This is a genomic window from Candidatus Kurthia intestinigallinarum (assembly GCF_003991225.1).
In the GTDB taxonomy this organism is placed as follows: Bacteria; Bacillota; Bacilli; order Bacillales_A; family Planococcaceae; genus Kurthia; species Kurthia populi.
In genome coordinates, this window is the sequence record NZ_JTFC01000032.1 from 1 (window position 1) to 57,671 (window position 57,671).

The following is a 57,671-nucleotide window of genomic DNA, read 5'->3' on the forward strand; positions in this document are numbered from 1 at the left end:
AACGTGTCGCGTTTCAGCGGGAAGACTTTTTGAATAAGTTATCAACGGAACTCATTCGCCAGTACGACATCATCTGCCTAGAAGACTTACACACCAAAGGCATGTTGAAAAATCATAAACTAGCGAAAGCGATTAGTGACGTTTCTTGGACTTCTTTTGTGCAAAAACTGATGTATAAGGCGAAGTGGTATGGCCGAAAAATCGTAAAAGTTTCACGCTTCTATCCGTCGAGTCAGCTTTGTCATGTGTGTGGGCATCGAGACGGCAAGAAGTCCCTCGATATTCGCGAGTGGGTTTGTCCATCTTGCGGCACAATACTAGACCGAGACCTTAACGCAAGTCGGAATATTTTAGCTGAAGGGCTCACTACGTTAATCTAACAACCGTAGGAACTACGGGGCTCGCCTACTAAAGAAGTGAAGCCGCTGTTCGAGCTGTTGGAACAAGCAAGCACTGTTCGTAGGAATCCCCTACTTCAAGCACATTCAAAGAATGGCTAAGTGGGGGTAGTTCAAACGATATTTTGCGCATGAGTACGAGCGTTGCGCTTTATGCCGATGAGCAAGGACGCACAGCAGAAGAGCAACGGACATTCATACGGACATTTACGGAAAGCTATTATAAGCAACTAGCGTGTTTTGTGGCGAATGAACAAGATCCGCTAACGCTTGTATTCACAGTAGACAATACGAAAAAACCGATAAAAAAAGTATTAAAAAAATTAGAAAAGCGTAAGCGCAATCATCTCTTAGCCGACATTACGTACAGTAATGAGCGAAGCGAACGCGTATTTCATTTTGACGAAGAGGTGCAGCCAGTAACGGGACATGAGGCGATGCAAATTGAGGCGGTTATGCAGGACTATATAAAGACACTTGAGAAAAAACATGTGCCCAATGCACAGCATTTTCGCATTAAAGATATTGCGCGTAAATACGGCTCAGGGACGGCTTCTATTGGCCTAAGCCGCTATTATATTTTGATTGAGGGCGGGCTAGAAGCGGGAGGTCATGATGATTTGGTGCTTGAAATGAAAGAAGCACGTCCGCCAGTGCCAGCTTATTTTCTACCCTACAACGAAACATTTTGGCAGAAACATCCGCATCAAGGAGAACGCGTTGTAGCGACACAAAAAGCGATGCATCATTTAAATGATCCGTATGTTGGCTATATGACTATTGGCGATAAGGAGTTTTATATTCGTGAACGGTCCCCATATAAAAAGAAAGTGAAGCCGAACGATTTAGTGACGGAGAAGGATTATAAGCGGACGGTTGAGACGATGGGCTGTGTCGCGGCGAAAATCCATACGCGTGCAGATATCGAAGGGGCATATCGTAGCGCAGAAGAAATTTTAGAGGCGATTACTGACAAAGAGCAGTTTATTCACTATGTATCGTATGCGACATTTATGTATAAGGAGCAAGTGAAGAGAGATTATGAAACATTTAAGACGGCCATAATTCTCCGATAAAGGAATGAGGGGGGATTATATGCCAATACCATTTGAAAAAGAAGTACGTTGTAAAAAATGTGGAGTAGTCATTAAAACAATAAGACTTGGGGATGCGATAAAGCCAGAGGAACTGCTTATTTTAGTAAATAGCTATTGTAAAAAATGTCGTCATCAAAAATAAATAAGCGGGAGATTTCAATTTCCTGCTTGTTCAATTTTTAAGCGCTATTGTAGGATTGAAATCAATATTTTAAAAGCAGTATGATAAGTGTAGAAAAGGGGCGTGAACAAATATGATTAATACGGATATTTATACGATGTGTATTGTGAAGAAAGAAGAGCGTATTTTATTACTAAATCGTCCACCAGAACGAGGCTTTCCAGGGTATCTAGGGCCGGGTGGTAAAGTGGATTTTCCTGAGAGCATTGCAGAAGGTGCAGCTCGTGAAGTTTTTGAAGAAACAGGGCTCAAGGTGAAAAATCTCATCTATAAAGGTGTGGATGGCTATGCGGATACGAAAAATAATTATCGCTATATGGTATTTAATTATGTCGCAACAGATTTTGAAGGTACATTACTCGAACATCCACCAGAAGGCGAATTGTGCTGGGTTACATTAGATGAAGCAATGTCATTACCAATGCAGCCATGGTTTAAACGTCGATTTCCATTGTTTTTTGAAGAGGGGGTGTTTGAAATTCACGGAGAATGGAACGAAAGTAGGCAAGAGGTGGAAGGATATAGAATCCATAAAATGTAATTTTATGTAAAAACCAATTCCTTTTGGCGCCTTTTTTAAAGTACGCGAAATTTCTCTCGAAAATTCATTTATTTTGTCGCTAAATTAGATGTTGGTAATCGTGAAGGAGGAATTTTTGTGGGAGTAGACGAAGAACGTTTAGTTATTGAAGAAACGTTTCACATCCCAGTAACTGTTGTGCATAATGCAACAAAAGAAATTTTACATACAATGGCTTATATAGGGGCTCAACCTTTTATTGCACAAGTTATGAAAAAAACATTTCCTAAAGAATGGGCATCTTATCAAAAATGGCGTGTTAATAATATCGAATGCTATTATCTTTTTAAGCGACAGACAACTACGATTATTGTTTGACCTGTCGTACATTTTCGCTTTTCATTAGCACATTTTACTGATGAAATACGCGTTACATATGCAATGATTGATGAAGGAAAGGTCAATCACTCTATTGCGAAGTTGCTTCACTTTCATGATCAAAGCCATTTTACAAAAGTTTCAAAAAAATTCACAAACTGTACACCAAAGCAGTTTCGCAGTATTTATAGTTAGCGGCATCCTGTTTTCTTTAAAAACTTAAGTATTCATTTCGGCGATTTATAACGATTTATGTTATGATAGTGAAGGTGTTAAATATTTTAACGTTAAAATATTTAAAGATTCATAGAAGTTTTGAAAAAATTCTATGAAAAAAAGTTATTGAAAGAATTTTCAGTTAATCACTATAGGAATTATCGTTAGACAGGTGTATAATCCTTTGTGAAAGGCTTCACGAAATCGTAAAAAGGAAGTTTTCCGAATGCGTGCAAATCTCGATAAACAACTGTTTTTCAAAGTAATCTATGTTAAAATTGATTTGAGATTTGTTGACAACACCTATTTGAACAGTCTTGAACATTCGCATTATGTTACTTGTTATTTGTCGTTTCTTCACTTCATTGAATGGAAGTTTGATGAAGGAATGGAAAGTTGCACCGCGACGATGGGCGATGCCTGAAAGATCATTTAGAAGCGCATTACACTAGAGCAAAATGCTCTTAGACACAAATTTCACGTTTGTGAAGTCACAGAAATAGTTATTGTAAAGGAGAATTGGATATGTCAGAACAGACTACTCAATCACAACAACCAGCAGTAAACCAACAACAATTAGACGTACTTGACCAATTATTAGATCCACAAGTACAAGCTTCATTAACAGCTTTAGTGAACGAATTACCAAAACTTGCAGAAATGGTGACAACTCTTACACAAGTGTATGATGTGGCACAAGGTCTTGCTACAGATACGGTATTCAAAAATGATATGGTCAACGCGACTTCTGAAATCGTAGGACCAGTCGTAAAATCTGCAAAAGGTTTAGCTGCAACTGCAATTGAAGCAAAAGACCGCGCAGATGTAAGCCACGAACAAATCGGCTTATTCGGCATTTTAAAATTAATGAAAGACCCACAAGTACAAAGCGTATTCCGTTTTGCAAATGCTTTCTTAGAAGTTTCAAAAGAAAAACAAAACCACTAATATTCCACAACACTTAGTAACATGGAGGTTTAACCAATGAAAAAAATCGTCATTTTAGGTGCAGGTTACGGCGGCGTATTATCTGCATTAACAGTTCGTCAATATTTAGATGGCAACGAAGCCGAAGTAACTGTTGTTAACAAATACCCAACACACCAAATCATCACGGAATTACACCGTCTAGCAGGTGGCACAGTAAACGAAAAAGCGGTTGCTTTTGACTTAGGAAAATTATTCCGCGGCAAAGACATCAAGCTAAAAATCGCAACTGTTGAATCATTCTCAGTAGACAACAAATCAGTAAAATTAGATAACGGTGAAAACTTATCATACGACGCATTAGTTGTCGCATTAGGTTCAAAAACAGGCTACTTCGGTATTCCGGGACTTGAAGAAAATTCATTCGTTCTAAAATCAGTTGAAGATGCGAACACAATCCGTGAACACATCATCTCTAAAATCAAATCATTCGCTGAAACAGGCAACAAAGCTGATGCCACAATCGTTATCGGTGGTGGTGGTCTAACAGGTGTTGAACTTGTTGGTGAAATCGTTGATAATATGCCGAAAATCGCAGCAAAATACGGCGTAAAAGCATCTGATTTAGACATTAAATTAGTGGAAGCTGGCCCACGTATTTTACCAGTACTTCCTCAAGAATTAATCGAACGCGCGACAAAATCACTTGCAGACCGCGGCGTTGAATTCTTAACAGGTCTTCCTGTAACAGGCGTTGAAGGCAATGTTGTGTCACTTAAAGATGGCCAAAAAATCGAAGCAAACACAGTCGTTTGGACAGGTGGCGTAGCCCAATATCCAATCGTAGAAGAATCAGGTTTAGTTTGTAACCGCGGGAAAGCCGTAGTAAATGACTTCTTACAATCAGATTCTCACCAAGATGTATTCGTTGTAGGGGATGCAGCAGCAGCTTACGCACCAGGTGCAAACAAAGAAACAGATCGTCCATATGCGCCAACAGCTCAAAATGCTTGGCAAATGGGTGAATTAGTTGGGTACAACTTATTCGCTTACTTAACAGGCAAAGAAATGAACGAATTCGCACCAGTAGATTCTGGTACACTTGCGTCACTAGGTCGTAAAGACGGCGTCGCAACAGTTGGTGGCAACAGCACACAACTAAAAGGTTTACCAGCATCATTAATGAAAGAAGCGTCTAACATTCGCTACTTATCTCACATTAAAGCACTTTACGGTTTAGCTTACTAAGCCATATAGATTTTGAAGAGGCTTTGCATAGTGCAAAGCCTTTTTTTAATGCACACAAAAAAGGTGTTAAAATTTGTAATCAAAAAGTAATATAAATTTGTTGTTGTTTGCACCTATAATAAAACGAGAGAGGGGCGAATGACGTGAATAAAATGAAACGTGTATCGTTCGCAAGTGCTTTAGCAGGGCTATTTCTATTTAGTCCCGTTATGGAATCACAGGCGGCAACAACTAATACGACACAAAAAGAAATTTTAACAAATTCGACAATAAAAACATTAAATAAAACATTAGAAGCTTCAACATTAACAACAGGTATTAGCGTACGAGATGCAAAAACGGGTAAAAGTTTGTATACATATAATGCCAAAAATTTAATGTCGACGGCATCGAATATGAAATTATTAACAGGTTCTGCAGCACTTAGTACATTAGGTGAAAATTATCGCTTTACAACAACGGTAAAAACGACCGGGAAATTAAAGAAAAATGGCACACTAATGGGGGACATTTATTTAGTTGGACAAGGGGACCCGACGCTGCATAAATCAGATTTGACGCATTTCGCGAAAGTATTAAAAGCAAAAGGAATCAAAAAAATTAGTGGTCATGTGTACGGTGATGAGAGCTGGTTTGATAATAAATATTTAGCGCCAGGCATTAATAAAGCCGATTCATTAACGTATTACGGTGCACCCGTATCTGCACTCGCAACATCACCAAACAAAGAATATGATACCGGCACAGTCGTTGTTTATGTGAAGGGCGATAAAGAGGGGAAGGAACCAAAAGTAGCCTTTAGCGCAAAAGGTCATTTAAAAGTTGTGAATAAAGCAAAGACCGTCAAAAAAGGCGATACAACAGCAATTAAAATTTCACGTAAATATGGAACAAATAAAGTATATGTAACAGGGAAAATTGCAGAAGGTTCAAAAACCGATAAATGGATTTCAGTGGATGATCCATCCAAACATACGATGACAATTTTTACGACGGAATTAACAAAAGCCGGTATTACACTAAAAAATCCTGCGTATAAATTAGCAGTTACACCGAAAAAAGGTACGACTACACGTATTACAGATAAATCTGTCCCACTTAAATCGATTATGGTGCCATTTATGAAATTAAGTAATAATGGGATTGCAGATACATTAACAAAAACAATGGGTAAAAAAGTATTCAATAAAGGGACAAATGCAAGCGGCGTGAAAGCAATTCAAACATATGCGACAGCACATTCTGTGTCAGCGAAGAATTGGACGTATATTGATGGTTCGGGCTTATCACATCAAGATAAAGTAACCGCAAATCAAATGACGAAATTTTTATACCATGCACAAAAGGAAAAATACTATAAAACATTGTACACAAGCTTACCAGTCGCAGGAAATGATGAACGTATGGTAGGTGGCACATTACGTTACCGCTTTACAACAGCTGATATGGTCAATCGTATTGTGGCAAAAACAGGTTCAATTAATAATGTACGCACACTAAGTGGCTATATGACCCAAAAAGACGGAGATCCACTAATTGTGAGTGTTTTAACAAGCGGGTCATCTTCAACGGCCTTGATTGACTCCGTTGTTACAACAATTATTAATGATGATGTAGTTGTCACAGCTAAGAAAACAAAGTAATAGGCTAAATAAAGCAGGAATCCTCGTTATATAGAGGTTTTCTGCTTTTTATTTTGCTTTTGTTGCAAGCATTTTGTTCTCTCGTCAGAATGTGTATACTTAGAAGTAACGAAACTATCAACGAATGAGGGAATGTTATGAACGGGTTAATCGTCATGCAAGGTGAAACATATGAAGAGGAGCGCAAACAATCGCTTCTTCAAACAGCTATTTTTGACCGATCAGGCGCGCGCAATTTTTCATGGGAATATATGAATGATTTAGTGCCGGGGGATTTAGTGATGCATTATGTGAAAGGGCAAATTAAAGCACTTAGTGTTGTAAAAGAGCCGACGCATATTGTGACAGATGAGGCAGGGCAAAAAAAATACCGGGCAAAGGTGGCGTATACTGATTTAGAACGACCACTAGACATTGCGCCTTTATTTGAAAACATTCGTCCATTGTTACCTGAAAAATATGCGCCATTCCAACAAGATGGTAGTGGCAATAGCGGCTATTTATTTCCGATTCATGTAGAATTAACGCTTTATTTAATTAAGCAATTGCGAATTGTTGTCGAGGATCAATTGATTCAGCCGACTTTATTAGAGGAAACAAGTAATTTGACGGTGTCGTTGTTAGGAAAACTCCGTGATTGGCAAACAGCATTTATCGCACAACGTGATGAATTCTTACAACAACGACGTCTTGATGCACTAACAGAGCATACGAACTGTGCCATTTGTGGGGCGGCATTTGCACCTTTATTAGATGTGCCGTTTATAAAAGCACCTGAAAAATGTACACAAGAAGAGCGACTCGATAAATATAATGCGCTTGTACTTTGTCATAATCATCATATGTTGTTTAAGGAAGGGCTTGTGACGATGAATGATAAAGGGCAGCTACTCGTATCCGAGCGTTTAATGGATGAGCAGTATGCACTTGGTTTGTATGAGGGACAACAAGTTATGCTTGTAAAAGAGCAGAAAAAGTATGTGAAATGGCATAGGAATCAAGTGTTTCAGTCAATATAATATGATATGATTTTGCAAAAGGAGCGTCCGAGCATGCCAAAGAAAAAATACATTACAAAAGAGAACGTTATTATGTTTCCAGGTACGCTGGAACGTTTTAAGACGCAAGCGCATCATTATGCGGAAAATTATCAATATGACTTAGCTATTGAAGCGTTTGAAAAAGTGTTGGCGTATGAAGAGGGTGATGAGCAATTACTCAGTGCCTATGCTTTTTCATTATTTGAAGTGAAGCGTTTTGAAGAAGCCCGTGCCATTTGCGAAGAATTATTCGCGATGGGTACAGATATGTATATTGAAGTGATGGAGCTTTATTTATCAACTTGTATGGAATTACGTGAATTTCAACATGTGGAAGCTATTATTTCACAATTGATGACGGAAAATGTTATTCCACCGCAATCATTCGAGCAATTTGAACATATTCGCGCCTTGAATGGTCGCATCGCGGCTTCTGAGCGTAACAAAGAAGAGCAAACGCATGTTGAAGAGCAACTAGATGAATCTAATTATTTACTCGATGCTTTTTTTGAACAATCTTTATTAAAACAAGTTCAATTACTACGTACCCTGCAACAAACGAATGTGCGTCCGATTGCGAAACGTTTAAAAAACATTATTGAATCAGAAGATGTTCATCCGATGGTGCAATCAATTGCGCTCTATATTTTGGTAGAGCAAGAAGTATCGATTTATGTAGAAGTATCAAAATTTGGTCACACAGAACTTGTTAATACGGCGACGCTTGTACTGCCTGAAAATATGGAAATTGTCGCTCGTGTACTAGAACTTGTCGAAAATAAGCTAGAACAAGAAGTTTCAACGTGTGACATGGTACAATATTTAATAGCGCGTCACGTGCTTGTTACGTATCCGTTTGCATGGTTTGACTATGAGGCGGAAGAGCTCGTAGAAGGCTATATTGATTATGTACATCAGATGTTTGGCCACCCTGCACAAAGCAATTCCGAATTGCAAAACTTTTTTGCAGAACTCGAAAAATTTTCAGAGCTCCCTGAAGCGCGAAAATGAGTTGAAAGTGAACGGAACTATGATATACTAAAACAGTTATCAAATGAGCGGTAAAACACAATTTTAAGCTCTTTGAATTTAATTTTGGAGGTTATACACATGTCAGCAAAATGGGAAAAACAAGAAGGCAACAACGGTTTATTAACAGTTGAAGTGCCAGCTGAAGAAGTAAATGCAGCATTAGATGCAGCATTCAAAAAAGTAGTAAAACAAATCAACGTACCAGGCTTCCGTAAAGGTAAAATGCCTCGCCAATTATTCGAGAAAAAATTCGGCGTAGAATCTTTATACCAAGATGCACTTGATATCTTACTACAAGCTAACTACACAAAAGCAATCGATGAAACAGGTATCTCTCCAGTAGATCAACCAGAAATCGACTTCGCTCCAGATGCTCTAGGCAAAAACCAACCTTTCACTTTCACAGCGAAAGTTGTTGTTATTCCTGAAGTAAAACTAGGCGACTACAAAGGCTTAGAAGTTTCTAAAGAATCTGTAGAAGTAACAGACGAAGAAGTTGAAGCAATCCTTGTTGAAAACCAAAAACGTCTTGCTGAATTAGTAGTAAAAGAAGATGGCGCTGTTGAAAACGGTGACACTGCTGTAATCGACTTCGAAGGCTTCCAAGATGGCGAAGCATTCGACGGTGGTAAAGGCGAAGATTACGCTTTAGAAATCGGTTCTAACTCATTCATCCCAGGCTTCGAAGAACAATTAATCGGTGCTAAAACTGGCGAAGAAAAAGAAGTAGAAGTTACTTTCCCAGAAGAATACCACGCTGCTGAATTAGCTGGTAAACCTGCTGTATTCAAAGTAACAGTTAAAGAAATCAAAGCTAAAGAACTTCCAGAATTAAACGATGACTTAGCTTCTGAAATCGACAGCGAAGTTGACACTTTAGACGCTTTACGCGCTAAATTAAAAGAAACTACTGCTAAACAAAAAGAAGAAGCTGTAGAAGGCAAATTACGTGACGATTTAGTAGAAGCTGCTGCTGCAAACGCTACAATCGACGTACCAGAAGCTATGGTTGAAACTGAATTAAACCGTATGTTACAAGAGTTCAACCAACAACTTCAAATGCAAGGTTTAAACCTTGACTTCTACTACCAAATCTCAGGTACTGATGAAGCTTCATTCCGCGCTGAACGTAAAGAAGAAGCTGCACAACGCGTAAGCGTATCATTAGTATTAGATGCAATCGCTGAAGCTGAAGGCATCGAAGCTACTGAAGCTGACATTGAAGCAGAACTTGCTAAAATGGCTGAACAATTCAAAATGACAGCTGACCAAATCACAGCTGCTCTAGGTGGTACTTCAATCATCACGCATGATGTAAAAGTACAAAAAACTGTTGAGTTCTTAGTTGAAAACGCTAAAATTGCTTAATCTTTCTTCTATAGAAGAATAAACATCAAAGACAAGGTGCGGTTTTTTTCCGTACCTTGTTTTGTCATACATAGACGTATAAAGAGGAGTCATGGGCATTATAGTTGCTAAAACAGTAACTATCTTGTAACATTGGCTTGAATAGGGGTGAAATAATTGTTCAAATTTAATGATGAAACAGGCAATTTAAAATGTTCTTTCTGTGGGAAACCGCAAGAACAAGTGCGCAAGCTTGTGGCAGGTCCTGGTGTTTACATTTGTGATGAATGTATCGATCTTTGCTCTGAAATCGTAGTAGAAGAACTAGGCACAGAAGAAGAAGTAGAAATCAAAGATGTTCCAAAACCACAAGAAATTCGTACCATTTTGGATGATTATGTCATCGGTCAAGATCGTGCGAAAAAAGCCCTTTCTGTAGCAGTATATAACCACTACAAACGTGTTAATTCAAATAGTAAAATTGATGATGTCGAATTGGCAAAATCAAACATCGTTTTAATCGGACCAACAGGTAGCGGTAAAACGTTATTAGCACAAACATTGGCTCGCATTATTGATGTACCGTTCGCTATCGCAGACGCCACTTCATTAACTGAAGCTGGGTACGTTGGTGAAGACGTAGAAAATATTTTATTAAAATTAATTCAATCAGCTGATTATGATATTGAACGTGCACAAAAAGGGATTATCTATATTGATGAAATCGATAAAGTCGCACGTAAGTCTGAGAACCCATCCATTACACGTGATGTTTCTGGTGAAGGTGTACAACAAGCACTTCTAAAAATCTTAGAAGGTACAACTGCAAGCGTTCCACCACAAGGCGGTCGTAAGCATCCACATCAAGAATTTTTACAAATCGATACGACGAATATTTTATTCATCGTTGGTGGAGCATTTGATGGTATCGAACAAATCATCAAACGCCGCTTAGGTTCAAAAGTAATTGGCTTTGGTTCTGAACAGAAAAAAGTAGATGACGATAAGTTCATGCAATACTTGATTCCAGAAGACTTATTAAAATTCGGTTTAATTCCTGAATTTATTGGTCGTCTGCCAGTATTGGCTAGTCTTGAACAACTTGACGAGGCAGCGCTTGTTCAAATTTTAACAGAGCCTAAAAACTCGCTAACGAAGCAATATGTCAAAATGCTTGAGTTAGACGGTGTTGAGCTTGTATTTGAGAAAGAAGCGTTATTTGAAATCGCCAAAGAAGCAATCGAACGTAAAACAGGTGCTCGTGGTCTTCGTTCAATTATTGAAGATACGATGCTTGATGTCATGTTCGAATTACCTTCTCGTGAAGATGTTGTAAAATGCATTATCACAAAAGAAACACTACAAGATAAAGCACGTCCGAAACTTATTTTAGAAGACGGAACTGAAGTTCAAGACGATGAAAAAACATCGGCATAAACTTTAACAGCTTTTGCTGGCTTCGATTGTCTCAATGAACGGTCGCAGCCAGCTTTTTTTCTGTTTATATAACAAAAATGCAGTTCGATTTGCGGGTAAATTGAATATGCAATGATGGAGGTGGGCCCCGCATGGTAGTTACACAACATATCCCAATGATTCCGCTACGTGGTCTCGTTGTATTCCCAAAAATGTCTTTACATATTGATGTAGGTCGTGAACGTTCGATGGCTGCTGTTGATGATGCAATGAAAGCAGATCAACTTGTTTTTTTAGTAACGCAAAAGCAAGCAGCTACTGAAAACCCAACACGCGAAGATTTTTACGCGATGGGCGTTGTTGCATACGTGAAGCAACTCGTAAAATTGCCCAATGATTCAATGCGTTTAATCGTTGAGGCAAAGTATCGTGCTTCTGTCACAGAAATGATTGAAGAGAATAGCGCAACTTTTGTAAATGTCGAAACTTTTGAAGATGACGCACAAGTAGATGTATTAGTCGAATCATTTATGCGTCTTGTAACCGACCAATTTTCTCGTTATGTGAAAATGAACGGTCGTATGTCTCCAGATTTAATCGATCATGCACAAGAGATTGATGAGCCGGGCCATTTAGCCGATTATATCGCGACACAATTACCATTGAAAATGAAGGCGAAACAAGAGATTCTAGGTATTACAGATGTGCGTGAACGATTAGAAACGTTAATGAATCGCTTGCAAAATGAGCAAGAAATTTTAGTTGTTGAAAAACGGATTAATAGTACGGTGAAGCGCGCGATGGAAAAAACACAAAAAGAGTTTTATCTACGTGAGCAAATGAAGGCAATTCAAAAAGAACTTGGCGATAAAGACGGCAAACAAAAAGATAGCGAAGCATTACGCGAAAAAATTCTTGATGCAGGTATGCCAGACGAAACTTTGAAAGTGGTTTTAAAGGAACTAGCACGCTATGAGGCGATTCCTGTCCAAGCTGCAGAGAGCAGTGTTATCCGAAATTATTTAGATTGGATGGTTGCAATTCCGTGGTCAAAAGCAACGAAAGACCGCCACAACCTGAAAAAAGCAGAGCAAATTTTGAATAAAGATCATGAAGGTCTTGAAAAAGTAAAAGAGCGTATTTTAGAATTCTTAGCGGTACAGCAATTAAAAGGCTCATTAAAAGGCCCGATTCTATGCTTAGTTGGTCCACCCGGTGTTGGTAAAACATCACTAGCACAATCAATTGCAAAATCATTAAATCGTGAATTTGTCCGCATGTCACTAGGTGGTGTACGTGATGAATCTGAAATTCGTGGTCATCGCCGTACGTATGTAGGCGCGATGCCGGGACGTATTATTCAAGGTATGAAAAAAGCTGGCACAACAAATCCTGTCTTCTTATTAGATGAAATTGATAAAATGGCGAATGACTTCCGCGGCGATCCTGCGGCGGCAATGCTTGAAGTATTAGATCCCGAGCAAAATGGTACATTTAGTGATCACTTCATTGAAGAACCATACAATTTATCAAATGTGTTATTCGTTGCGACAGCAAATGATTTAGGTGGCATTCCTGGTCCTTTACGTGACCGTATGGAAATCATTCAAATTGCTGGCTATACGGAGCTTGAAAAATTGGCGATTGCAAAAAATCATTTAACACCTCGTCAAATCGAGGACCATGGTTTAACAAAATCACAAGTCCAAGTAAAAGAAGATGTGTTAAAAGATTTAATTCGTTATTATACACGCGAGGCAGGTGTAAGGGGCTTAAACCGCGTCATTGCAACGCTTTGTCGTAAGGCAGCAGGTACCATTGTGCGCGGCGATAAGAAAAAAGTCGTCTTTACAGCGAAAACATTAGAGGATATACTCGGAAAGCACCGTTTCCATTACGGACAAGCGAACGAAGAAAACCTTGTTGGTGTTGCAACAGGTCTTGCGTATACAACAGCTGGTGGCGATACGCTTCAAATCGAAGTGTCGATTTCACCAGGAGCAGGGAAAATTCAGTTAACAGGGAAACTTGGCGATGTTATGAAAGAGTCTGCACAAACGGCGTTATCGTATGTGCGCTCACAACAAGAAAAGTATGATATTGCCGACGATTTCTTTGCGAAGCATGATGTGCATATTCACGTTCCAGAAGGTGCCGTACCAAAAGATGGTCCATCTGCTGGGGTGACGATGGTAACAGCATTAACATCTGCTATCACAAATACACCGATTCGTAAGGAAGTTGGTATGACCGGGGAAGTAACACTTCGCGGTCGCGTGCTACCAATTGGTGGCTTAAAGGAAAAATCGTTAAGTGCACACCGCGCTGGTTTAACAACGATTATTATTCCAAAACAAAACGAACGCGATTTAGATGATATTCCACAAAGCGTGCGTGATGAATTAACATTCCACGCCGTATCGAACGTGGAGGACGTACTAGCAATCGCTTTAGACGGAGGAAACAATTAAATGAAAGTCCATAATGTAGATATGATAATGAGTGCGGTTCGACCTGAGCAGTACCCAGAGGAAGGCTACCCAGAATTTGCGCTAGCAGGACGTTCAAATGTAGGGAAATCTTCATTTATTAACCGCATGATTGGTCGTAAAGCATTGGCGCGTATTTCAGCGAAACCTGGTAAAACGCAAACGCTTAATTTCTATAAAATCGAAGAGCAATTATTTTTTGTCGATGTACCAGGATATGGCTATGCGAAAGTATCAAAAAGCGAGCGTGAAGCATGGGGTAAAATGATTGAGACGTATTTAACAGCGCGTCGTCAATTAAAAGCCGTTGTGCAAATCATTGACTTGCGCCATGAACCAACAGATGATGACTGTATGATGTATGATTTCTTAAAACATTATGAAATCCCAACAATTATCATTGCCACAAAAGCGGATAAAGTGAAAAAAGGGAAATGGGAACATAATAAAAAAGTGATCAAAGAAGTACTTGATATGGACCCACGTGACCCAATTATCTTATTCTCTTCTGAAACAGGTAAAGGGTATGACCAAGCATGGGAAGAAATTGAAAAATATCTAGGTGAAGATTTAGAAGATGTTGATTTAGATACAACAAATATGAAAAAGTAACAAAGAGCAGGGGTATCCAATAAGGATGCAGCCTGCTTTTTTGTTGTCAAATGTTTTTTGAAAGTGGAATTGGGAAGTGAAGGGAAGAGAGAAATAATTGTGACGGCTTCGTGAAGTTCCCTTCATTTCAAGACAATAAGGTTGAAATTTTAGGTGATAACGAGTATATTCTTAATTAGAATAATTATAATTAAACAATAGAACAATGCACATAGGACATAAAAAAAGAAGCAGTTTCTCAAGATGGACTATGCTATAATAGAGAAGTTAATTTGAACGTGAGAGGTGTATTATTCATGCATACCCTAGTAGTAGGCTTGAACTATAAAACAGCTCCCGTCGAAATCCGTGAAAAATTTTCGTTTGCTGATGGTACGTTAGCGGATGCGATGAGAGCATTACAAGGACAAAAAAGCATTTTAGAAAACGTAATCGTATCGACATGCAATCGCACAGAAATCTATGCAGTTGTCGACCAAGTACATACAGGTCGCCATTTTGTGAAGCAATTTTTAGCTACGTGGTTCCGTATGCCAGTGGAAAGCTTCGAACCACATTTATATATTCGCGAAGACGATGCATCGCTAAATCATTTATTTAAAGTGACAGCGGGAATTGATTCGATGGTACTTGGCGAAACACAAATTTTAGGCCAAGTAAAAAGCAGCTTTTTAGAAGCGCAACAAATTGGTACAACAGGTACGATTTTTAATCATGTCTTCAAACAGAGCGTGACATTTGCGAAGAAAGCGCATGACGAAACAAGCATTGGTGAAAATGCTGTGTCTGTATCGTATGCAGCTGTAGAGCTTGCAAAAAAAATCTTCGGTTCATTAAAGAAAAAACATATCGCGATTTTAGGCGCTGGTAAAATGGGCGAGCTTGCGATGGAAAACTTATATGGCAGTGGTGTCGGTCAAGTAACGGTTATTAACCGTACATTTGAAAAAGCAGAATCACTTGCAGCAAAGTTCCATGGTGAAGCGAAATCGATGCAGGAATTACAATGTACGCTATTAGATGCGGATATTTTAATTACTTCAACAGGTGCTACGAGCTATGTTATTGACCGTGAGTTAATGGAATTTGTGGATAGTATGCGTAAAGGTAAACCGCTATTTATGGTAGATATCGCCGTACCACGTGATATCGATCCAACTGTAGGCGAGCTTGAAAATATTTTCTTATACGACATTGATGATTTACATGGTATCGTAGAGGCGAACTTAGCAGAGCGTGAACGTGCAGCTATGCAAATTACAAACATGATTGATGGCGAGCTAGATGAAATTAATGAATGGGTTGGTCAACTTGGTGTTGTACCAGTCATTTCAGCATTGCGTGCAAAGGCGAATATCATTCAACAAGAAACGATGAAGAGCATTGAAAATAAAATGCCTGATTTAACAGATCGCGAGCGTAAAGTATTGAGCAAACATACAAAATCAATCGTCAATCAGTTGTTGAAAGAACCAATTCTTCAAGCAAAAGAGCTTGCAGGTGAAGCAAATGCAAAAGAGCAATTGGCATTATTCGAGCGTATTTTTGGGATTGAAGAGGCTGTCGAACTAGAAAAAGAAAAGCATCAATTAGCGGAAAAAGAACGCCGTGTTAAAGCGACAATTGACCAAACAAATTTACTATTTAATTAAATCTTTTTGCGAGCGTTTTCGTATCTATATGTTAAACTTGTAGATATGAGGGCGCTTTTTTGTGCAATTTAGTTAAGTAGCAGAAGGAGATCTTATGACGGATATGACGATGACAAGGCTACATGAAATAATGGTCATCATCTATGCCATTAGCCTTGTCTTTTATTTCATTGATTATTGGAAAAAGAACAGGCGGTTATACCGTTATGCCTTTTGGGGTGTCTCAATTGTGTGGTTGCTGCAAACTGCTTTTTTAGCGCTTTATATTTGGGAAACACATCGCTTCCCCGTACTGACGTTATTTGAGGGCATTTATTTTTATGCTTGGTTGCTTGTAGCTATCTCCATTGCGATGCATTGTATATTTAAATTAGATTTACCGGTTATTTTAATTAATGTCGTTGGTTTTTGCTTTATGGTTGTGCATACATTTGCACCAAACGAACTTGCACCGTCACCTGTAAGTGACACACTTGTGTCAGAACTACTTGTGATTCATATTATGTTTGCGATTATGTCATATGGTGCTTTTACAATTGGTTTTGTTTTTGCGATGTTGTATATTGTTTTGCATAATGTATTAAAAAGTAAAAAATGGCCAAAACAATTTTCACGCTTACCATCGTTAGCGCAGGCAGAGAGCGGTATGAGCTACACGATTTATTGTGGCCTTCCATTGCTTGGCATTAGTCTGATTTTAGGGATGATGTGGGCATATATTGCATTACCAGATTTGAAGTTCTGGGATATTAAAATTCTAGGCTCTTTCATTTCATTATTTATGTATTCGATTATTATTTATAGAAACCAAAAAGGAAAGTTATATGCGACAAAATATGCGTGGGCAAATGTGTATGCGTTTTTATTCATACTCATCAATTTCTTCCTAGGCAGTCGTTTTTCAGCATTCCATTTTTGGTATTAAGAGAGGTTGAATTATTTTGCGTAAAATTATCGTAGGTTCAAGAAGAAGTAAATTAGCATTAACTCAAACAAATTGGTTTATCGAGCAATTGAAACAAGCAGGTGTGCCATTTGAATTTGAAGTGAAAGAAATTGTCACAAAAGGGGATCGCATTTTAGATGTGCAATTATCTAAAGTAGGCGGCAAAGGCTTATTCGTAAAAGAAATCGAACAAGCTTTATACGACAAAGAAATCGACTTTGCTGTACACAGCATGAAAGATATGCCGGCTGTATTGCCAGAAGGCTTAGTCATTGGTTGTATTCCAAAACGTGAAGATCCACGCGATGCATTTATTTCTGTCGGTCACGTAAAATTCGCAGACTTACCACAAGGAGCGGTAGTCGGAACGTCAAGCTTACGTCGTAGTTCACAGCTTTTAAAAGCACGTCCTGACTTAAAGATTAAATGGATTCGTGGGAATGTTGATACTCGTTTACAAAAGCTTGAAACAGAAGAGTACGATGCGATTATTTTAGCGGCCTCTGGTTTAAATCGTCTAGGCTGGTCAAATGATGTTGTTACAGAATATTTAGAGCCAGAAATTTGTCTTCCAGCAGTCGCACAGGGCTCACTTGGTATTGAGTGCCGTGGGGATGATACGGAATTATTACAAGAGCTTGCGAAATTAACCGACAAAGCAACATGGGAAACAGCACACGCTGAACGCGCCTTCCTTGCAGCAATGGATGGCGGCTGCCAAGTGCCAATCGCTGGCTATGCAACGTATGAAAATGAAGAGATTCATTTTACAGGTCTTGTAGCGGCACCGGATGCTTCTGAGTTTTACGAGGATTCTGCGACATCTAAAAATGCAGAAGAAGCAGGAAAAGCAGTAGCGAAAATTTTAACAGAGCAAGGTGCTTACGAGTTAATTGAACGCGTAAAGGCTGAGCAAAATGAACAACACTAATCCTCTTGCTGGCGACACGCTTGTACTCACGGGGACAAGTGTGACAAAAGCGATTGCTGAGTATATTCAAAAACTCGGTGGTCAAGCAGTACATCTACCGCTCATTGAAGTTGTAGAGCGTACGGCAGAGGATCATGAAAAATTTATTGCAAGTATGGATGCAGAGTGGCTTATTTTTACGAGTCAGTCTGCTGTCCGTTTTTTTAAGCAAAAATTGATTCGTTACGGCTATACAGCAGCACATTGGCACGGCAAGGTAGCTGTTGTCGGAGAAAAGACAGCAGCAGCTCTTAGCGCAATCGGTTTTACAATTGATTTTATGCCAAGCATTTATAGCGCAGATGTTTTCATTAAGGAATTTCAGCCAGCAATTGTGGAGAAATGTGTGTTTTTCCGTGGTAATTTAGCGAAATCTACAATCCCCGATGGTCTCAACTGTGATGTAGAGTGCTATACTGTGTATGACACAGTTCAGACTGCTCGGCATATGCCAGCACTTAATGAACTGTTAACGGAGCGAGTCACGATTATTTTTGCCAGTCCATCTGCGGTCGAGGTGTTCGAAGCACATAAAGCATCAAAACCTTATCATGTCGCAGCAATTGGACATATTACAAAAACGGCACTCGAAAATGCGGGAGAAATGAATATTATCATGCCTCATACGTATACGATGCGCGCCGTAATTGATGAACTCGTCAAACAGAAAGGAACGAATTAAACATGACACAATTAACATTCAAACGCCACCGTCGCTTACGTCAAACAGCCGTACTGCGCAAAATGGTTCAAGAAACACATTTACACAAGGAAGATTTCATTTACCCAATCTTTGTTCAAGATGGTGAAAACATTAAAAATGAAGTGTCTTCAATGCCAGGTGTGTTCCAATTTTCAATTGACCGCTTAGGTGAAGAAATGGATGAAGTTGTTGCGTTAGGCATTCCAGCTGTTATTTTATTCGGTTTACCAGCTGAAAAAGATGAAACAGGCTCACAAGCTTATCACGATCATGGCATCGTTCAAGAAGCGACACGCTTTATTAAAAAGAATTATCCAAACGTTTTAGTTATAGCAGATACATGCTTATGTGAATTCACCTCTCATGGTCACTGCGGCGTTGTATCGGCTGATGAAAAAATATTAAATGACCCATCTCTTGATTTATTAGCAAAAACAGCGGTATCTCAAGCAGAAGCGGGTGCAGACATTATCGCCCCATCAAATATGATGGACGGCTTTGTTGCAGCAATCCGCGAAGGCTTAGATGCAGCAGGCTTTGAAGATGTGCCAATCATGTCCTATGCAGTAAAATACGCTTCAGCTTACTATGGACCATTCCGCGATGCAGCAGACGGCGCACCACAGTTTGGTGACCGTAAAACATATCAAATGGACCCAGCAAATCGTATGGAAGCAATGCGTGAAGCAACATCTGATATTGAAGAGGGTGCAGACTTCCTAATCGTTAAACCCGCATTAGCTTATTTAGATATCGTACGCGATGTGCGCAATAACTATGACGTACCTGTTGTTGCGTACAATGTATCTGGTGAGTATGCGATGGTTAAAGCAGCTGCGCTAAATGGCTGGATTGATGAAAAACAAGTAGTGCTTGAAACATTATTAGGAATGAAACGCGCAGGCGCTGATTTAATTATTACGTATCATGCAAAAGATGCGATTCGTTTTATGGAGGGTAAATAAACATGACTCGTTCGTTCGATAAATCAAAGGCTATTTATGAAGAAGCCGTTAATTTAATGCCAGGTGGCGTTAACTCACCTGTCCGTGCTTTTAAAGCTGTAAACCAAGCACCAATCGTTATGGACCATGGTAAAGGCGCTATTATCACAGACGTTGATGGCAACGACTATATCGACTATGTATTATCATGGGGCCCACTTATTTTAGGCCATGCAGAACCAAATGTTATTAAAGCTATTCAAGACGTTGCGATGCAAGGTACAAGCTTTGGTGCATCAACTGCTGTTGAAAATGAATTAGCAAAAGAAGTAATCAAACGTGTACCATCTGTTGAAATGGTGCGTATGGTGAACTCTGGTACAGAGGCAACCTTATCAGCGATTCGTCTAGCGCGTGGTTTCACAGGTCGCGATAAAATCTTGAAATTTGAAGGTTCTTACCACGGTCACAGTGACTCATTATTAATTAAAGCAGGCTCAGGTGTTGCGACACTTGGCTTACCAGATAGCCCTGGGGTACCAATGGGGATTGCTCAAAATACATTAACGGTGCCATATAATGATTTAGAATCGGTTAAATTAGCATTCGAACATTATGGGGAAGACATCGCAGCGATTATCGTTGAGCCTGTCGCAGGGAATATGGGCTGTGTGCCACCACTACCTGGTTTTTTAGAAGGTTTACGTGATATTACAACGAAAGCGGGCACATTATTAATCTTTGATGAAGTAATGACAGGCTTCCGTGTAGGCTTTAACTCAGCGCAAGGTTACTACGGTGTGACACCAGACCTTACTTGCTTAGGCAAAGTAATCGGTGGTGGTCTACCAGTTGGTGCGTTCGGTGGCCGTCGTGACATTATGGAGCAAATTGCGCCAGCAGGTCCAGTTTACCAAGCAGGTACTTTGTCAGGGAATCCATTAGCGATGACAGCTGGTTTAGAAACAATTAATCGCCTAACACCTGAATCATATGCTTACTTTGAAAAATTAGGCGACCGTCTAGAGCAAGGTTTCCGTGAAGCGGCAGAAACATACAATATTCCGCACACTGTAAACCGCGCAGGCTCAATGATTGGTTACTTCTTAACAAATGAACAAGTTATTAACTTTGATACAGCAAAAACAGCGGATCTTGATTTATTCGCTGAATACTACGGCTTAATGGCACAAGAAGGCGTATTCCTTCCACCATCACAATTTGAAGGGGTCTTCATGTCAACAGCTCATACAGAAGCGCATATTGACCAAACGGTTGCTGCATTCCAAAAAGTATTTAAACAATTACGTCGCTAAGACGAAAAAAGAGGACTTCGTACAATTTGTACGGAGTCCTCTTTTATTTAAAATGAATCACGTAATTCAATAATTGTTCCTTCTGGGGCAACAACTTTTGCTAGATGGCTACCTTCAACGTCATAAAGTACTTGACCGTTCTTTTTCGCAAATGGTAGTCCGAGCACTTGTAAGCGAGCCACTTCTTTTTGTAAGTCTTCGATATAGAGACAGAAGTGCACAGGTCCGGCAGAATGCTTCGAAAAATCACGAAGTAACTCACCTTGCTTTGCTGTTTGTAGCTCGATATAAAAGTGGTCCATCTTCAACCAGCTATTATAATCGCGCGAATGAAAGCCCTGCGATTCCTTGGCAAGCGTGAAGCCGAGTGTCTCATAGAAATTTTTCGATGCTGCATAATCATTTGTCTGAATACAAATATGATGAATAAATCGTTTCATGCTTATCACCTCTTGATTCCAACATAACAGAAATACTTGAAAAAGGGAAATAAATTAGATACAATGAGTTGAAGCTAAATACAATGCGATGAAGGGGAGGAGTAGAGCACTCCTACTTGTTTAGAGAGGGAACGGTTGGTGAAAGTTCCTCAAGTAGATGCTTGAAGGTAGCCCCAGAGCAGTTTTTGTGAACTAATAGTAGCAAGAACCGGTGCCGACCCGTTATGTCGAATGAAGCTGCTAGCAATTTGCTAGAAGTAAGGTGGTACCGCGAAGTTCTCTCGTCCTTATGTTAAGGATTGATGGGGATTTTTTTTATGCACAAAATTAGGAGGCGTACTCATGACAGAACAACAAAATATTTCAATGCCAACGAAATACGACCCAAAAGCTATCGAAGACGGTCGTTATGAATGGTGGCTACAAAAAGATTGTTTTAAAGCACAACCAGAAAGTGGTAAAGAGCCTTATTCAATCGTCATTCCACCACCAAACGTAACTGGTAAATTACACTTAGGTCACGCTTGGGATACAACATTACAAGATATTTTAATTCGTATGAAACGTATGCAAGGTTACGATGCATTATGGTTACCAGGTATGGACCATGCTGGTATCGCAACACAAGCAAAAGTTGAAGCGAAATTACGCGAACAAGGCATTTCACGTTATGACCTTGGACGTGAAAAATTCCTAGAAAAAACATGGGAATGGAAAGAAGAATATGCGTCTACAATCCGTTCACAATGGTCTAAATTAGGCTTAGCACTTGATTACTCACGTGAACGCTTCACATTAGATGACGGGTTATCAGATGCGGTTAAAGAAGTATTCGTAAAACTTTACGAAAAAGGCTTAATCTACCGCGGTGAACGCATCATCAACTGGGACCCAGCAGCACAAACAGCATTATCTGACATCGAAGTAATTTACAAAGATGTTCAAGGTGCTTTCTACCACATGGAATATCAAATTAAAGATAGCGACGAAAAAGTCGAAATCGCGACAACTCGTCCAGAAACAATGCTTGGTGACTCAGGTATCGCTGTAAACCCTAACGACGAACGCTATGCACACTTAGTTGGTAAAACAGCTATCCTACCAATCGTAGGCCGCGAATTACCAATCGTTGCAGATGACTATGTAGATATGGAATTCGGTACAGGTGTTGTAAAAATGACACCAGCGCATGACCCGAATGACTTTGAAGTAGGTAACCGCCATGACTTAGAACGCATCATGGTTATGAATGGCGACGGTACAATGAATGAAAAAGCGGGCAAATATGCTGGTATGGATCGTTTTGAATGCCGTAAAGAAATCGTAAAAGATTTACAAGAACAAGGCGTATTAATTAAAATCGTAGACCACTTACACTCAGTAGGTCACTCAGAACGTTCTGGCGCAGTAGTTGAGCCTTATCTTTCTAAACAATGGTTCGTAAAAATGGAACCACTTGCGAAAGAAGCATTAGCGCTTCAACAAAAAGAAAATGAAAAAGTAAACTTTGTACCACAACGTTTTGAAAACACGTATACACGTTGGATGGAAAATGTTCATGATTGGTGTATTTCTCGTCAATTATGGTGGGGTCACCAAATTCCAGCTTGGTATCATAACGAAACAGGCGAATTGTATGTAGGGAAAGAAGCACCTGCAGACGAAGAAAACTGGACACGCGACCAAGACGTATTAGATACATGGTTCTCATCTGCATTATGGCCATTCTCTACAATGGGCTGGCCTGATGAGGAAGCAGAAGATTTCAAACGCTACTTCCCAACAGGTGCGCTTGTAACAGGTTATGACATTATTTTCTTCTGGGTTTCTCGTATGATTTTCCAATCACTTGAATTCACAGGCGAACGCCCATTTGAAGACGTATTAATCCACGGTTTAGTACGTGATGGCGAAGGACGCAAAATGTCGAAATCACTTGGTAACGGCGTTGACCCAATGGACGTTATTGCTGAGTACGGTGCGGACTCATTACGTTTCTTCTTAGCAACTGGTTCATCTCCAGGTCAAGATTTACGTTACACAACTGAAAAAGTAGAAGCTATTTGGAACTTCTCAAATAAAATTTGGAATGCCTCTCGTTTCGCATTAATGAACATGGATGGCATGACTTATGACGAAATCGATTTAACAGGCGAAAAATCAGTAGCAGATAAATGGATTTTAACACGCTTAAATGACACAATCGAAAAAGTAACAGAGCTTGCTGATAAATACGAATTTGGTGAAGTAGGCCGTTACTTAAACAACTTCATCTGGGATGACTTCTGCTCATGGTACATCGAAATGGCGAAATTACCATTATACGGTGAAGATGAAGCAGCGAAGAAAACAACGCGTTCCGTATTAGCATACGTATTAGACAATACAATGCGTCTATTACACCCATTAATGCCATTTATCACAGAAGAAATTTGGCAACACTTACCACACGAAGGCGAAACAATCGTCAATGCAGCATGGCCAACAGTTCGTGAAGATCTTCACTTCGAAGAAGAAGCGAAAAACATGCAACTGTTAATGGACATTATCCACGCAGTACGTAACATTCGTGCGGAAGTAAATACACCAATGAGCAAACAAGTACCAATGTTCATCTCTGCTAAAACAGAAGCAGAACTTGCTGTACTTGAAGCGAATAAATCGTATATTGAAAAATTCTGTAACCCAGAAACATTAACAGTAGGCTTAAATGTAGAGCCAGAAGGTAAAACAATGTCAGCTGTTGTTTCAGGAGCAGAATTATTCTTACCATTAAAAGGTTTAATTAATATTGAAGATGAGGTTGCTCGTCTTAAAAAAGAATTAGACAAATGGAACAAAGAAGTAAAACGTGTTCAAGGTAAATTAAACAATGAAAAATTCGTAGCAAGTGCACCAGATGCAGTTGTGGCGAAAGAGCGCGAAAAAGAAGCTGATTACTTGGAAAAACAAGCAACGGTTCAAAAACGTATCGCTGAATTAAAAGAAATGTAAGACAAAAAAAGCGGGCACCCGTTAAAGGTGTCCGCTTTTTTTTATTTTAATAAATGTTGCCATAACAGCTCAGTTAAATCTTTATCAAAGAGCTCGTAGTATGACCTTGCACCAACAGGGTCTTCCATTTCATTGAATAATAGTTGGTCATGCGTCACATGTAAAAAGTCGATGCCGATATAATCACTCTTAATCGCTTTTTGAATACGCTGCACGTACGTACGCTGTTCAGCTGTTAAGTCAAATTTTTCAATCGAGCCGCCAAGTGTATAGTTCGAACGAAAATCCCCTGGGGCACCGATGCGCTTTACAGCACCAATAATATCTTCGCCAATCATCCAAACGCGTACATCAGTGGCATTTGTTTCGATATAAGGTTCAATTAAATAGGTTGTCAGCTTTGCTTTTGCCGTTTTAAATTGTTCCAGGGTATCGCATTTAAAGACCTCGTTGCCACCATGACCACCGATTGATTTGACGATAACAGGGAAGTCATCTGCTGTCAGACGCTGTTCAAGCACGCGTGGTACGGTCGGAATACCTTGTAAGATGGCTAGCTGCATCGCGCGTAGCTTATCATTTGCAATACGGTTGACCTCACTACGATTGACGACGCGACGCCCAAACTGCTCTAATTGCTTTGCAAGCTCAGCATTTCGCGTACGGTTCCAAATAAATAAAGCATCCTTTGTAGCTTTGATAATATCATGCTGTTCTTCAATTAATAATGTGAGCGTTACATCATGTTGCAATCCAGTTTGTTGCAGTTGTTCAATAAACGACTGATTTTTTGCTGCATCAGATTCACTATAAAGAAGATACGCCTGCTTCATGGCTAGCCTCCAGTTCATGTAAGATGTATTCAACGAAGCGGTCACCTACATTGATGCCCGTTACGTTGTAAATATTGCGGATGTGACTTGCGGCATTTACTTCACAAACAATCGGTTCTTCGTGTGGACCGAATAATAAATCGACCCCAGCGAAGGCTGCACCAACGGCTTTTGCAGCACGTAATGCAAGGTCTTTTTGCGCAGTGGTTAAGACGACCGTTTCTGCGGTGCCACCATTTGTAACATTTGCACGGAAATCCGTTTCAGAATGACGATACATTGCGGCTACGACCTCATTTCCAATCGTATTGACACGAATGTCGCGTCCTTTACTTGATGCAATAAATTCTTGGAATACGAAATCAACACCGCGCAGGCTCTCGACTTTTTCAAAAAATTGCTCGGCCGTTTCAATTAAATAAACCTTCATGCCAAATGAGCCATGACCTTCTTTAATAATCATTGGTAGACCAAGTGTATTAAGTACGCCTTCAAAATAACCACTATCACGGATTGTGAATTTAGGATACACTTTTGGCGCCACGATTGTTTTTGGCATCGGGATATGTGCCTGTGCTAATTGAATGTATTGTTTGGCTTTGTTGTCGCATGTTTCAATCACATCCGGATCATTAAATATCGGGATACCCTGATTTTTCAAATAAGTAGCTAATAAAATATCCTTATCTAAAAAAATAACAAAATCAGGTTTGACCTCCAGTGGTGCATGTAACGTCATCGGGATTTCATAGTTTTTATAAATAATGGGTTCGACATTGTGGTGTGTACAAGCTTCTGCCATTAAGCGAGCTTGGTCAAGAAATTTATCGGCCACAAGACTACCATTGTAAATAATCCAGCAAGTTTTTTTCACGATTAAAGCCTCCAACGAGAAATGGTATATAATAGAGTGTAGCATGAATAAATTGAATTGAATAGCAAGGGGGAGAGCTTATGATACCAGCTTTTGATAGCTATAAAGAACGTTTTAATGTAGAGAGTAGTGACGAGATTAAACCGGGGCTCGAAGCAATTGAACAGGCGATGGAGATGCTCGGTCATCCAGAACTAAGTGTGCCAGTAGTCCATGTGGCAGGGACGAACGGGAAAGGTTCAACAATTGCGATGCTAGAAGCGATTTGCCGTGCACATGATTTGAAAACGATGACGTTTACATCACCTTGCATAGAAGATGTACATGACCAAATTAAAATTAATAATGGCCCACTTGCGCCGTTTCAAATGGATGCTATTTTTAAGGAATTAAAAGCAGCAGGTGTTAGTGGGTTACTTACAGATTTTGAATTACTGACGGCAGCTGCTTTTATGGCGTGTAAAATGTATAAGCCAGATATTGCGATTATTGAAGCAGGCATGGGTGGCCGCTTTGATAGTACAAATGTGGTTCGTCCGATTGTTTCAATCATTCCAAGCATTGCGCTTGAACATACGAATTTCCTCGGGGATACGCTCGCAAAAATTGCGTACCATAAAGCCGGTATTTTGAAACCAAATGCCATTGCAGTCATCGGTGAATTGCCACAAGAGGCTTTTAATGTTGTACAAGAAGAAGCCATTAAGAAAGAGGTGATACTGCGTGTCGATGGAGAAGATTTTGAAGCGCTGATTGGCGACACATATGTACAAGGCTTATTAGAAATAAATGATTTAACACGTAATTTAAAAGGGGCACATCAACGTCATAATATGGCATTAGCGATTACAGCCTTTATCGAAATCGCGCAAAAATTATCACGCACGATTCATGAAGATTTAGTGCGCCAAGCGATTGCGAGAGCAACCGTGGCTGGACGTTTCGAGCAATTAAGTAAAAATGTATTTTTAGACGGCGCACATAACCCAGCAAGTGCAGCGTCCCTGCGTAAAACAATTACTGATTTATATCCAAATACACCAATTCATATTGTTATGGGGATTTTAAGAGATAAAGATGTGGACGGAGTATTGCGCGAGCTCGAGCAAGTATGTGATGACTTTACGTTTGTTGAAGTAGAACGTGAACAACATCGTTTAATGCCTGCTGAGCAACTTTTAGCACATAGCCAAGCAACGAATAAGCATGTATCCGGCAATGCACTCGAAGCAGTACTTGAGAAACGTAAAGAACCCGGCATTGTCATTATGACGGGCTCACTTTATTTATTAGCACAGTGGCGACATACACTGCAAGAAGTATTTCGTGCACAGTAAATCAATATCAAAAAGACATAGCTAATTGGGGAAATGAGCATAAAAAAAGAGGGAGTCGTGTTTTGGCACGATTCCCTCTTTTTGATGCGAACTTTATTTTGAGACTACATTGCCAACTTGTACAAGCTGAATCGGTGTATCAAATTGTTCAACTGCTAATGGAATGGGAATCTGATCTTCCGGTTTGGCAAAAATCAGTGTGGCTTCCTCCATATAAACATTTTTTGCAATAATGGCGCCGTTAAACACCGTATTATTTTTTAAGGACACGGTCGCTTTAGGTGCTAAAATAAGTTGTTTTGTTTTATTGTCGACACCATTTAATGTTAAGCGTTTCGCACCTGTAATAATATTGCCTTCAAATCCACCAGTTGCAGGTAATGTTACGTGAGCTGCGCGCACATACAATAACCCTGGTGATTTGAATGTATCATCAAATGTAATAGCTTCTTTGCCATCAAGATATGTTTCAATCGACGCTTTATCCGCTGCGGTGATTTCACCGTTTGTCATGCCGAAGTTTTTCGTATACAGCTTGAATGAACCAGCACCTTTAATTGTTAGCGTTGCACCGTTTTGAAGATTTACACGATCTGCGCGAACAACTTGGTCACTATCACCAATATCAATGACTGCATTAATACCGTCCACTGTTAGTTCGCGAATATGCACTTCTGATTCACTAAAACTAAATGGTTCAGTTGGTGTAAACATTTCTTGTGTCATGCTATTCATCGTTAACACGCCATCTTTATAATAATATTTCTTCAGTAGCTCTAACTCAGCCTCGGTTTTCTTCACTTTACGAATCGTTCCATCCTCTTCTGTCACTTCATTGTATTGATCTGCTTCAGGAATTGGTAAGTATAAGTTTTCAGCTGGAATTGGGAGGGCATCAAATGCTTTTAAATCTTTTTTAGGGAATGATGGTAAATACGTTTTGAAACTTTGTGCATTACGCATTTTCAGCGGGGAAGCATCTGTGTTCCCGTCGTTATAACATTCATCATAATAGCCACTGCCATTTTGTAAGTATTGGCAGCTCGCGCTATCCACCGCAATATCACTTGTTTTAGCTGTTGCTAAATTGCCGACCACTTTTGAGCCTTTTTGTACAACAATTTGATTTGTGGCATGTACGGCATATTGATAATGATAACGATCTGTCGTTTTAGAAACCGGTACTTTTAATGATAATGTGTAGTCTTGTGTAACGGTTGCAGTTGTTTGTGCAATTTTACCTGTTGCCGTTAATGTGTAATGCTCGCCGTCTACATGACTTAAAATGGTTTCAGCTGTTGGTTGTTCACCACGAACCAAATCAAAATCAGTAGATGTGATGGGTTTATTTACACGACTTGCTAATAATGCTTCTGCGCGTGCATAAAACATTTTATCGACTTCAAATCCTTTTTTATCTGTAGCGGATAAAGCGTCGTAGCGTGTCATCGTTTCATCATAGGCTTGTTCAACGAGCTGTTGCAGCTCTGCACGCGTTGTTTTAAGCCCAGCCTCTGCAATATTTCGTGAAGCCGTATCGAGAGCTTCCATTTTTTTTGCTTGTTCTTTCGCATTGGATTGCTCAATAAATAAAAAGGCAATAGCACAAATAATAATGGCGGTTGCCGCTATAAGCAAAGCGAGAGAACTTTTTTTCATATTCTTCATGTTCTTGTAGTCACCTCTTACCGCATATTAATAACCGTTTTTCCAAGAAATCACGGTTTCAATCTTTGTTTTTTCAGTTAATTTTGTTAGATTTAATGTGTTACTTTGACCATCGTAAACCGTCATAATGGCGCGAGATAGCCCATCGTAATGACTCGGTTTTAATGTTACGGCATACGTGCGGTTCTTCGCGGCTTCAATGCGCGCCATTGTCACTTCATTATTAGCATAATCAAGGACACGCTCATAACCAAGTGCCTGCAATGCTTCTAATTGGTCGACCGCGTGATACTGTGTTGCTTTTTTGTTCATAGTTGTAAGCTCACGGTCAGCATCAGCCGTTGCATCAGCATAGCTAGCCACTTCTTTATCGTGTGCCGAAATCGTTTGATTATGATGGACAACAACGAATACAAAGACCAGTGCTAGTAGGATAGCCGCTAGTATTCTAGTCATTTTTCCTTCCATTTATGTACCCTTCTTTCTATTGCGAAAGTAGCCTGACGTTAACGCTTTAATGATAAGCGTTTTTAAAGCGTTAAACAACTTATTTTGTTATTTCTGAACCAACAAAACGATTCTAAACTACTATGATAAGTGATTAAGGTAAAATTTGAAAAGGAAAAATTTATTTTTTTGTTGTGAGATAGTGTAGAAAGCAGTATTATCAAAGTTGGCAATTATCTCGTGGAAACCTAAACGTAAACAGGAAAACATTTGAAAAACGGCTGTGTTATTTGTATTATTAACAAATGTAGTTAACGTATGTGTAACACGCCTGAGAAGAATATTGAAAAGGAAGGGATTCGTCATGGCTCAAGAAGAAGCACAGCAAAGAGCTGAGAAGCCGAAAAAGAAAAATCCGGTACTCGGTCTGAGTATTTTTGTTGTAGTAGTCATCGCATTGTTCTTTGGTATCAATTATTTTTTAGTACATAATGATATTCAAGATGCCGAAAAACAAAGTCAAAAGCTTGCAACAGAAATCGATCATGCATCAGAAAAAATTGAAGAAGAACAACGTAAATCAGAAGTTATCTTAAAAGAAGCAGCAGCATTTGCGAAAGAAGAAAAATTATCATTAACACCAGTATTTACCGCTTTGCTAAAAGACGGTGGTAGCAGTGCAGCACTTACTGGTATCACATACGATGAAAAGGGTATGCAACTAAAAATGAACTTTTCAACTTTACAAGATGCTACAAAATATCAAAAAACATTAGCACAAAACACAGATGTATTTACTGCTGTTGACATGGAAAAAGTAGCAGCTTATACACCAGTAGCAGAAGATGATTTAGCATCAAAACCCGAAATTTCATCTACTGCACGCTATCAAGCAGTGTTTAATATCACGCTTAATAAAGAAAAGCTACAACAAGCACAACAAAATAAGGAGGGGTCTAACTAATGGAAAATACAAAGACATCTAAACAACCCCTACTTTATGCACTTATCGTTATCGTAGCTGCTGTTATCGCATTGTCGTTATATTACTACATGTTAAAGCCACAAATGGATAAACGTGATGCAATAAATGAGAAGGTTGCTGTTCAAACAACCGAATTACAAACAGCTAAAACACAATTAGCAGATTTACAACAACCTATCAAACCATCTGATACAACAGAAGCAGGTAAAAAAATTCCGAATGGTGCCAATATGGATACATTAGTTGATGATTTACAAGCTGCTGAATCAGCAAGTGCAACACAAATTACGAACTTTAACTTCAATGCCTATGATGCACAAAGTGAAGTAGCTAAACAAGCGCAAGTAACAACAGCGCTAACAGAAGCAGAGGAAAAATCAGCTTATGCAGTGGAAGAAAAACCTGTATCTTCAGTTCCTGAGAGCACATTACCAAAATATACGAAAATGATTACGATGCAATTAGCAGTTAGTGGCTACTCAGAATCAGATGTCCGCAATTTTATCGATCAACTTGAAAATGCAAACCGTGTTTATAATGTTGAAAAAGTAAAATTTGAAGCACCTGATACAGAAGATGCAACATCTGAAGATATTGTTGCAGCTAAAATTCAAGTAACAACATTTTATTATGAAGTGCCTGTTGATGAAGCGGCACAAACAACAAATGAAGAACCGAAAGATGAAGCAACAGAAGATACAACAAAAGATACAACAAAATAAATATCACCAAAAGGAATCATTCAAATGGACGATTCCTTTTTTTATGGAATTTTATAGAACAGCTGAACAACTTGTTTTTTTAGTAGATTTTTAAGAAATGTTTTGAAATCGCTGTCTTTATTGACTGATGACGCACTTTTAAAAGCGATTGATTAGTATAAGGTTTTTTCATGACAGTCAATCTTTTCGTATGATAACGAAAAGGAGGCGTTAAATATGTTGTACTTAATCAATCCCCAGCCATTTAGTGAAACCATATTACGTACACTAGCTTATCGATTTGAACCAGTATATGGACGCTATATTCGATTTTCGGATATTACATTTGAGGATGCTTATACGAGAGCTGTGCATCAACTTGTACAGCTTGCACCAACAAGACAAAAAGGAGAGGTTGCTTTGTCGATTATTTCAGCGGTAGAGCAATCCGTGAAATGTAATAAAATCACAGTTGCCTTGGCTATTTGGAGTGCAGAAATATTCAAAACTGTTGAATTAATATTCTATACACAAGAAGATTCAAAAAATATTACAAAATATATTCGTTATCGGAAACCTTTTTTATATAATATTGGTTATAATATATTAGGAGAATCAACGTCATTTATAATTGATGGAGTGCAGGATATAAATGAAGTGTTAAAACATACGCAATATTACGTGAAGAACTTGCTTGATGTGGGGGTTACGCAATGATGATTCGTGATGCTCATGCAATCGATCGTCCGCGCGAACGGCTACGTCAAAATGGCGCGCAACAGCTTACAAATCAAGAGCTGTTAGCGATTATTTTTCGCGTAGGTATTAAAAATCTTTCGGTAACTCAGCTTGCGGCCAATGTGTTGACACATTTTGAACATCTTCATGATATAAAAGAGGCAACAATTGAAGAATTAATTGAAATCAATGGTATTGGAGAAGTAAAAGCAATCGAACTTTTAGCGGCGATTGAACTGGGAAGACGCGTTTCGGCAAAGCAAGTACAGAATCGCTGGACGATTCGTACACCCGATGATGCGGCCACACTTTTAATGTCCGATATGACGAATTTAAAGCAGGAACACTTTGTGGTGCTTTATTTAAACGTTAAAAATCAGGTGATTCATAAACAAACAATTTTTATGGGCAGCTTAAATGCGAGTATTGTCCATCCACGTGAAATTTTTCGTGAAGCAGTGAAACGTTCCGCAGCATCAATTATTTGTGCGCACAATCATCCATCAGGAAACCCAGCTCCTAGCTCCGAAGACATCGACGTTACCAAAAGGATTCAGCATGCCGGCGAAGTGTTAGGAATTGAGCTTTTAGACCACGTGATTATAGGTGATCATCAATTTATTAGCTTAAAAGAGAAAGGTTTTATGTAAAGACTGTAATTTTTCAGCATTTTTCGTTATAATGAAACGTATGATTTTAAGATAGCTAGTTAAAAGTAACAGCTTTAGAGAAAGGAAGAACAAAAGTGTTTGGATTAGGTGGAAAAGATGTCGGTATTGACCTCGGCACAGCGAATACATTGGTATTTATTAAAGGAAAAGGGATCGTTTTACGCGAACCATCAGTAGTAGCAAAGAATACACAAACAGGTGAAATCGTAGCAGTTGGTAACGATGCAAAAAATATGATTGGTCGTACACCAGGATCAATCGTAGCAATTCGCCCAATGAAAGATGGCGTTATTGCAGATTTTGAAATTACAACAACAATGATTAGTTATTATTTAAAAGAGGCAATGAAAGCTTCAGGTAGTAACTTCAAAAAACCAAATGTAATGATTTGTGTACCTTATGGAATTACATCAGTTGAACAACGTGCGGTTATCGATGCAGCTCGTCAAGCGGGTGCAAAAGATGCATTCACAATCGAAGAGCCATTTGCAGCGTCAATTGGTGCGAACTTACCCGTTTGGGAACCTACTGGCTCAATGGTAGTTGATATCGGTGGTGGTACGACAGAAGTAGCTGTTATTTCATTAGGTGGTATCGTAACAAGTGAATCTGTGCGTGTTGCTGGTGACGCAATGGACCAAGCAATCGTTGCATACATTCGCAAACAATATAACTTAACAATTGGTGAACGTACTTCTGAAGCTATCAAAATGGAAATCGGTTCTGCATCTTCAGAAGGTATGCCAGAAGAAAAAATGGATATCCGTGGTCGCGATTTAGTGACAGGTCTTCCAAAAACAATCGAAATTTCTTCAATTGAAATCGTTGATGCATTACGTGAATCAATTTTAGCAATTATTGATGGCGTTAAGAAAACATTAGAACAAACTCCACCAGAATTATCTGCTGACGTTATGGAACGTGGTATCGTCTTAACAGGCGGTGGCGCACTTCTTAAAAACTTAGATAAAGTCATTAGTGACGAAACAAACATGCCAGTATTTATCGCAGAAGATCCTTTAGATTGTGTAGCAACAGGTACAGGTATGGCATTAGAGCATATTGACTTAATGAAGCGTCATCAAACGAAATAAGGAGGTTTAAGTAATGCCACAATTTTTAAACAGAAAAAAAGTTATTTTTCTAATAATTGGTGTAATCTTACTCGTGGCATTAATCGGCTTATCCTTACGCGATCGACAAAACGCATCGCTACCTGAAAAAATCGTAAAAGATACTGTTGGCTTTGCGCAATCAATTGTTGCAAAGCCAACTAATTATGTTACAGGATTTATTAAAGATATCGATGCGATGATTAACACTTATGAAGAAAATAAACGTTTAAAATCGCGCTTGGAAGAATTCGGCTCATTACAAGCAGAGGTGAAAGAATTAAATGTTGAAAACAAGCGATTACAAAAGCTTGCTGGTAAACAAACGAGCCTCCGCAAATATGATCCAATTCAAGCAAATGTTATTGCTCGTAATCCGGACCAATGGGAAGAAAAATTGATTTTAAACCAAGGTTCTACGGATGGTGTTAAAGTAAACATGGCCGTTATTACTTCCCAAGGTTTAATTGGTAAAGTTGTTCAAACAACACCACAAACATCAGAAGTTGAGTTATTGTCTACAAGCAATACGAATTATCGTGTTTCAGCAACGATTGCAAATAAGAAAAAAGAAACAAATGGTTTAATTGAAGGCTATGATCGTAAGCGTGGCGAACTTATTTTAAAACGTGTTGATTCAGAGCTTTCAGTGAAAAAAGGCGATAAAGTCACAACATCTGGACTTGGTGGCATTTTCCCTAAAGGTGTTTTAATTGGGGAAGTAACAAAAGTAACAACAGATGACTTTGGCTTAACGAAATTAGCCTATGTTAAACCAGCTGCAGACTTCTCAATGATTGATCATGTTGTTATTGCGAAACGTGCTACAACTACTGTTGATGGTGTCGATGGTAACAATACAAACAAAGCAGAAGATGCAACAATAGATAATACAGCAGGAGCTGGGAACTAATGGTACGTTATCTCATTCCGGCTGTCGTTATCGTGCTTTTCTTTGCTGAAACCGAGTTTTCTCTATTTTCACCAATTGAGTGGCAAGGTCATTTGATTTATTTAGTGCCACGTTTTCTAATTTTGTTTTTAATTTTTATGGCTATTTATTATGACCGTAAAAAAGCGATGATTTACGGGCTCATTTTTGGTCTGATTAATGATATTGTTTATATCGATATCATAGGTCTTTATACGTTTTTATATCCATTTATTTGTTTTATTGCTGGTTCTACAGTAAAATATATACATCAACATCTAGTCGTGACAACAACCTTGTCATTGGTGTTAATTGCGATTATAGAAGTAGCGCTGTATCAATTCTTTGCATTGATTGGCTTTACAGATATATCATTTGCACAGTTTTTAAATACGCGTCTAATCCCAACGATGATTGCGAATGTAATCTTCCTTGCCTTATTAGGTGGCGGCTTTAAATATTTACTAGAATATCGTTCTTATCAGCGAGCAAATCGCTCCATTTTATAAATTATAAAATAAGAGGTGTATAAGTTTGGCAACAAAGCAACTAGTAACAATGAAGGGGACTAAAGAAGGCCTAGTGCTGAAACTGGATGACCAATGCGGATTTGCAGATTTACTAGATGCTTTACAGTCAACGAAAGTAGTAACGCAGCATGACGATGATGAACATTTAGATGTACAGATTCATCTAGGAAACCGCTATTGTACACATGAAAAACTCAAACAGTTATTGCAAGCTGTAGAAGAAACCCAGCATGTGACTGTTTCCAAAATCAAGAGTGATGTTTTAACTGTTGAAGAAAGCAATCAGCGAGTGTTAAAGCATCAATCTTCTACATATATTGGTATCGTGCGCTCCGGCCAAGTATTGAAGATTGAAGGAGATGTCGTTGTTATTGGCGACGTTAATCCGAACGGGCGCGTGGAAGCAACAGGTAGTATATTCGTACTAGGACGTGTGAAGGGCATTGTACATGCAGGTAAGGGTGGCAATCGCGAAGCAGTGATTGTTGCTTCTTGGCTCGAAGCAACGCATTTAATGGTCGATGATGTCATTGAAATTATGACGAATGAAACGACGATTTTATCGGAGCAACCAGAAATGGAATGTGCTTATTTACATGACAATGGACATATTGTCATTGATCGTCTACAAAATTTACGTAATATAAGACCGAATTTGGCAACGTTTAAAGGAGGAAGCTAATGTGGGGGAAGCTATTGTAATTACTTCTGGTAAAGGAGGCGTTGGTAAAACAACAACCTCTGCAAATTTAGGTACTGCATTGGCGCTTCAAGGGAAAAAAGTTTGCCTAGTCGATACAGATATTGGTTTACGAAACCTAGATGTTATTTTAGGTTTAGAAAACCGTATTATTTATGACTTAGTGGATGTTGTTGAAGGTCGTTGTAAAGTTCACCAGGCACTTGTGAAAGACAAACGCTTTGATGAATTATTATTCCTATTACCAGCAGCTCAAACTTCCGATAAAACATCTGTGACACCGCAACAAATGAAAGAACTTATCGATGGTTTGAAACAAGAATTTGATTTTGTTTTAATCGATTGCCCAGCCGGCATTGAACAAGGCTATAAAAATGCTGTAGCAGGTGCTGACAAAGCGATTGTTGTGACAACACCAGAGATTTCTGCGGTTCGCGATGCTGACCGTATCATTGGTTTATTAGAACAAGAACCGAATGTTGAAGCACCGAAGTTAATTATTAACCGTATTCGTCCAGAGATGATGGAACGTGGTGAAACACTTGATGTGAATGAGATTACGACACATCTATCAATTGAATTGATTGGGATTATCCCAGATGATGAGCATGTTATTGCTTCATCAAACAAAGGGGAGCCAATTGTAATGGATCCTTCAAGTGGCGCTTCAAAAGCGTATCGTAATATTGTCCGTCGCGTTTTAGGTGAATCTGTGCCACTTATGACATTAGATAAACAAAAACCGGGATTCTTTGCGAAACTAAAATCAATGTTCAAAAAATAATGATATATGATTAAGAGAGGATCACTTTTATAGGCGATCCTTTTTCTGTTTAAATTGTTTGAATGTTATGTGACCAAAGTTATTTTGTAATTATTCTTGACGCAAATATAGTGGTGTGGTATGATTTGTAACGTTATGTAGCACCCGTGCTACAACCGCACTGAAACAGTTTTAAAGTTTTCGTTAAGAAACACTGCTTGAAGGCGAGTCTGAGTCAATTAAGGAGGTGCAGTTATGTACGCAATTATCGAAACTGGTGGTAAACAAATCAAAGTAGAAGCTGGCCAAGAAATCTACGTTGAGAAAATCAACGCAGAAGCTGGTGAAGTAGTAACTTTCGACAAAGTTCTTTTCGTTGGTGGTGACGCTGTTAAAGTGGGCGCTCCATTCGTAGAAGGCGCAACAGTTACAGCTAAAGTTGAAAAACAAGGTCGTCAAAAGAAAGTTACAGTTTTCAAACTTAAAGCTAAAAAGAACTACCGTCGTAAACAAGGTCACCGTCAACCATACACTAAATTAGTAGTTGAAGCTATCAACGCTTAATAAGTGAGGTGACAATATGATTACTGTTGAGATTCATTCTACTGAAGAACGCAAATCATATGGCTTTGAATTTTCAGGTCATGCCTACTCTGGCGATCCTGGTCGTGATTTAGTTTGTGCGGGTGCATCGGCTATTGCCTTTGGTACAGTCAATGCAATCAATCAACTATTACAAATCACACCTGGCATTGAACAAGGTGATGAGGGCGGCTTTTTATCCGTCGTTATCGATCCTTCTGATTTGGACACTGAAACCGATGCAAAACTGCAAATTATTCTTCAAACAATGGTAACCCAAGTGTATACAATGGTTGCTAGTTATGGAGATTTTATCGAGTTAAAATATAAAATGATGTAGGAGGTGGAACATATGTTACTAGTATCTTTAGATTTACAGTTCTTCTCATCTAAAAAAGGTGTAGGTTCTACTAAAAATGGTCGTGACTCTCAGTCAAAACGCTTAGGCGCTAAACGTGCTGATGGTCAATTTACATCTGCTGGTTCTATTTTATACCGTCAACGCGGTACTAAAATTTACCCAGGTGAAAACGTAGGCCGCGGTGGTGACGATACTTTATTCGCGAAAGTGGACGGCGTTGTTAAATTCGAACGTTTAGGCCGCGATAAGAAAAAAGTTAGCGTATACCCTGTAGCTCAAGAAGCTTAATTTAAGAGCACTCACTAAAGGACTGCATGTGTTGCAGTCCTTTTTTTGTGACAATGGAACGGCTTGCGTTATGCGGAGTCGTCCTTTTTTTGTTGAAACATCTCTTTTCAACACATTTCATAACGCATTTCTGATAGAAAATTGGTATACTAAAAACATGAACATCTCATCGAAGGAGCGTGTACTTGTGACAGAACGGCCATTAACGATAAATGAGGTGTTGCGCTTTGTTCATCATGATTTTATGAATCAGCTGCAACTTGTGAAAATGAACCTTGATTTAGAACGGGTTGAGGCCGCTCAATCTGCGATGAGTGACATCGTAGAAGCGTCTCAAACTTTCTTTAATATAAATAGATTAGGTATTCAAAGAACAATTGAATGGCTCCACACGGCTTCGTGGCGCTTTCCATCATTAGAAATATTGATCGATTGCAATATAGAAGGTACGGCGCGAGAGTCATGGGACGAGCCTTTGCGCGATTGTTTAGAGCAATCTGTACAAGCAATTTACAAGGGACTTGATCCTTTAGTAGAACAACGACTTTCATTAAATGTTTTTGCGAATGAAATAGAATTTGAGATTTCATTTGATTTTATAGGGAAAACGTCAACGAAAACAATTTCGTTTGATTTGACAGGTACCGAGTTACAACTAGAGGAACCCTCTTTTTGTGAAGAACGTTGGTATTATAGTATTTACGCCCATAAGGAGGGACTTTAAACAATGTTTGTAGACCACGTAAAAGTTTATGTAAAAGGTGGTGACGGCGGGGACGGTATGGTAGCGTTCCGCCGCGAAAAATTTATTCCGAATGGTGGCCCAGCAGGTGGCGACGGCGGTAAAGGTGGCGACCTAGTCTTCAAAGTAGATGAAGGCTTACGTACATTAATGGATTTCCGTTTCAAACGCCATTTCAAAGCACAAAACGGTGAAAATGGGATGAGTAAAAACGCGCACGGTCGCGGTGCGAAACCATATGTTGTTCCTGTACCACCAGGTACGGTTGTAACAGAAGAAGGCACTGGTCGAGTAATTGCCGATTTAGTTGAAGATGGCCAAGAAGCAATTATCGCTCGCGGTGGTCGTGGTGGTCGTGGGAACTCTCGTTTCGCGACACCTGCAAATCCAGCGCCAGAATTATCTGAAAAAGGTGAGCCAGGACAAGAACTTAATGTTATATTAGAGTTAAAAGTTTTAGCAGATGTTGGTTTAGTTGGTTTCCCAAGCGTTGGTAAATCAACATTATTATCCGTTGTATCATCTGCAAAACCGAAGATTGGTGCTTATCACTTCACAACAATCGTTCCAAACTTAGGAATGGTACAAGTTGGCGAAGGTAAATCATTCGCAATGGCGGATTTACCAGGTCTAATTGAAGGTGCAGCACAAGGTGTCGGCTTAGGTCACCAATTCCTACGTCATATCGAACGTACACGTGTTATCGTACATGTTATTGACATGAGTGGTATGGAAGGTCGCGACCCGTATGAAGACTATTTAACAATCAATAAAGAGTTAGAAGAATATAACTTACGCTTAACTGAGCGTCCTCAGCTGATTGTTGCTAACAAAATGGACATGCCAAATGCGGAAGAAAACTTAGAAGTATTCCGTAAAAAAATTGGTGATGAAGCGAAAGTTTTCGCAATTTCAGCTATTTCTCGTCAAGGATTACAAGAACTACTTTACGAAATTGATGCGCTATTAGATGTAACACCTGAGTTCTTACTTCATGATGTTGAAGAAGAAGAAACAGATGCTACAGTTCTATATAAACACGAAGCGAAAGGTCCAGATTTCGTCGTATCACGCGATGAAGATGGTGCATTCGTATTAAGTGGCGATACAATTGAACGTCTATTCAAAATGACAGACTTCAGCCGTGAAGAATCTGTACGTCGTTTCGCACGTCAAATGCGTGGTATGGGTGTTGATGAAGCACTTCGCGATAATGGCATCGAAAATGGCGATACAGTACGAATCCTGAAATTTGAATTCGAATTTGTCGATTAGTGATAAGGGGGGAAAGACATGAAAAATGTAGCGGATCAACGTTACTATTTAGTTCGTGAAGATGTATTAACAGATGCTATGCAAAAAACTTTGCAGGCAAAACATTTGCTTCAAACAGGCTCAGTATCTTCAATTTGGGATGCTGTAAAAGAAGTCGATTTATCTCGTAGTGCTTTTTATAAGTATCGAGATGCTGTTTTTCCCTTCCACTCTATTGTGCAAGAACGCATTTTAACGGTTTTCTTACAATTAGAGGATCGTAAAGGAACGTTAGCTCGTTTGCTCTCCACAGTGACGGAGACGCATTGTAATGTGTTAACGATTCACCAAACGATCCCTATCCAAGGAAGAGCGAATGTCACATTATCTCTTGATGTAACGGCAATGGACGTAGAATTAGATGATTTATTACAAAATCTTAAAAAATTAGATTTTGTGGAATCAGCTGAAGTTATTAGTTCAGGAGCGTTATAACGAGAGGGGAATTTTCGTGGCAGAAAAAGAATGGGAAAATCGTGTGGCCTATTTAGGCCCTGAAGGTACATTTACGCATTTAGCAACAAAACGTTTGTTTGAAAACGATTGGTTGATTCCAGTAAAAACGATTCCTGAGTGTATAGAGGCCGTTTCGGAAGGGCAGGTAGATTTAGCTGTCGTGCCGATTGAAAACGCCTTAGAAGGAATTGTGCCACTTACAATCGACTATTTATATCATGAAGCAAATTTATTTGTAGCTGCTGAGATGGCGATTCCAATTGCACAACATTTGATGGTTAACAAAGCACAGCTAGAGAACTGGGAAAACGTTGAACATATTTATTCACACTCACATGCACTTGCGCAGTGTCATAAATATTTATACTATCGTTTCCGTACAGTGCCGCAGGAAGCGCATTCCTCTACAGCAGCAGCAGCCAAATATGTGTCAGAGCATCCAGAGGAATGTGTCGCAGCGATTGCTAATGAAGCAGCGGCTGCACAATATGATTTAGCGATTGTTGAATCCAATATTCATGATTTTCATTTCAACCATACGCGCTTTTTCGTGCTATCGAAAAGTAATATTCGTGTCGAATCACTTACACATGATGAACAAGTTAAAACAACATTAATGGTGAAATTACCAAATGATAATCCAGGGGCACTGCATCAATTATTATCTGTGTTCTCATGGAGACGTTTGAATTTGAGTAAAATCGAATCTCGTCCTCTTAAAACGAAACTAGGAGAATATTTCTTCATTGTTGATGTGTTAGAAGATGAACGTGTACCGATGATGCAAGGAGCAATGGAAGAGTTACGTGCTCTGGGTTGTTCTGTTAAATCACTCGGAAGCTATTATATGTTTGAATAAAAAAAGAGTTCGCCTTTAGCAATTTGCTAGGACGAACTCTTTTTTATTAGTCTTCGACGATAAAGCCATGTAGGCGTAACTGTTGTTCAGCAGCATCTAATTTCTCTTCAGAGTCGGCTGTCAATGTGTGTAGGTGAGCGCCCTCTGTCAATTCAAGTAGCGGGGAGGCAGCAGTTTCACTCATGCGTTTTAAAAATTGTGTGACATCAAAGCGGCTCGAAACCATGATGGATGCAGTTAAGTCACCGTAAACTGGATGAACAATTGTTACATCTTTAACGGTAACACCTGCATCAACTAATAAATTCAATTCTTCTTCCGTTTGATCAGCACGATGATGACTAGCAATTTGACGTTCAACTATTTCTTCATGCGGCTGCACAAAATATAAGTAGCCCTGACTTGTGGCAATAATGGGTTCATTACGTGCTTTCAGTAGTGCCATATCATTAACAATAACTTGGCGTGATACGTTTGAACGTTTTGCTAAATCTGTACCTGTAATTGCGGCACGCTCTGTTTTTAGTAAATCGATTAGAAAGGCGCGACGTTCTTCGCCTAATAATTTTTTCATAATAATCACCTCTAAATACGTTTCGCATAATGTGCATACATAGTGTACCATTAAATATTAGGGATTCGCATTAAAACTGATAATGCGAGCCGTTTATGATAAAATGAGAATATGTGTTTGGATATTTTATTTAAAGGAGCAAACAATCATGTATGATTACATAAAAGGTGTTGTGACACGTATTACACCAGAATATATTGTGATGGAGCAAGGTGGAATTGGCTATCAATTAAATACACCTAATCCATATGCTTTTCATCAAAGCGAAGAGCTTGTACAAGTTTTTACGCATTTACAAGTGCGCGAAGATGCGCATGTATTATTTGGCTTCACATCACTTGAACAGCGTGAGTTATTCCGTAAATTAATCCAAGTATCGGGTATTGGTCCAAAAGGCGCGCTTGCGATTGTCGGAAGCGGCACGCCAAATGCGGTTGTGACAGCAATTGAGCAAGAAGATGAAAAATTCCTTGTGAAATTCCCGGGTGTGGGTAAGAAAACAGCGCGTCAAATGATTTTAGATTTAAAAGGCAAGCTCGATCAATTCCTTGAAAATATTGACCTTAAAAGTGCTGAAGATGAATTGCCTTTATTCGGCGTTAATGCGTATCAACATGAATTAGACGAAGCCATGCTAGCACTTGCTGCATTAGGCTATTCAGAACGTGAGCTTGAAAAAGTAACGAAAATTTTAGCAGATGATGAAAATTTAACGACAACAGAAGCTTATATGAAACAAGCACTGAAATTATTATTAAAGCAACAATAAGAGAGGAGGACGTTCGATGGATGATCGCGTCGTAACAAGAAGCGCTACAAATTTTGATGAGTCATTTGAATTATCGTTACGTCCACAAAATTTACAACAATATATTGGACAACAAAAAGTAAAAAAGAATTTAAAAATCTTTATTGAAGCCGCAAAAATGCGCGAAGAGTCATTAGACCATGTATTATTATATGGCCCACCAGGACTTGGTAAAACGACATTAGCAGCCGTTATTGCCAATGAGATGGGGGTTAATATCCGCATGACAAGTGGCCCTGCTATTGAACGTCCAGGGGATTTAGCGGCCATTTTAAGTGACCTTGAGCCGGGTGATGTGTTATTTATTGATGAAATTCATCGCCTACCTCGTTCGATCGAAGAAGTACTCTATCCTGCAATGGAAGACTACTGTCTCGATATCGTTGTCGGAAAAGGGCCAGCTGCTCGTTCTGTACGCCTAGATTTACCACCATTTACATTAGTTGGGGCAACTACAAGGTCCGGCGCGCTATCTGCTCCACTTCGAGACCGTTTTGGTGTATTATTACGGTTGGACTATTATGATGAGGAAGCATTAGCCGAAATTGTAAAACGTAGTTCATCTTTATTTGACGTGGCGATTGACGACCAAGCTTCTGTTGAATTAGCTCGTCGCTCACGTGGGACACCACGTATTGCCAATCGTCTATTAAAGCGTGTACGAGATTATGCGCAGGTCATTGGAGACGGAGCCATTACAATTGATTTATCCAAAACAGCATTAGAGCTCTTACAGGTCGATCCATTAGGGCTTGACCATATTGATCGTAAATTGATGGAGACGATGATTGAACGCTTCCGCGGAGGTCCTGTAGGGCTTGATACAATTGCGGCAAGTATCGGTGAAGAGTCAATGACGATCGAAGATGTATATGAGCCGTACTTAATGCAAATTGGGTTTATTCAACGTACACCACGCGGACGTATGGCAACAGCGCCAGCGTACGAGCATTTTGGCTATAGCTACCCATCTGAAACTTAAAGAAAAGAAGGAACAAACTGATGAAATTAGAAGATTTTGATTACTACCTACCAGAAGAATTAATCGCGCAAGTACCACTTGAAAATCGTGCAGCGAGTCGTTTAATGGTATTAAATAAAGAAACAGGCGAAGTGGAACATCACCATTTCCCACATATTGTCGACGAATTAGAAAAAGGCGATTGCCTTATTTTAAATGACACACGTGTATTACCAGCTCGTTTAATCGGTGAAAAGAAAGACACTGGTGCACATATCGAAGTATTATTAATTAAACAAACTGAAAACGATGAATGGGAAACACTTGTAAAACCAGCAAAACGTATTAAAGAAGGTACCGTTGTATCATTTGGTAATGGCTTACTAACTGCTACATGTACAAGTGAAATGGACCATGGTGGCCGTAAATTTAAATTTGACTATGAAGGAATTTTTATCGAAATTCTAGAAAAATTAGGTACAATGCCTCTTCCTCCATACATTCACGAGAAATTAGATGACCAAGAGCGCTATCAGACTGTATACTCTAAAGAGTTGGGTTCTGCGGCTGCACCAACAGCAGGTCTACATTTCACAGAAGAAATTCTAGATGCAATCCGTGCAAAAGGTGTAGAAGTTGCTTTCGTGACACTTCACGTTGGTATCGGTACATTCCGTCCTGTTAGTGTTGATAATATCGAAGAACATGATATGCACGCGGAATTTTACAATCTTCCAGAAGATACAGCGAAAATTATTAATGATACAAAAGCGAATGGTGGTCGTGTTATTACAGTTGGTACAACGTCAACACGTACACTTGAAACAGTCGCTCAAAATAATAATGGCGAAATTGTCGCTGAATCTGGTTGGTCAAAAATCTTTATTTACCCAGGTTTTGAATACAAAGCAATTGATGGTATGGTAACAAACTTCCACTTACCAAAATCTTCACTTGTGATGATGATTAGTGCATTATCAAGTCGTGAAAACGTCTTAAACGCATATAAAATCGCTGTAGAAAACAAATATCGCTTCTTCAGCTTTGGTGATGCAATGTTTATTCGCCCACAAAAGAAAGGAAATTAATACATGTCTCAACAACCAATTCGTTATGAACTGATTAAAAAATGTAAACAAACAGGCGCACGCTTAGGTATCGTGCATACGCCACACGGCTCATTTGAAACGCCTGCTTTTATGCCAGTAGGTACACAAGCAACAGTTAAAACAATGGCGCCAGAAGAAATTAAAGCAATGGGTGCCAATATAATCCTGTCAAATACGTATCATTTATGGTTACGCCCAGGTCACGAGCTAATTAAAGAAGCGGGTGGCTTACACAAATTTATGAACTGGGACGGTGCTATCTTAACAGACTCAGGTGGTTTCCAAGTATTCTCGCTATCTGATATGCGTAAAATCACAGAAGAAGGCGTGCATTTCCGTAACCACTTAAATGGTTCGAAAATGTTCTTAAGTCCTGAAAAAGCAATGGAAATTCAAAATGCATTAGGCTCAGACATTATGATGGCCTTTGATGAATGTCCACCATTCCCAGCAACATTTGAATATATGAAAGCGTCTGTTGAGCGTACAACACGCTGGGCAGAACGCTGTCTAAAAGCGCATGCACGTCCAGATGAACAAGGTTTATTTGGGATTATTCAAGGTGGCGAATTCGAAGAGCTACGTAAACAATCAGCACGTGATTTAGTAGCAATGGACTTCCCAGGCTATGCAATCGGTGGGTTATCTGTAGGGGAACCAAAACCAATCATGAACCGTATGCTTGAATATACAACACCATTAATGCCCGAAAACAAACCACGTTATTTAATGGGTGTTGGTTCACCAGACTCATTAATCGATGGTTCAATCCGCGGTATCGATATGTTTGACTGTGTACTACCAACACGTATTGCACGTAATGGTACATGTATGACAAGCCAAGGTCGTGTCGTTGTGAAAAATGCGAAATTTGCAAAAGACTTTACACCAATCGATCCTGAGTGCGATTGCTACACATGTAAAAACTACACAAAAGCATACATTCGTCACTTAATTAAAGCCGACGAAACATTTGGTATTCGTTTAACATCAACACATAACTTACATTTCTTGCAAAACTTAATGCGTCAAGTGCGTGAAGCAATCCGTGAAGACCGTCTAGGCGATTTCCGTGAAGAGTTCTTCGAAAAATATGGCTTCAACAAACCGAATGCAAAAAACTTCTAAGTCTTGTATAATTATTTCTTGTATAGATAGAAAGGGGGACTAGATAGAAATGGATTTAATGGGTTTATTACCAATGATCGTAATCATTGCATTAATGTACTTTATGTTAATTCGTCCGAGCCAAAAGCAACGTAAGAAACAACAAGAAATGCAAAATGCTTTATCACGTGGTAACAAAGTTGTCACAATTGGTGGCTTACACGGTACAGTTGAAGCAATTGACGATTCAACAGTTGTTTTATCAATTGAAGATGGTTCAAAAGTACGCTTTGAGCGCGCTGCGATTCAACGTGTGTTAGAAGGCGAAGGCGTATCATTAACAAAATAATAATGACGTTATAAGTCAAAAAGGATGTCCAAACGGGCGTCCTTTTCTTTTTTTGGCGAAATATTCCTACGTGAAGTGAGCGAGAGTTTCGAGTTCTTGGTATAATAACAATAGTATTCAAGTAAGAGGAGGTTGTTCAGCATGGTCGCATTTAATGAATTGTACCAACAAGTCGCGTTCGTCCTATCGATGAAATGCGAAGATTTTGCATTACAAGGGACACATCTTACACCAGAAGAGCTGTGGGAATTTTGCTTGAAGTATTTATGGCAGCATGAAAAACCAGAACAGCTTCATATCCATAGCTTAATTGCAGATTTATTTTCCTTATCGATGCAAGATTATTGGCGCCTGCATAGCGCGGAATCATCATAATTTTTTGACGTCATTTGACACAAACGCCAAGCTGTTTCATAATAAGGCTGTTATGTAGAAAATGGCAAAAGAGTATAGGTATATGTTCTTAATGCTTTATAAGAATAATATTTTCATGTTATTATTTTTATAACATATTGTGGCATTCGTTTGAGGAGGATTTTTGAATGAAATTAAGAAGCCGAATCGCGGCCTTTTTATTGATTGTGATCGCTTTATTCGCAACAATGGGCACGACGATTAACGGAGTCTTAAAAGACATCAACTTAGGTCTTGACCTACAGGGTGGCTTTGAGGTTCTGTATGAAGTACAACCGCTAAAAGATGGCGGTAAAGTAACGGAAGAGGATGTAAAGGCAACAGCAGATGCGATTTCTAGACGTGTTAACGTATTAGGTGTATCTGAGCCAAGCATTCAAATTGAAGGAAAAAATCGTATTCGCGTACAGCTTGCCGGTGTTAAAAACCAAGACCAAGCGCGTGAAGTGCTATCAAGTCAAGCGAACTTAACGTTCCGTGACTTCGATGATAAGCTATTACTTAACGGTAATGACTTAGTACAAGGTGGCGCAAAAGCGGCTTTCAATCAAGAGAATAAACCGATTGTTACCTTGAAATTAAAAGACGCACAAAAATTTGCAGATATTACAGCCGATATTTCAAGTAGACCAAGTTCAACGGATCCTACAGTCCCTGATGAGCGTATGATGGTTATTTGGTTGGATTACCAAAAAGGTGATTCATATGTAAAAGAAGCACAAAAAGCAGAGCCAGCATATGCCTCTGCTGCTGTAGTTAATAAAGTTTTAAATACTACAGATGTTGAAATTTCAGGTAACTTCACTGTACAAGAAACAAAAGATTTAGCAGGTATTTTAAATGCCGGTGCACTTCCAGCGAAATTAGTTGAAATGTATTCAACATCTGTTGGGGCACAATTCGGTGATGACGCATTAAAAGCCACAGTATTTGCGAGTATCATCGGTGTTGCTGCTATCTTTATCTTTATGTTAGTTGTTTACCGTTTACCTGGTTTAGTAGCAGTCATTACATTAGCAATCTTCACATACATTGTATTATGGGTATTTGAAATGATTAATGCTGTACTGACGTTACCAGGTATCGCCGCGTTAGTATTAGGGATTGGGATGGCCGTCGATGCGAATATCCTCATGTATGAACGTATTAAAGAGGAATTACGTGTCGGTAAGTCTGTTAAAGCAGCTTTCAAATCGGGTTCTAAATCATCGTTCACAGCAATCTTTGATGCTAATATTACGACATTACTTGCAGCCGCTGTATTATTCTACTTCGGTACAAGTAGCGTAAAAGGTTTCGCCACAACATTAATTATTAGTATTGTTGTAACCTTCATTACAGCAATTGCAGGTACACGTATATTACTCGGCTTACTTGTTCAATCAGGTTATTTAGATAATAAACCTTGGTTATTTGGTGTAAATAAGAAAAAAGTACACAAGCTATCAGAAGGTATTGATACACTTGATTTAAAAACACATTTTGACCGCTTTGACTTTGTGCATAATCGTAAGAAATTCTTTGCGATTTCAGCAGTGTTAATTTTAGCTGGTATGATCGTGCTAGGTATTTTTAAATTAAATCTAGGTATCGATTTTACAGCAGGTTCTCGTGTGGAAGTTCAAACAACGCAAACATTAAAATCGGAAGAAGTTCAAAAAGTAGTTGAAAAAGAAGGTTTAACACCAAAAGATATTTCAATCGCAGGTGATAAATCAGAAACAGCTGTACTACGTTTTGTAGAGGATTTCTCAAAAGATGAAGTGAAACAATTCCGTGATCATATGAAAGCGCAATACGGTGATGATACGGAAGTTGTCATTTCAACTGTATCGCCAACAATTGGTGCAGAGCTTGTTTCAAATGCGATTAAAGCATTAGCTTACGCGGCAATTGGTATTATTATTTATGTTGCGGTTCGTTTCGAATGGCGCATGGGTGTCGGTACGATTATTTCATTACTACATGACGTATTCTTTATGATTGCGATCTTTAGTTTATTCCGTATCGAAGTTGATATTACCTTTATCGCTGCAGTCTTAACGATTGTCGGTTACTCGATAAATGATACGATTGTTACATTTGACCGTATTCGAGAAAATCTTCACCGTGTTGGTGTTATTAAAAATGCAGAAGATTTAGCGCATATTGTCAATAAATCATTACGTCAAACATTAACACGTTCTGTGAATACCGTCGTAACGGTGTTAGTTGTTGTTATTGCCCTAATGATTTTCGGTGCAACATCAATTCAAACATTCTCACTTGCATTATTAATCGGTTTAGTTACCGGTGTTTACTCATCAATTTATATCGCAGCTCAAATTTGGTATGTGCTTAAAGTACGCCAAATGAAAAAGCAAGGCGGCAAACTTGACGTTAGTAAAAAAGAAAGCAAATGGGGTTCAGATGAGCCAATGGTTTAAGGCTTCATTAAAAAGCACTCTAGCATATAGCTAGGGTGCTTTTTTTACTAGAAATGTAATTGAAATGACATATGAAAGTAACGTAGAATATGACGCTCTATGATACAATATGAACAATTCAGATGTAATAAATGGACGTGTTGGCCAATTTTCAGTGAGTAGGAGAGAAGAAAGATGAATTGGAAAAAATGGTGTTTAACAATTGGAGCTTCCGCTTGGTTAGCAGTAGCTGCACCACAATTTGCCCATGCAGCAGAGCATGAGGATGTTTTTATTATTTATAAAAATGATGCCGGTAAACAAGCAATTGAGGAGAATGCAACGGCTATTGTAAAAGATTTCGAAGCCTTTAAAACAATCGAAGGAACATTTAGTGATGACGCACTGCGCATATTAAAATCGGATGCGAATATTCAAGTGATCGAAAAAAATGCAACTACATACGAAACTTCTGCTCGCTATACAACGGCTGATTTATTATCGATTACCAATTTATCATGGAGTTCGAAAATGACGGGGATAACACGCCCTTGGACATTAGGTTTAACCGGCAATGGTGTAAAAGTGGGAGTCATTGATACAGGTGTTGCTAAGGTCTCAGGTATGGATCATGTGACACGTTTATCCTTTGTACAAGACAATCCAGCGACTTCAGTAGACGAGAGTACAGTTTATGACACAGAAAACCATGGTACGGGAGTAGCTGGTATCATCACAGCGAATTCTGTAAAAGATGGTACGAATACAGTTGTGGGACTGGCACCTAATGCCGATGTTTATAGTCTAAAGGTTTTCGAAGGAGACAACGCTGAAATGTCGACAATTTTATCGGCAGTAGAATGGAGTATTGAAAACAATCTTACTGTGCTAAATATGTCGCTCGGCTCTGCAGAACCCGATGCTATTTTAGAGCGTGCTATTAAAGCAGCAAATGCAGCAGGTGTCACCATTATTGCTGCTAGCGGCAATGAAAGTTCGTTATCTGCATTGGCACCGGTTGATTATCCTGCAGCCTATTCAGGTGTGATTGGTGTCGGAGCGGTAGATCAACAAAAAGTGCGCTCGTATTTTTCAAATGTAGGTGATACCGTTGATTTTGTAGCGCCAGGAGAGTCTCTTCGATTGCTATCAAAATCCGGCGGTATAAGAGTGGATTCAGGTACGTCATTTGCCGCACCTCATATTACAGCAATGATTACTTTATTAAAGGAAAAATACCCAACAGCAACTACAGCACAGCTTCAGGCTTTATTAAAAAAATATAGTGAAGATTTAGGTGTGTCAGGACGTGATGATTTATATGGTAACGGCTTACCGAATTTGGCTGCGTTTGTGACAGATGGAAAATTACCAACAGTTGAAAATGAACCGATAACACCTTCACCAGGCGACTCAGATGGCTCTGGTTTACCAATCGATACAGATGATGAAGCGATTGAAACGAAGAGTGATGCACAGCAGTTTATTAGTAATAATCAATATAAAATTACAACGTGGCTTTCAGCAATTCAAGAAGGTAGAAAAATCGGTCTACGTACAAAATTCACACCATTGTATTCACTTTATAGTGACTTAGCTTCTCCAGAAAAGAAATTAGTGAAGGCTTATAATAAAAAAATTAAAACGATTGTAACGTCTGCTACGACAAAATCGACAAAAATCAGTGCGACAAATTTAACAAAAATGGCGTCTGCGAAAACGACACAGATTCGCTTTACAACGCCGATTAAGCCATCCACGCTCACAGAGAACCGTGTTGTCATTTACCGCGCTGGCAAAGAAGTATCAGGCTTTAAATTGACGAAGGCTTCAAGCGGGAAAGCTATTCGTTTAACGACAACCAAAACATTAGCAAAAGGGAATTATGTGATTATGATTGATCCTACTAAATTAAAAACAAAAACATCAAAAGCAATTACTACACCATTTGCGATTAAATTTACGGTGAAATAAATAATAGGACGTGTATTTGAATGATTATTTTCAAATGCACGTTTTTTTTAATGGGTTTTTAAATAATAACTTCTTTTTCGTCATTATTGTAAAAAAATAAATTCGCTAAAATAAAGGATGCCACGTACACTGTCAAAAAGGAGCTGATTAGATGCCCGTATTACTTTTTATAATTACTGCCTGTTTTGCGTCGTTTTGTCATGTGGTAGGCTATCGTTTGCCGAAAAAGCAATCTTTTATTGTTGGACGTTCTTGCTGTGAACAGTGTCACACTGTCTTAAAGCCAGTAGAATTGATTCCGATTTTATCTTATATTTTATTACGAGGGCGCTGTCGCCATTGCCAAAAATTGATTCCATTATTATCACCATTCCTCGAAGTACTTAGTGGCCTTTTAGTTGTCGCATTATATAGTGTTTATGGTCTATCGAATGCCTTTTTTCTAGGCTTTGTTCTTGTTTTATTATTTGTCACAATTTCAGTGAGTGACATGTACTATCAACTGATTCCCAATCGTATTTTATTGTTTTTTTGGAGTGTTATTTTTATCATTTGCTCATTTGAACCTGAGCTATTATTCATGCGAATAGTCGGAAGTGCAAGCATTTTTTTATTTTTAGCATTATTTGCATGGCTATCACATGGTGGAATCGGTGGTGGCGATGTGAAATTATATGCAATTATTGGTGCAGTACTTGGCTTACCTTTAGCGTTCGTATCGTTATTTTTAGCGACATTATGTGGATTTGTGTGGTTTTTCGTAGGTCGAGCATCTACAACGAGAGAAATTCCTTTTGCGCCCTCGATTGCTATTGCAACAATGGTTACCTATTTTTACGGAGAAGCGTTTTTAAACTGGTATACTCATTAAGCTTTTTTATGTGCCAAACGAATGTTTGTCGTTATAATGAAAGATAGTGAGGAAGTGAGCATATGGGAACTATGGAGAAAAAATGGCGTATTCATACGCCCGATGAGCAAGCAGTGGAAGCCGTTGCACAAGGGACGGGTTTATCTGCACTTGCAGCGAAAATTTTAGTGACACGCGGGTATACAACTGCAGATGAGGCACTTGATTTCTTGCGTACAGATGAGGAAGTTATTCATGATCCGTATTTATTGCATGATTTAGAGGGAGCGGTTGCGCGGATTCAACGTGCCATTGAGCAACAGGAAAATATTGTGGTCTACGGTGATTATGATGCGGATGGTATTACAAGCTCAACGGTTATGAAGACAGCGCTACAACAGCTTGGTGCCATTGTCGAGCATGTTATTCCAAACCGCTTTGAGCACGGCTATGGACCTAATGAAGCGCTATTCCGTGAAATTGCAGAAGCAGGCGCCAACTTATTGATTACAGTCGATAATGGCATTGCAGGAAATGGTCCAATTGATGTTATCAAGTCACTTGGTGTAGATGTAATTGTTACAGATCACCATGAGCCAGGAAAAGAATTACCGAATGCAGACTTTATTATTCACCCACGTCACCCAGAGGGGAATTATCCATTTGGTGAGTTGGCCGGTGTTGGGGTAGCGTTTAAAGTAGCTCAAGCACTATTAGGTCGCGTACCCGAGGAATTAATAGATGTCGTTGCGATTGGGACAGTAGCTGATTTAGTTCCGTTAGTAGATGAAAATCGTTATTTCGTTATCAAAGGATTAGAACGTATGCGTCATCATGCGCGACCGGCAATCCAAGCATTAGCAACTGTTGCGGGGACAGAGTTAAGTGATATTGATGAGCAAACGATCGGCTTTGGCTTTGGTCCTCGTTTAAATGCACTAGGACGCTTAGGAGATGCCGCACCTGGTGTTGACTTCTTAATGATGGAGCAACAAACAGAGGCCATGCATATGGCGAATTATTTAAATGAACGTAATAAAGAGCGTCAAGATTTAGTTGCAGCCATTACAGAGGAAGCCATTGATATGGTTGAAACTATTCCGGAAGTAGGAAATTCTCGTGTGTTAGTCGTTGCAGGTGAGGGGTGGAATGCGGGTGTTGTCGGAATAGTCGCATCACGTCTGGTAGAAAAATACTATCGTCCAACAATCGTCCTGGCGACAGATAGCGAAAAAGGCATTGCAAAAGGCTCGGCACGTAGTATTGAAGGCTTTAATATGTATGTGGAACTTGATAAAAATCGTGATATTTTACCGGCATTTGGTGGACACCCAATGGCCGCAGGTATGACGTTACAACAAGCGGATGTGGATGAGCTACGCAGTCGTCTACATACACAAGCACTTGATTGTTTAAGTGAGGAAGATTTAGTGCCGGTATTAAATATTGATATTCCACTCGATGTGGAAGAAATTGATTTAGACGCACTGGATGATTTGAAAAAACTAGCGCCATTTGGTGTGGAATTTGAAAAACCTTTGTACGGCTTACGAGATCTATCCATTAAATCGATGCGTAAAATTGGTGCCAATGAAGATCATATTAAAATGGAAATCGGGAAAAATGGCCATTATTTAGATGCTGTTGGTTTTCATAAAGGGTATTTAGCCGATGAACTGACACCAGGTATCGATATTTCATTTGCGGGGGATATTCAAATTAATGAGTGGAATGGTCGTCGTAAACCACAATTCATGCTACAAGACGTGCATACCGATGCTTGGCAGCTTTTTGATATTCGTGGCGGACATAAAATTTCACAATGGTTAGCGAAAATTGATGCAGACCAAACAACATTTTTAGCATTTCGTAAAGATACAATTGCTCATTATACGAGTGTTATACCACGGGAAATTAAATATTATGACGAAGAAGATACTGCAGAAGCATACGAGAAATTTATTGTTTTACTCGACTTGCCACAGAATGTTCAACAATTAGAACACGTTATTTCGTTGGAAAAATTGGAAAGAATTTATGCGCATTTCTACGTATCAGACCCACATTTATTCGATGGAATGCCGACACGTGAACAATTTGTCTGGTACTACGCATTTTTACGAAAACGTCGCGAATTCCATTTACACCAAAATTTGAATACATTAGCGAAGCATAAAGGTTGGAGTCGAGCAATGCTAATTTTCATGACACAGGTGTTTTTTGAACTTGAATTTGTTACAATAGAGAATGGACTTGCTAAAATTGTAGATAACCCACCAAAGCGAGACTTAACATCTGCTGCTATTTACAAAGAGCGCACGCAGCAACTCGCGTTAGAAAAGACGCTGTTGTATGCACCATATAAAGATTTAAGACAGTGGTTTGATGAACGAATACATCAAACAGTTTCTGAGGAGGAACAATAATGGATTTAAAACAATACGTATCGATCGTACAAGATTGGCCTAAAGAAGGCATTTCTTTCAAAGATATCACAACAATTATGGACAATGGTAAAGCATACCGATATGCTACTGACCAAATTGTGGAATATGCTAAAAAAGTAGGCGCAGAGCTTATCGTCGGACCTGAAGCGCGTGGCTTCATTACAGGATGTCCTGTAGCATACGCATTAGAAATCGGATTTGCTCCGGTACGTAAACCTGGTAAATTACCTCGTGAAGTCATCTCAGCTGATTACGGCTTAGAATACGGTAAAGACACATTAACAATGCACAAAGATGCTATCAAACCAGGCCAAAAAGTATTAATCGTTGATGATTTACTTGCTACTGGTGGTACAGTTGCTGCAACGATTCAATTAATCGAAGAATTAGGCGGCGAAGTAGTCGGCTGTGCATTCTTAATTGAATTAGAAGAATTACACGGTCGCGATAAAATTGAAGGCTATGATATCTTCACATTAATGCAATACCCATACTAATCATTGAGTGATGAATGAAGCACAAAAGCTGCGCATTGGCGTAGCTTTTGTGTTTTTCTTCAATTAAAAGTTTATTTTACGAATAAATCAATAGTAGTAGCTTTACAAAGGTAGGCATTGTTTTATAAAATGGAACTTATATCTAATCGGAAAAATTATGAATAGGGTGGGCTTAACATGGCGAAGGATCAAGTAATGACATCAGAAGAAGTGTTTGACATACTTTCTTCTTATATGAATGAGGAACACGTCGAGTTTGTGCGACGCGCATATGAGCTAGCAAGAGAGGCGCATAAGGAGCAGTTCCGTAGTTCGGGAGAGCCGTATATTGTGCATCCTGTACAAGTAGCAGGTATTTTGGCAGATTTACAAATGGATCCAGAAACGGTTTCTGCGGGCTTTTTACACGATGTTGTAGAAGACACAGAAGTGACACGTGAAGATTTAGTAGCGCAATTTGGTGAAGAAGTAGCCATGTTAGTTGATGGCGTCACAAAATTAGGGAAAATCAAATATAAATCGAAAAAAGAACAACAAGCAGAAAACCATCGTAAAATGTTTGTTGCGATGGCCCAAGATATTCGTGTTATTTTAATTAAATTAGCAGACCGCTTACATAATATGCGTACGCTAAAACATTTGCCTGTAGAAAAACAACGTCGAATTTCAAAAGAAACACTTGAAATTTTTGCGCCATTAGCACATCGTTTAGGGATTTCAGCAATCAAATGGGAACTCGAAGATACGGCATTACGTTATTTAAACCCACAACAATATTATCGTATTGTTAATTTAATGAAACGTAAGCGTACAGAACGTGAAGCTTATTTGAAAAATGTGATGGACGAAATTCATGGCCAATTGGATGATGTTGAAATTCATGCAGACCTATCGGGACGTCCAAAGCATATTTATAGTATTTATAAAAAAATGCAGTCTCAGCATAAACAATTTAATGAAATCTATGACTTATTAGCGATTCGCGTACTTGTAGATAGCATTAAAGATTGTTATGCCGTATTAGGGATTGTCCATACATTATGGAAACCAATGCCAGGACGTTTTAAAGATTATATTGCCATGCCAAAACAAAATTTATATCAATCGTTACATACGACGGTTATTGGACCTTACGGGGACCCTTTAGAAGTACAAATTCGTACAAAAGATATGCATAATATTGCAGAGTACGGTGTTGCGGCGCATTGGGCGTATAAAGAAGGTAAAAACGCAGCTACTGAAAAATCTGATATTGATAGCAAATTAACGTGGTTCCGTGAGATTTTAGAATTCCAAAATGTATCCAATGATGCTGAGGAATTTATGGAATCATTAAAATTCGATTTATTCTCAGATATGGTTTACGTCTTTTCACCAAAAGGCGACGTACTTGAGCTTCCCGCAGGCTCTGTACCAATTGACTTTGCCTATCGTGTGCACTCTGAGATTGGGAACCGTACCATTGGTGCAAAAGTGAATGGCAAAATGGTGCCGCTTGATACACCACTGCATACAGGCGATATTGTTGAAGTGATTACATCAAAACAATCATTTGGCCCAAGCCGTGATTGGCTGAGCCTAGCACAATCTTCACAAGCAAAACATAAAATTAAGCAATTCTTTAAAAAGCAAGCACGTGAAGATAATGTGAATAAAGGGCGCGAAATGATTGAAAAAGAGATTGAAGAACAAGGCTTTAATCGTGATGAAGTATTAACTACGGAAAACTTCAAGCGTGCTTGTGAAAAATTTAATTACCAATCTGCCGATGATTTAATTGCTGCAGTTGGTTTTAATGGCATGACTGCTTTACAAGTGGTTAATCGATTAGCAGAAAAAATTCGTAAAGAACGTGATTCACAAGAAGCGCTTCAAAAAATTACGAAGGAAATGAATAAACCTGAAGATACAAAACCAACAGAAACCGGTGTTGTTGTTAGAGGGTTAGAAAATCTATTAATTCGTTTATCACGTTGTTGTCGCCCGGTTCCTGGCGATGATATCGTAGGCTTTATTACAAAAGGGCGTGGGGTATCGGTTCACCGTGCAGATTGTCCAAACGTACAAGCTGCATCTGAAAAAGAACGATTAATTGATGTTGAATGGGAATTTGCTGACAATAATACTAAATTATATGCCGTTGATATTGAAGTGACTGGTTTTGATCGTCCGGCTTTAATTACAGATGTTATGCAAGTTGTAAATGAAACAAAAACGCAAATTAGTGCAGTAAATGGCCGTGCAGATCGTGATAAAATTGCGACGGTTCATTTAACATTACAAATTCGTGATATTCAACATTTATATAAAGTGGTAGATCGTATTAAACAAATTCCAGATATATATTCTGTACAACGTGTCAACAACTAAGGGGAGTTAGAACAAGTGAGAGTCGTATTACAACGTAGTCGAGAGGCTTCGGTTACCGTAGAAGGAAAAATTATAGGTCAAATCAACAAAGGGTATGTATTACTTGTAGGTATTACACATGACGATACAAAATCAGATGCCGATTATTTAGCAGCCAAAATTGCTAAAACACGTATTTGGGAAGATGACGAAGGAAAAATGAATTTGTCAATTGCTCAACATGGCGGTGCGATTTTATCTATTTCGCAGTTTACGCTTTACGCTGATACAAAAAAAGGGAACCGTCCTAGTTTTACTGGTGCATCGCGTCCAGAACACGCCGAACCGCTATGGGAGTACTTTAATGAAGCACTTCGTAAAGAAGGCCTAGAAGTCCAAACGGGTATCTTTGGCGCGATGATGGAT

Annotated in this window: 57 protein-coding genes, 2 pseudogenes and 2 other annotated features (1 of these 61 running past the window's edge); of the genes and pseudogenes, 53 read left to right on the plus strand and 6 right to left on the minus strand. The window is 39.0% G+C overall.

Annotated elements, in window-relative coordinates; translation table 11 throughout:
- The 22 genes and pseudogenes from QI30_RS12990 to hemL all read left to right on the plus strand — a co-directional run.
- A partial coding sequence (locus QI30_RS12990) for an RNA-guided endonuclease TnpB family protein (protein WP_148113861.1) occupies positions 1 to 380 on the plus strand: 380 nt, incomplete at its 5' end.
- Positions 381 to 511: 131 nt separating this feature from the next.
- A pseudogene (locus QI30_RS12995) lies at positions 512 to 1,474 on the plus strand (DUF2252 family protein); the annotation flags it as partial.
- 19 nt (positions 1,475 to 1,493) lie between these two features.
- The gene (locus tag QI30_RS20465) at positions 1,494 to 1,637 is read left to right on the plus strand and encodes a hypothetical protein (RefSeq protein WP_158621036.1); all 144 of its coding nucleotides are present in this window, start codon (positions 1,494 to 1,496) and stop codon (positions 1,635 to 1,637) included.
- A gap of 112 nt (positions 1,638 to 1,749) precedes the next feature.
- On the plus strand, positions 1,750 to 2,217 hold the full coding sequence (locus QI30_RS13000) for an 8-oxo-dGTP diphosphatase (protein ID WP_126991050.1): 468 nt from the start codon (positions 1,750 to 1,752) through the stop codon (positions 2,215 to 2,217).
- Positions 2,218 to 2,334: 117 nt separating this feature from the next.
- Positions 2,335 to 2,574, plus strand: a complete 240-nt coding sequence (locus QI30_RS13005) for a hypothetical protein (RefSeq protein WP_126991051.1) — start codon at positions 2,335 to 2,337, stop codon at positions 2,572 to 2,574.
- A gap of 60 nt (positions 2,575 to 2,634) precedes the next feature.
- Positions 2,635 to 2,769 (plus strand): annotated as a pseudogene (locus QI30_RS13010) (AraC family transcriptional regulator); the annotation flags it as partial.
- A 247-nt stretch (positions 2,770 to 3,016) separates the two neighbouring features.
- Positions 3,017 to 3,214: a hypothetical protein gene (locus QI30_RS13015; RefSeq protein ID WP_126991053.1), complete on the plus strand. Its 198-nt coding sequence runs from the start codon at positions 3,017 to 3,019 to the stop codon at positions 3,212 to 3,214.
- 101 nt (positions 3,215 to 3,315) lie between these two features.
- Positions 3,316 to 3,738, plus strand: a complete 423-nt coding sequence (locus tag QI30_RS13020) for a DUF1641 domain-containing protein (protein WP_126991054.1) — start codon at positions 3,316 to 3,318, stop codon at positions 3,736 to 3,738.
- Positions 3,739 to 3,774: 36 nt separating this feature from the next.
- Positions 3,775 to 4,965: an NAD(P)/FAD-dependent oxidoreductase gene (locus QI30_RS13025; RefSeq protein ID WP_126991055.1), complete on the plus strand. Its 1,191-nt coding sequence runs from the start codon at positions 3,775 to 3,777 to the stop codon at positions 4,963 to 4,965.
- Between the two features lie 152 nt (positions 4,966 to 5,117).
- A complete protein-coding gene (dacB, locus tag QI30_RS13030; RefSeq protein ID WP_233600594.1) occupies positions 5,118 to 6,608 on the plus strand; it encodes a D-alanyl-D-alanine carboxypeptidase/D-alanyl-D-alanine endopeptidase in 1,491 nt (496 codons plus the stop codon).
- A gap of 137 nt (positions 6,609 to 6,745) precedes the next feature.
- Entirely contained in the window at positions 6,746 to 7,627 is an 882-nt protein-coding gene (locus QI30_RS13035; RefSeq protein WP_126991057.1) for an HNH endonuclease, read from the plus strand.
- A 33-nt stretch (positions 7,628 to 7,660) separates the two neighbouring features.
- Entirely contained in the window at positions 7,661 to 8,659 is a 999-nt protein-coding gene (locus QI30_RS13040) for a tetratricopeptide repeat protein (protein WP_126991058.1), read from the plus strand.
- 99 nt (positions 8,660 to 8,758) lie between these two features.
- Positions 8,759 to 10,048, plus strand: a complete 1,290-nt coding sequence (tig, locus tag QI30_RS13045) for a trigger factor (protein ID WP_126991059.1) — start codon at positions 8,759 to 8,761, stop codon at positions 10,046 to 10,048.
- A 156-nt stretch (positions 10,049 to 10,204) separates the two neighbouring features.
- Positions 10,205 to 11,464 carry an ATP-dependent protease ATP-binding subunit ClpX gene (gene clpX, locus QI30_RS13050; protein WP_126991060.1) on the plus strand — a complete coding sequence of 420 codons (1,260 nt, stop codon included), beginning with the start codon at positions 10,205 to 10,207 and terminating at the stop codon, positions 11,462 to 11,464.
- Between the two features lie 131 nt (positions 11,465 to 11,595).
- Positions 11,596 to 13,914: an endopeptidase La gene (gene lon, locus QI30_RS13055; protein ID WP_126991061.1), complete on the plus strand. Its 2,319-nt coding sequence runs from the start codon at positions 11,596 to 11,598 to the stop codon at positions 13,912 to 13,914.
- Positions 13,915 to 14,544, plus strand: coding sequence for a ribosome biogenesis GTP-binding protein YihA/YsxC (gene yihA / locus QI30_RS13060; RefSeq protein WP_126991062.1), 630 nt, complete (start codon positions 13,915 to 13,917; stop codon positions 14,542 to 14,544).
- Between the two features lie 296 nt (positions 14,545 to 14,840).
- Complete coding sequence (hemA, locus tag QI30_RS13065) at positions 14,841 to 16,196, plus strand: glutamyl-tRNA reductase (protein WP_126991063.1); 1,356 nt, start codon at positions 14,841 to 14,843, stop codon at positions 16,194 to 16,196.
- A gap of 94 nt (positions 16,197 to 16,290) precedes the next feature.
- The gene (locus QI30_RS13070) at positions 16,291 to 17,121 is read left to right on the plus strand and encodes a cytochrome C assembly family protein (protein ID WP_126991064.1); all 831 of its coding nucleotides are present in this window, start codon (positions 16,291 to 16,293) and stop codon (positions 17,119 to 17,121) included.
- Positions 17,122 to 17,137: 16 nt separating this feature from the next.
- Positions 17,138 to 18,073 (plus strand): hydroxymethylbilane synthase, encoded by a 936-nt coding sequence (gene hemC / locus QI30_RS13075; RefSeq protein WP_126991065.1) that lies wholly within the window; start codon positions 17,138 to 17,140, stop codon positions 18,071 to 18,073.
- Entirely contained in the window at positions 18,060 to 18,794 is a 735-nt protein-coding gene (locus QI30_RS13080) for a uroporphyrinogen-III synthase (RefSeq protein ID WP_126991066.1), read from the plus strand. The genes hemC and QI30_RS13080 overlap by 14 nt, the downstream gene beginning before the upstream one ends.
- A gap of 2 nt (positions 18,795 to 18,796) precedes the next feature.
- On the plus strand, positions 18,797 to 19,780 hold the full coding sequence (gene hemB / locus QI30_RS13085) for a porphobilinogen synthase (RefSeq protein WP_126991067.1): 984 nt from the start codon (positions 18,797 to 18,799) through the stop codon (positions 19,778 to 19,780).
- 2 nt (positions 19,781 to 19,782) lie between these two features.
- Entirely contained in the window at positions 19,783 to 21,075 is a 1,293-nt protein-coding gene (gene hemL / locus QI30_RS13090; RefSeq protein ID WP_126991068.1) for a glutamate-1-semialdehyde 2,1-aminomutase, read from the plus strand.
- 47 nt (positions 21,076 to 21,122) lie between these two features.
- Here the strand turns inward: hemL and QI30_RS13095 are convergent, their stop codons facing one another.
- Positions 21,123 to 21,515 carry a VOC family protein gene (locus tag QI30_RS13095; protein WP_126991069.1) on the minus strand — a complete coding sequence of 131 codons (393 nt, stop codon included), beginning with the start codon at positions 21,513 to 21,515 and terminating at the stop codon, positions 21,123 to 21,125.
- Between the two features lie 79 nt (positions 21,516 to 21,594).
- Positions 21,595 to 21,807, plus strand: a binding site (T-box leader).
- Between the two features lie 50 nt (positions 21,808 to 21,857).
- On the opposite strand from QI30_RS13095, the gene QI30_RS13100 reads away from it, so the two are divergent.
- Positions 21,858 to 24,509 (plus strand): valine--tRNA ligase, encoded by a 2,652-nt coding sequence (locus tag QI30_RS13100; protein ID WP_126991070.1) that lies wholly within the window; start codon positions 21,858 to 21,860, stop codon positions 24,507 to 24,509.
- 41 nt (positions 24,510 to 24,550) lie between these two features.
- Here the strand turns inward: QI30_RS13100 and QI30_RS13105 are convergent, their stop codons facing one another.
- Together QI30_RS13105 and QI30_RS13110 are read right to left on the minus strand one after the other, a co-directional pair.
- Positions 24,551 to 25,342 (minus strand): ATP-grasp domain-containing protein, encoded by a 792-nt coding sequence (locus tag QI30_RS13105; RefSeq protein WP_158621037.1) that lies wholly within the window; start codon positions 25,340 to 25,342, stop codon positions 24,551 to 24,553.
- Positions 25,317 to 26,216, minus strand: a complete 900-nt coding sequence (locus QI30_RS13110; protein ID WP_233600587.1) for an ATP-grasp domain-containing protein — start codon at positions 26,214 to 26,216, stop codon at positions 25,317 to 25,319. Before QI30_RS13110 ends, QI30_RS13105 begins: the two co-directional genes overlap by 26 nt.
- Before the next feature lie 80 nt (positions 26,217 to 26,296).
- Here QI30_RS13110 and QI30_RS13115 point away from each other — a divergent pair, with 80 nt between their 5' ends.
- Positions 26,297 to 27,553 (plus strand): bifunctional folylpolyglutamate synthase/dihydrofolate synthase, encoded by a 1,257-nt coding sequence (locus QI30_RS13115; RefSeq protein WP_126991073.1) that lies wholly within the window; start codon positions 26,297 to 26,299, stop codon positions 27,551 to 27,553.
- Between the two features lie 93 nt (positions 27,554 to 27,646).
- Here the strand turns inward: QI30_RS13115 and QI30_RS13120 are convergent, their stop codons facing one another.
- Together QI30_RS13120 and QI30_RS13125 are read right to left on the minus strand one after the other, a co-directional pair.
- Positions 27,647 to 29,221 (minus strand): hypothetical protein, encoded by a 1,575-nt coding sequence (locus QI30_RS13120; RefSeq protein WP_126991074.1) that lies wholly within the window; start codon positions 29,219 to 29,221, stop codon positions 27,647 to 27,649.
- Positions 29,222 to 29,248: 27 nt separating this feature from the next.
- Positions 29,249 to 29,689: a hypothetical protein gene (locus tag QI30_RS13125; RefSeq protein ID WP_126991075.1), complete on the minus strand. Its 441-nt coding sequence runs from the start codon at positions 29,687 to 29,689 to the stop codon at positions 29,249 to 29,251.
- 343 nt (positions 29,690 to 30,032) lie between these two features.
- Here QI30_RS13125 and QI30_RS13130 point away from each other — a divergent pair, with 343 nt between their 5' ends.
- The 16 genes from QI30_RS13130 to pheA all read left to right on the plus strand — a co-directional run bounded on the left by QI30_RS13130 (position 30,033) and on the right by pheA (position 41,401).
- Positions 30,033 to 30,632, plus strand: a complete 600-nt coding sequence (locus QI30_RS13130; RefSeq protein ID WP_126991076.1) for a hypothetical protein — start codon at positions 30,033 to 30,035, stop codon at positions 30,630 to 30,632.
- On the plus strand, positions 30,632 to 31,375 hold the full coding sequence (locus QI30_RS13135; protein ID WP_126991077.1) for a hypothetical protein: 744 nt from the start codon (positions 30,632 to 30,634) through the stop codon (positions 31,373 to 31,375). The genes QI30_RS13130 and QI30_RS13135 overlap by 1 nt, the downstream gene beginning before the upstream one ends.
- Before the next feature lie 216 nt (positions 31,376 to 31,591).
- Entirely contained in the window at positions 31,592 to 32,071 is a 480-nt protein-coding gene (locus QI30_RS13140) for a hypothetical protein (RefSeq protein WP_126991078.1), read from the plus strand.
- A complete protein-coding gene (gene radC / locus QI30_RS13145) occupies positions 32,071 to 32,742 on the plus strand; it encodes a RadC family protein (protein WP_126991174.1) in 672 nt (223 codons plus the stop codon). Before QI30_RS13140 ends, radC begins: the two co-directional genes overlap by 1 nt.
- Before the next feature lie 95 nt (positions 32,743 to 32,837).
- Entirely contained in the window at positions 32,838 to 33,857 is a 1,020-nt protein-coding gene (locus QI30_RS13150) for a rod shape-determining protein (RefSeq protein WP_126991079.1), read from the plus strand.
- 13 nt (positions 33,858 to 33,870) lie between these two features.
- On the plus strand, positions 33,871 to 34,788 hold the full coding sequence (mreC, locus tag QI30_RS13155; protein ID WP_126991080.1) for a rod shape-determining protein MreC: 918 nt from the start codon (positions 33,871 to 33,873) through the stop codon (positions 34,786 to 34,788).
- Positions 34,788 to 35,315 carry a rod shape-determining protein MreD gene (mreD, locus tag QI30_RS13160; protein ID WP_126991081.1) on the plus strand — a complete coding sequence of 176 codons (528 nt, stop codon included), beginning with the start codon at positions 34,788 to 34,790 and terminating at the stop codon, positions 35,313 to 35,315. Before mreC ends, mreD begins: the two co-directional genes overlap by 1 nt.
- Positions 35,316 to 35,340: 25 nt before the next feature.
- Positions 35,341 to 36,018: a septum site-determining protein MinC gene (locus tag QI30_RS13165; RefSeq protein WP_126991082.1), complete on the plus strand. Its 678-nt coding sequence runs from the start codon at positions 35,341 to 35,343 to the stop codon at positions 36,016 to 36,018.
- A gap of 1 nt (position 36,019) precedes the next feature.
- Positions 36,020 to 36,820 (plus strand): septum site-determining protein MinD, encoded by an 801-nt coding sequence (minD, locus tag QI30_RS13170; RefSeq protein ID WP_126991083.1) that lies wholly within the window; start codon positions 36,020 to 36,022, stop codon positions 36,818 to 36,820.
- Positions 36,821 to 36,963: 143 nt separating this feature from the next.
- Positions 36,964 to 37,041 (plus strand) — a sequence feature (ribosomal protein L21 leader region).
- Positions 37,042 to 37,054: 13 nt separating this feature from the next.
- Complete coding sequence (gene rplU, locus QI30_RS13175; protein ID WP_010288129.1) at positions 37,055 to 37,363, plus strand: 50S ribosomal protein L21; 309 nt, start codon at positions 37,055 to 37,057, stop codon at positions 37,361 to 37,363.
- 16 nt (positions 37,364 to 37,379) lie between these two features.
- Positions 37,380 to 37,721 (plus strand): ribosomal-processing cysteine protease Prp, encoded by a 342-nt coding sequence (locus tag QI30_RS13180; protein WP_126991084.1) that lies wholly within the window; start codon positions 37,380 to 37,382, stop codon positions 37,719 to 37,721.
- Positions 37,722 to 37,733: 12 nt separating this feature from the next.
- Entirely contained in the window at positions 37,734 to 38,030 is a 297-nt protein-coding gene (gene rpmA / locus QI30_RS13185) for a 50S ribosomal protein L27 (protein ID WP_126991085.1), read from the plus strand.
- Positions 38,031 to 38,217: 187 nt separating this feature from the next.
- Positions 38,218 to 38,754: a Spo0B domain-containing protein gene (locus tag QI30_RS13190; protein WP_126991086.1), complete on the plus strand. Its 537-nt coding sequence runs from the start codon at positions 38,218 to 38,220 to the stop codon at positions 38,752 to 38,754.
- A 3-nt stretch (positions 38,755 to 38,757) separates the two neighbouring features.
- Positions 38,758 to 40,047 carry a GTPase ObgE gene (gene obgE / locus QI30_RS13195; protein WP_126991087.1) on the plus strand — a complete coding sequence of 430 codons (1,290 nt, stop codon included), beginning with the start codon at positions 38,758 to 38,760 and terminating at the stop codon, positions 40,045 to 40,047.
- 18 nt (positions 40,048 to 40,065) lie between these two features.
- Positions 40,066 to 40,521: an ACT domain-containing protein gene (locus QI30_RS13200; protein ID WP_126991088.1), complete on the plus strand. Its 456-nt coding sequence runs from the start codon at positions 40,066 to 40,068 to the stop codon at positions 40,519 to 40,521.
- A gap of 16 nt (positions 40,522 to 40,537) precedes the next feature.
- The gene (pheA, locus tag QI30_RS13205; protein ID WP_126991089.1) at positions 40,538 to 41,401 is read left to right on the plus strand and encodes a prephenate dehydratase; all 864 of its coding nucleotides are present in this window, start codon (positions 40,538 to 40,540) and stop codon (positions 41,399 to 41,401) included.
- 46 nt (positions 41,402 to 41,447) lie between these two features.
- On the opposite strand, the gene QI30_RS13210 is transcribed toward pheA, so the two are convergent.
- Positions 41,448 to 41,975: a transcription repressor NadR gene (locus QI30_RS13210; RefSeq protein WP_186439521.1), complete on the minus strand. Its 528-nt coding sequence runs from the start codon at positions 41,973 to 41,975 to the stop codon at positions 41,448 to 41,450.
- 148 nt (positions 41,976 to 42,123) lie between these two features.
- Here QI30_RS13210 and ruvA point away from each other — a divergent pair, with 148 nt between their 5' ends.
- The 13 genes from ruvA to dtd form a co-directional block, all read left to right on the plus strand.
- On the plus strand, positions 42,124 to 42,744 hold the full coding sequence (gene ruvA, locus QI30_RS13215) for a Holliday junction branch migration protein RuvA (protein WP_126991090.1): 621 nt from the start codon (positions 42,124 to 42,126) through the stop codon (positions 42,742 to 42,744).
- 16 nt (positions 42,745 to 42,760) lie between these two features.
- Positions 42,761 to 43,765, plus strand: coding sequence for a Holliday junction branch migration DNA helicase RuvB (gene ruvB, locus QI30_RS13220; protein ID WP_126991091.1), 1,005 nt, complete (start codon positions 42,761 to 42,763; stop codon positions 43,763 to 43,765).
- Between the two features lie 20 nt (positions 43,766 to 43,785).
- Positions 43,786 to 44,832, plus strand: a complete 1,047-nt coding sequence (queA, locus tag QI30_RS13225; protein ID WP_126991092.1) for a tRNA preQ1(34) S-adenosylmethionine ribosyltransferase-isomerase QueA — start codon at positions 43,786 to 43,788, stop codon at positions 44,830 to 44,832.
- A 3-nt stretch (positions 44,833 to 44,835) separates the two neighbouring features.
- Positions 44,836 to 45,981, plus strand: coding sequence for a tRNA guanosine(34) transglycosylase Tgt (gene tgt, locus QI30_RS13230; RefSeq protein WP_126991093.1), 1,146 nt, complete (start codon positions 44,836 to 44,838; stop codon positions 45,979 to 45,981).
- Between the two features lie 49 nt (positions 45,982 to 46,030).
- Complete coding sequence (gene yajC, locus QI30_RS13235) at positions 46,031 to 46,309, plus strand: preprotein translocase subunit YajC (protein WP_126991094.1); 279 nt, start codon at positions 46,031 to 46,033, stop codon at positions 46,307 to 46,309.
- 141 nt (positions 46,310 to 46,450) lie between these two features.
- Positions 46,451 to 46,684 carry a post-transcriptional regulator gene (locus QI30_RS13240; RefSeq protein ID WP_126991095.1) on the plus strand — a complete coding sequence of 78 codons (234 nt, stop codon included), beginning with the start codon at positions 46,451 to 46,453 and terminating at the stop codon, positions 46,682 to 46,684.
- A gap of 167 nt (positions 46,685 to 46,851) precedes the next feature.
- Entirely contained in the window at positions 46,852 to 49,149 is a 2,298-nt protein-coding gene (secDF, locus tag QI30_RS13245) for a protein translocase subunit SecDF (protein ID WP_126991096.1), read from the plus strand.
- 174 nt (positions 49,150 to 49,323) lie between these two features.
- On the plus strand, positions 49,324 to 51,102 hold the full coding sequence (locus tag QI30_RS13250) for a S8 family peptidase (RefSeq protein WP_126991097.1): 1,779 nt from the start codon (positions 49,324 to 49,326) through the stop codon (positions 51,100 to 51,102).
- A 151-nt stretch (positions 51,103 to 51,253) separates the two neighbouring features.
- Entirely contained in the window at positions 51,254 to 51,973 is a 720-nt protein-coding gene (locus tag QI30_RS13255) for a prepilin peptidase (protein ID WP_126991098.1), read from the plus strand.
- Positions 51,974 to 52,035: 62 nt separating this feature from the next.
- A complete protein-coding gene (recJ, locus tag QI30_RS13260) occupies positions 52,036 to 54,378 on the plus strand; it encodes a single-stranded-DNA-specific exonuclease RecJ (RefSeq protein ID WP_126991099.1) in 2,343 nt (780 codons plus the stop codon).
- Positions 54,378 to 54,896 (plus strand): adenine phosphoribosyltransferase, encoded by a 519-nt coding sequence (locus QI30_RS13265; protein ID WP_126991100.1) that lies wholly within the window; start codon positions 54,378 to 54,380, stop codon positions 54,894 to 54,896. Before recJ ends, QI30_RS13265 begins: the two co-directional genes overlap by 1 nt.
- 177 nt (positions 54,897 to 55,073) lie before the next feature.
- Complete coding sequence (locus QI30_RS13270; protein ID WP_126991101.1) at positions 55,074 to 57,266, plus strand: RelA/SpoT family protein; 2,193 nt, start codon at positions 55,074 to 55,076, stop codon at positions 57,264 to 57,266.
- 15 nt (positions 57,267 to 57,281) lie between these two features.
- Positions 57,282 to 57,671, plus strand: partial view of a D-aminoacyl-tRNA deacylase gene (gene dtd, locus QI30_RS13275; protein ID WP_126991102.1) — the 5' portion only. It continues 57 nt past the right edge of the window; the window shows 390 of its 447 coding nt (coding positions 1-390); it begins with the start codon at positions 57,282 to 57,284; the stop codon falls past the right edge of the window.

Bases quoted from the DNA above. Each gene is read 5' to 3' on its own strand.
- QI30_RS13120 (WP_126991074.1), bottom strand. From the start codon at position 29,221: ATGAAGAATATGAAAAAAAGTTCTCTCGCTTTGCTTATAGCGGCAACC.
- QI30_RS13255 (WP_126991098.1), top strand. From the start codon at position 51,254: ATGCCCGTATTACTTTTTATAATTACTGCCTGTTTTGCGTCGTTTTGT.
- QI30_RS13210 (WP_186439521.1), bottom strand. From the start codon at position 41,975: ATGAAAAAATTATTAGGCGAAGAACGTCGCGCCTTTCTAATCGATTTA.
- hemL (WP_126991068.1), top strand. From the start codon at position 19,783: ATGACTCGTTCGTTCGATAAATCAAAGGCTATTTATGAAGAAGCCGTT.
- radC (WP_126991174.1), top strand. From the start codon at position 32,071: ATGATTCGTGATGCTCATGCAATCGATCGTCCGCGCGAACGGCTACGT.
- obgE (WP_126991087.1), top strand. From the start codon at position 38,758: ATGTTTGTAGACCACGTAAAAGTTTATGTAAAAGGTGGTGACGGCGGG.
- dacB (WP_233600594.1), top strand. From the start codon at position 5,118: ATGAAACGTGTATCGTTCGCAAGTGCTTTAGCAGGGCTATTTCTATTT.
- ruvA (WP_126991090.1), top strand. From the start codon at position 42,124: ATGTATGATTACATAAAAGGTGTTGTGACACGTATTACACCAGAATAT.
- QI30_RS13035 (WP_126991057.1), top strand. From the start codon at position 6,746: ATGAACGGGTTAATCGTCATGCAAGGTGAAACATATGAAGAGGAGCGC.
- mreC (WP_126991080.1), top strand. From the start codon at position 33,871: ATGCCACAATTTTTAAACAGAAAAAAAGTTATTTTTCTAATAATTGGT.
- QI30_RS13095 (WP_126991069.1), bottom strand. From the start codon at position 21,515: ATGAAACGATTTATTCATCATATTTGTATTCAGACAAATGATTATGCA.
- yajC (WP_126991094.1), top strand. From the start codon at position 46,031: ATGGATTTAATGGGTTTATTACCAATGATCGTAATCATTGCATTAATG.
- QI30_RS13135 (WP_126991077.1), top strand. From the start codon at position 30,632: ATGGAAAATACAAAGACATCTAAACAACCCCTACTTTATGCACTTATC.
- QI30_RS13080 (WP_126991066.1), top strand. From the start codon at position 18,060: ATGAACAACACTAATCCTCTTGCTGGCGACACGCTTGTACTCACGGGG.
- QI30_RS13140 (WP_126991078.1), top strand. From the start codon at position 31,592: ATGTTGTACTTAATCAATCCCCAGCCATTTAGTGAAACCATATTACGT.
- mreD (WP_126991081.1), top strand. From the start codon at position 34,788: ATGGTACGTTATCTCATTCCGGCTGTCGTTATCGTGCTTTTCTTTGCT.
- ruvB (WP_126991091.1), top strand. From the start codon at position 42,761: ATGGATGATCGCGTCGTAACAAGAAGCGCTACAAATTTTGATGAGTCA.
- QI30_RS13100 (WP_126991070.1), top strand. From the start codon at position 21,858: ATGACAGAACAACAAAATATTTCAATGCCAACGAAATACGACCCAAAA.
- tgt (WP_126991093.1), top strand. From the start codon at position 44,836: ATGTCTCAACAACCAATTCGTTATGAACTGATTAAAAAATGTAAACAA.
- rpmA (WP_126991085.1), top strand. From the start codon at position 37,734: ATGTTACTAGTATCTTTAGATTTACAGTTCTTCTCATCTAAAAAAGGT.
- QI30_RS13125 (WP_126991075.1), bottom strand. From the start codon at position 29,689: ATGGAAGGAAAAATGACTAGAATACTAGCGGCTATCCTACTAGCACTG.
- QI30_RS13270 (WP_126991101.1), top strand. From the start codon at position 55,074: ATGGCGAAGGATCAAGTAATGACATCAGAAGAAGTGTTTGACATACTT.
- queA (WP_126991092.1), top strand. From the start codon at position 43,786: ATGAAATTAGAAGATTTTGATTACTACCTACCAGAAGAATTAATCGCG.
- QI30_RS13180 (WP_126991084.1), top strand. From the start codon at position 37,380: ATGATTACTGTTGAGATTCATTCTACTGAAGAACGCAAATCATATGGC.
- QI30_RS13240 (WP_126991095.1), top strand. From the start codon at position 46,451: ATGGTCGCATTTAATGAATTGTACCAACAAGTCGCGTTCGTCCTATCG.
- secDF (WP_126991096.1), top strand. From the start codon at position 46,852: ATGAAATTAAGAAGCCGAATCGCGGCCTTTTTATTGATTGTGATCGCT.
- hemB (WP_126991067.1), top strand. From the start codon at position 18,797: ATGACACAATTAACATTCAAACGCCACCGTCGCTTACGTCAAACAGCC.
- QI30_RS20465 (WP_158621036.1), top strand. From the start codon at position 1,494: ATGCCAATACCATTTGAAAAAGAAGTACGTTGTAAAAAATGTGGAGTA.
- QI30_RS13200 (WP_126991088.1), top strand. From the start codon at position 40,066: ATGAAAAATGTAGCGGATCAACGTTACTATTTAGTTCGTGAAGATGTA.
- QI30_RS13025 (WP_126991055.1), top strand. From the start codon at position 3,775: ATGAAAAAAATCGTCATTTTAGGTGCAGGTTACGGCGGCGTATTATCT.
- QI30_RS13115 (WP_126991073.1), top strand. From the start codon at position 26,297: ATGATACCAGCTTTTGATAGCTATAAAGAACGTTTTAATGTAGAGAGT.
- hemA (WP_126991063.1), top strand. From the start codon at position 14,841: ATGCATACCCTAGTAGTAGGCTTGAACTATAAAACAGCTCCCGTCGAA.
- rplU (WP_010288129.1), top strand. From the start codon at position 37,055: ATGTACGCAATTATCGAAACTGGTGGTAAACAAATCAAAGTAGAAGCT.
- QI30_RS13130 (WP_126991076.1), top strand. From the start codon at position 30,033: ATGGCTCAAGAAGAAGCACAGCAAAGAGCTGAGAAGCCGAAAAAGAAA.
- QI30_RS13040 (WP_126991058.1), top strand. From the start codon at position 7,661: ATGCCAAAGAAAAAATACATTACAAAAGAGAACGTTATTATGTTTCCA.
- tig (WP_126991059.1), top strand. From the start codon at position 8,759: ATGTCAGCAAAATGGGAAAAACAAGAAGGCAACAACGGTTTATTAACA.
- QI30_RS13000 (WP_126991050.1), top strand. From the start codon at position 1,750: ATGATTAATACGGATATTTATACGATGTGTATTGTGAAGAAAGAAGAG.
- QI30_RS13250 (WP_126991097.1), top strand. From the start codon at position 49,324: ATGAATTGGAAAAAATGGTGTTTAACAATTGGAGCTTCCGCTTGGTTA.
- QI30_RS13070 (WP_126991064.1), top strand. From the start codon at position 16,291: ATGACGGATATGACGATGACAAGGCTACATGAAATAATGGTCATCATC.
- recJ (WP_126991099.1), top strand. From the start codon at position 52,036: ATGGGAACTATGGAGAAAAAATGGCGTATTCATACGCCCGATGAGCAA.
- yihA (WP_126991062.1), top strand. From the start codon at position 13,915: ATGAAAGTCCATAATGTAGATATGATAATGAGTGCGGTTCGACCTGAG.
- QI30_RS13020 (WP_126991054.1), top strand. From the start codon at position 3,316: ATGTCAGAACAGACTACTCAATCACAACAACCAGCAGTAAACCAACAA.
- QI30_RS13105 (WP_158621037.1), bottom strand. From the start codon at position 25,342: ATGAAGCAGGCGTATCTTCTTTATAGTGAATCTGATGCAGCAAAAAAT.
- QI30_RS13015 (WP_126991053.1), top strand. From the start codon at position 3,017: ATGCGTGCAAATCTCGATAAACAACTGTTTTTCAAAGTAATCTATGTT.
- lon (WP_126991061.1), top strand. From the start codon at position 11,596: ATGGTAGTTACACAACATATCCCAATGATTCCGCTACGTGGTCTCGTT.
- QI30_RS13265 (WP_126991100.1), top strand. From the start codon at position 54,378: ATGGATTTAAAACAATACGTATCGATCGTACAAGATTGGCCTAAAGAA.